The organism is Bradyrhizobium sp. Kon58, assembly GCF_055807455.1.
In genome coordinates, this window is the sequence record NZ_JBVVOT010000004.1 from 395,937 (window position 1) to 452,726 (window position 56,790).

Annotated in this window: 50 protein-coding genes (2 of these 50 running past the window's edge); 21 read left to right on the plus strand and 29 right to left on the minus strand. The window is 64.7% G+C overall.

The window, feature by feature from the left end; all coding sequences use genetic code 11:
- The 3 genes from AC0L20_RS10520 to AC0L20_RS10530 form a co-directional block, all read left to right on the plus strand.
- On the plus strand, positions 1-152 hold the 3' end of the coding sequence (locus AC0L20_RS10520) for an efflux RND transporter periplasmic adaptor subunit (RefSeq protein ID WP_473288457.1). 1,066 nt of this gene lie to the left of the window's left edge; only the last 152 of its 1,218 coding nucleotides appear in the window; its start codon lies off the left edge, out of view; its stop codon occupies positions 150-152.
- On the plus strand, positions 149-3,313 hold the full coding sequence (locus AC0L20_RS10525) for an efflux RND transporter permease subunit (RefSeq protein ID WP_473288458.1): 3,165 nt from the start codon (positions 149-151) through the stop codon (positions 3,311-3,313). The genes AC0L20_RS10520 and AC0L20_RS10525 overlap by 4 nt, the downstream gene beginning before the upstream one ends.
- 273 nt (positions 3,314-3,586) lie before the next feature.
- On the plus strand, positions 3,587-4,780 hold the full coding sequence (locus AC0L20_RS10530) for an ABC transporter substrate-binding protein (protein ID WP_473288459.1): 1,194 nt from the start codon (positions 3,587-3,589) through the stop codon (positions 4,778-4,780).
- Between the two features lie 63 nt (positions 4,781-4,843).
- Here AC0L20_RS10530 and AC0L20_RS10535 read toward each other — a convergent pair whose 3' ends face one another.
- The 4 genes from AC0L20_RS10535 to AC0L20_RS10550 are packed head-to-tail and all read right to left on the minus strand — an operon-like array spanning position 4,844 to position 9,442.
- A complete protein-coding gene (locus AC0L20_RS10535) occupies positions 4,844-5,230 on the minus strand; it encodes an MAPEG family protein (protein WP_473288460.1) in 387 nt (128 codons plus the stop codon).
- Between the two features lie 27 nt (positions 5,231-5,257).
- Positions 5,258-6,340: a lipocalin-like domain-containing protein gene (locus tag AC0L20_RS10540; RefSeq protein WP_473288461.1), complete on the minus strand. Its 1,083-nt coding sequence runs from the start codon at positions 6,338-6,340 to the stop codon at positions 5,258-5,260.
- Positions 6,330-8,792, minus strand: coding sequence for an ABC transporter permease (locus AC0L20_RS10545; RefSeq protein ID WP_473288462.1), 2,463 nt, complete (start codon positions 8,790-8,792; stop codon positions 6,330-6,332). The genes AC0L20_RS10540 and AC0L20_RS10545 overlap by 11 nt, the downstream gene beginning before the upstream one ends.
- The gene (locus AC0L20_RS10550) at positions 8,789-9,442 is read right to left on the minus strand and encodes an ABC transporter ATP-binding protein (protein WP_473288463.1); all 654 of its coding nucleotides are present in this window, start codon (positions 9,440-9,442) and stop codon (positions 8,789-8,791) included. The genes AC0L20_RS10545 and AC0L20_RS10550 overlap by 4 nt, the downstream gene beginning before the upstream one ends.
- A 145-nt stretch (positions 9,443-9,587) precedes the next feature.
- Here AC0L20_RS10550 and AC0L20_RS10555 point away from each other — a divergent pair, with 145 nt between their 5' ends.
- Complete coding sequence (locus AC0L20_RS10555; protein WP_473288464.1) at positions 9,588-10,922, plus strand: MFS transporter; 1,335 nt, start codon at positions 9,588-9,590, stop codon at positions 10,920-10,922.
- A gap of 182 nt (positions 10,923-11,104) precedes the next feature.
- On the opposite strand, the gene AC0L20_RS10560 is transcribed toward AC0L20_RS10555, so the two are convergent.
- The 10 genes from AC0L20_RS10560 to soxX form a co-directional block, all read right to left on the minus strand.
- Positions 11,105-12,313 (minus strand): MFS transporter, encoded by a 1,209-nt coding sequence (locus AC0L20_RS10560; RefSeq protein WP_473288465.1) that lies wholly within the window; start codon positions 12,311-12,313, stop codon positions 11,105-11,107.
- A gap of 317 nt (positions 12,314-12,630) precedes the next feature.
- Complete coding sequence (locus AC0L20_RS10565) at positions 12,631-12,804, minus strand: hypothetical protein (RefSeq protein WP_456767167.1); 174 nt, start codon at positions 12,802-12,804, stop codon at positions 12,631-12,633.
- A 75-nt stretch (positions 12,805-12,879) separates the two neighbouring features.
- Positions 12,880-13,917: an MBL fold metallo-hydrolase gene (locus AC0L20_RS10570; protein ID WP_063996426.1), complete on the minus strand. Its 1,038-nt coding sequence runs from the start codon at positions 13,915-13,917 to the stop codon at positions 12,880-12,882.
- A 315-nt stretch (positions 13,918-14,232) separates the two neighbouring features.
- Positions 14,233-14,691, minus strand: coding sequence for a DsrE family protein (locus AC0L20_RS10575; protein ID WP_473288466.1), 459 nt, complete (start codon positions 14,689-14,691; stop codon positions 14,233-14,235).
- On the minus strand, positions 14,688-16,439 hold the full coding sequence (soxB, locus tag AC0L20_RS10580; protein WP_473288467.1) for a thiosulfohydrolase SoxB: 1,752 nt from the start codon (positions 16,437-16,439) through the stop codon (positions 14,688-14,690). Before soxB ends, AC0L20_RS10575 begins: the two co-directional genes overlap by 4 nt.
- Positions 16,440-16,494: 55 nt before the next feature.
- Entirely contained in the window at positions 16,495-16,800 is a 306-nt protein-coding gene (locus tag AC0L20_RS10585) for a hypothetical protein (protein WP_473288468.1), read from the minus strand.
- A complete protein-coding gene (gene soxA, locus AC0L20_RS10590) occupies positions 16,797-17,660 on the minus strand; it encodes a sulfur oxidation c-type cytochrome SoxA (RefSeq protein ID WP_473288469.1) in 864 nt (287 codons plus the stop codon). The genes AC0L20_RS10585 and soxA overlap by 4 nt, the downstream gene beginning before the upstream one ends.
- Positions 17,660-17,971 carry a thiosulfate oxidation carrier complex protein SoxZ gene (soxZ, locus tag AC0L20_RS10595; RefSeq protein WP_473288470.1) on the minus strand — a complete coding sequence of 104 codons (312 nt, stop codon included), beginning with the start codon at positions 17,969-17,971 and terminating at the stop codon, positions 17,660-17,662. The genes soxA and soxZ overlap by 1 nt, the downstream gene beginning before the upstream one ends.
- Before the next feature lie 15 nt (positions 17,972-17,986).
- Entirely contained in the window at positions 17,987-18,478 is a 492-nt protein-coding gene (soxY, locus tag AC0L20_RS10600; RefSeq protein WP_473288472.1) for a thiosulfate oxidation carrier protein SoxY, read from the minus strand.
- A 38-nt stretch (positions 18,479-18,516) separates the two neighbouring features.
- A complete protein-coding gene (soxX, locus tag AC0L20_RS10605) occupies positions 18,517-18,870 on the minus strand; it encodes a sulfur oxidation c-type cytochrome SoxX (protein WP_473288473.1) in 354 nt (117 codons plus the stop codon).
- 246 nt (positions 18,871-19,116) lie between these two features.
- Between soxX and AC0L20_RS10610 the strand changes: the two genes are divergently transcribed.
- Complete coding sequence (locus AC0L20_RS10610) at positions 19,117-19,791, plus strand: DUF938 domain-containing protein (protein WP_473288474.1); 675 nt, start codon at positions 19,117-19,119, stop codon at positions 19,789-19,791.
- 171 nt (positions 19,792-19,962) lie between these two features.
- On the opposite strand, the gene AC0L20_RS10615 is transcribed toward AC0L20_RS10610, so the two are convergent.
- Positions 19,963-22,032 (minus strand): prolyl oligopeptidase family serine peptidase, encoded by a 2,070-nt coding sequence (locus AC0L20_RS10615; RefSeq protein ID WP_473288475.1) that lies wholly within the window; start codon positions 22,030-22,032, stop codon positions 19,963-19,965.
- A gap of 219 nt (positions 22,033-22,251) precedes the next feature.
- Between AC0L20_RS10615 and AC0L20_RS10620 the strand changes: the two genes are divergently transcribed.
- Both AC0L20_RS10620 and AC0L20_RS10625 read left to right on the plus strand, forming a co-directional pair.
- Entirely contained in the window at positions 22,252-23,499 is a 1,248-nt protein-coding gene (locus AC0L20_RS10620) for an MFS transporter (RefSeq protein WP_473288476.1), read from the plus strand.
- Positions 23,500-23,640: 141 nt separating this feature from the next.
- Positions 23,641-24,879: an MFS transporter gene (locus AC0L20_RS10625; RefSeq protein WP_473288477.1), complete on the plus strand. Its 1,239-nt coding sequence runs from the start codon at positions 23,641-23,643 to the stop codon at positions 24,877-24,879.
- Between the two features lie 127 nt (positions 24,880-25,006).
- On the opposite strand, the gene AC0L20_RS10630 is transcribed toward AC0L20_RS10625, so the two are convergent.
- Positions 25,007-25,501, minus strand: a complete 495-nt coding sequence (locus AC0L20_RS10630; RefSeq protein WP_473288478.1) for a VOC family protein — start codon at positions 25,499-25,501, stop codon at positions 25,007-25,009.
- Positions 25,502-25,592: 91 nt separating this feature from the next.
- On the minus strand, positions 25,593-26,138 hold the full coding sequence (locus tag AC0L20_RS10635) for a carboxymuconolactone decarboxylase family protein (RefSeq protein ID WP_377828516.1): 546 nt from the start codon (positions 26,136-26,138) through the stop codon (positions 25,593-25,595).
- A gap of 137 nt (positions 26,139-26,275) precedes the next feature.
- Between AC0L20_RS10635 and AC0L20_RS10640 the strand changes: the two genes are divergently transcribed.
- A complete protein-coding gene (locus tag AC0L20_RS10640) occupies positions 26,276-27,490 on the plus strand; it encodes an acyl-CoA dehydrogenase family protein (protein ID WP_473288479.1) in 1,215 nt (404 codons plus the stop codon).
- A gap of 182 nt (positions 27,491-27,672) precedes the next feature.
- Complete coding sequence (locus tag AC0L20_RS10645) at positions 27,673-28,812, plus strand: acyl-CoA dehydrogenase family protein (protein WP_473288480.1); 1,140 nt, start codon at positions 27,673-27,675, stop codon at positions 28,810-28,812.
- Between the two features lie 167 nt (positions 28,813-28,979).
- On the opposite strand, the gene AC0L20_RS10650 is transcribed toward AC0L20_RS10645, so the two are convergent.
- The 10 genes from AC0L20_RS10650 to AC0L20_RS10695 all read right to left on the minus strand — a co-directional run bounded on the left by AC0L20_RS10650 (position 28,980) and on the right by AC0L20_RS10695 (position 40,208).
- On the minus strand, positions 28,980-30,017 hold the full coding sequence (locus AC0L20_RS10650) for an amino acid ABC transporter substrate-binding protein (protein WP_027514482.1): 1,038 nt from the start codon (positions 30,015-30,017) through the stop codon (positions 28,980-28,982).
- Between the two features lie 54 nt (positions 30,018-30,071).
- Positions 30,072-30,665: a L,D-transpeptidase gene (locus AC0L20_RS10655; protein ID WP_354206045.1), complete on the minus strand. Its 594-nt coding sequence runs from the start codon at positions 30,663-30,665 to the stop codon at positions 30,072-30,074.
- A gap of 264 nt (positions 30,666-30,929) precedes the next feature.
- Positions 30,930-31,904 carry a hypothetical protein gene (locus AC0L20_RS10660; RefSeq protein WP_473288481.1) on the minus strand — a complete coding sequence of 325 codons (975 nt, stop codon included), beginning with the start codon at positions 31,902-31,904 and terminating at the stop codon, positions 30,930-30,932.
- A gap of 84 nt (positions 31,905-31,988) precedes the next feature.
- Positions 31,989-32,552, minus strand: a complete 564-nt coding sequence (locus AC0L20_RS10665) for a thioredoxin family protein (RefSeq protein WP_473288482.1) — start codon at positions 32,550-32,552, stop codon at positions 31,989-31,991.
- Between the two features lie 31 nt (positions 32,553-32,583).
- Positions 32,584-33,282 carry a cytochrome c biogenesis CcdA family protein gene (locus tag AC0L20_RS10670; protein WP_473288483.1) on the minus strand — a complete coding sequence of 233 codons (699 nt, stop codon included), beginning with the start codon at positions 33,280-33,282 and terminating at the stop codon, positions 32,584-32,586.
- A 364-nt stretch (positions 33,283-33,646) separates the two neighbouring features.
- Positions 33,647-34,258: a sigma-70 family RNA polymerase sigma factor gene (locus AC0L20_RS10675; RefSeq protein ID WP_018456005.1), complete on the minus strand. Its 612-nt coding sequence runs from the start codon at positions 34,256-34,258 to the stop codon at positions 33,647-33,649.
- A 409-nt stretch (positions 34,259-34,667) separates the two neighbouring features.
- A complete protein-coding gene (locus AC0L20_RS10680) occupies positions 34,668-35,402 on the minus strand; it encodes a response regulator (protein ID WP_007597984.1) in 735 nt (244 codons plus the stop codon).
- 10 nt (positions 35,403-35,412) lie between these two features.
- The gene (locus AC0L20_RS10685) at positions 35,413-37,158 is read right to left on the minus strand and encodes an ATP-binding response regulator (protein WP_473288484.1); all 1,746 of its coding nucleotides are present in this window, start codon (positions 37,156-37,158) and stop codon (positions 35,413-35,415) included.
- The gene (locus AC0L20_RS10690; protein WP_473288519.1) at positions 37,128-39,158 is read right to left on the minus strand and encodes a sensor histidine kinase; all 2,031 of its coding nucleotides are present in this window, start codon (positions 39,156-39,158) and stop codon (positions 37,128-37,130) included. The genes AC0L20_RS10685 and AC0L20_RS10690 overlap by 31 nt, the downstream gene beginning before the upstream one ends.
- A 54-nt stretch (positions 39,159-39,212) precedes the next feature.
- The gene (locus AC0L20_RS10695; protein ID WP_473288485.1) at positions 39,213-40,208 is read right to left on the minus strand and encodes a TRAP transporter substrate-binding protein; all 996 of its coding nucleotides are present in this window, start codon (positions 40,206-40,208) and stop codon (positions 39,213-39,215) included.
- A gap of 143 nt (positions 40,209-40,351) precedes the next feature.
- Here AC0L20_RS10695 and ugpB point away from each other — a divergent pair, with 143 nt between their 5' ends.
- From ugpB to AC0L20_RS10745, 10 genes are all read left to right on the plus strand, one after another.
- Complete coding sequence (gene ugpB, locus AC0L20_RS10700; RefSeq protein WP_473288486.1) at positions 40,352-41,734, plus strand: sn-glycerol-3-phosphate ABC transporter substrate-binding protein UgpB; 1,383 nt, start codon at positions 40,352-40,354, stop codon at positions 41,732-41,734.
- Positions 41,735-41,888: 154 nt separating this feature from the next.
- A complete protein-coding gene (locus tag AC0L20_RS10705) occupies positions 41,889-42,836 on the plus strand; it encodes an aminoglycoside phosphotransferase family protein (protein WP_473288487.1) in 948 nt (315 codons plus the stop codon).
- A 385-nt stretch (positions 42,837-43,221) separates the two neighbouring features.
- Positions 43,222-44,844, plus strand: coding sequence for an ABC transporter substrate-binding protein (locus AC0L20_RS10710; protein ID WP_473288488.1), 1,623 nt, complete (start codon positions 43,222-43,224; stop codon positions 44,842-44,844).
- A gap of 296 nt (positions 44,845-45,140) precedes the next feature.
- The gene (locus AC0L20_RS10715) at positions 45,141-46,154 is read left to right on the plus strand and encodes an ABC transporter permease (RefSeq protein WP_018456013.1); all 1,014 of its coding nucleotides are present in this window, start codon (positions 45,141-45,143) and stop codon (positions 46,152-46,154) included.
- A 9-nt stretch (positions 46,155-46,163) separates the two neighbouring features.
- Entirely contained in the window at positions 46,164-47,063 is a 900-nt protein-coding gene (locus tag AC0L20_RS10720) for an ABC transporter permease (protein WP_473288489.1), read from the plus strand.
- A 289-nt stretch (positions 47,064-47,352) separates the two neighbouring features.
- Positions 47,353-49,110 (plus strand): dipeptide ABC transporter ATP-binding protein, encoded by a 1,758-nt coding sequence (locus AC0L20_RS10725; RefSeq protein ID WP_473288490.1) that lies wholly within the window; start codon positions 47,353-47,355, stop codon positions 49,108-49,110.
- Between the two features lie 19 nt (positions 49,111-49,129).
- A complete protein-coding gene (locus tag AC0L20_RS10730; RefSeq protein ID WP_007615797.1) occupies positions 49,130-49,309 on the plus strand; it encodes a DUF4089 domain-containing protein in 180 nt (59 codons plus the stop codon).
- 7 nt (positions 49,310-49,316) lie between these two features.
- On the plus strand, positions 49,317-50,714 hold the full coding sequence (locus AC0L20_RS10735; RefSeq protein ID WP_473288491.1) for an AtzE family amidohydrolase: 1,398 nt from the start codon (positions 49,317-49,319) through the stop codon (positions 50,712-50,714).
- Position 50,715: 1 nt separating this feature from the next.
- Positions 50,716-51,108 (plus strand): oxalurate catabolism protein HpxZ, encoded by a 393-nt coding sequence (gene hpxZ, locus AC0L20_RS10740; protein ID WP_007597958.1) that lies wholly within the window; start codon positions 50,716-50,718, stop codon positions 51,106-51,108.
- 4 nt (positions 51,109-51,112) lie between these two features.
- A complete protein-coding gene (locus AC0L20_RS10745) occupies positions 51,113-51,835 on the plus strand; it encodes a GntR family transcriptional regulator (protein ID WP_456767193.1) in 723 nt (240 codons plus the stop codon).
- 122 nt (positions 51,836-51,957) lie between these two features.
- Here AC0L20_RS10745 and atzF read toward each other — a convergent pair whose 3' ends face one another.
- Positions 51,958-53,763, minus strand: a complete 1,806-nt coding sequence (gene atzF, locus AC0L20_RS10750; RefSeq protein WP_473288520.1) for an allophanate hydrolase — start codon at positions 53,761-53,763, stop codon at positions 51,958-51,960.
- A 309-nt stretch (positions 53,764-54,072) separates the two neighbouring features.
- Here atzF and AC0L20_RS10755 point away from each other — a divergent pair, with 309 nt between their 5' ends.
- A complete protein-coding gene (locus AC0L20_RS10755; RefSeq protein WP_473288492.1) occupies positions 54,073-55,923 on the plus strand; it encodes a feruloyl-CoA synthase in 1,851 nt (616 codons plus the stop codon).
- 224 nt (positions 55,924-56,147) lie between these two features.
- Here AC0L20_RS10755 and AC0L20_RS10760 read toward each other — a convergent pair whose 3' ends face one another.
- Entirely contained in the window at positions 56,148-56,654 is a 507-nt protein-coding gene (locus AC0L20_RS10760) for a MarR family winged helix-turn-helix transcriptional regulator (RefSeq protein ID WP_473288493.1), read from the minus strand.
- An 83-nt stretch (positions 56,655-56,737) separates the two neighbouring features.
- On the opposite strand from AC0L20_RS10760, the gene AC0L20_RS10765 reads away from it, so the two are divergent.
- Positions 56,738-56,790, plus strand: partial view of a cytochrome P450 gene (locus tag AC0L20_RS10765; protein WP_473288494.1) — the start only. Its footprint extends 1,168 nt past the window's final position; only the first 53 of its 1,221 coding nucleotides appear in the window; its start codon is at positions 56,738-56,740; its stop codon lies beyond the right edge, outside the window.

A 56,790-nucleotide genomic window follows, 5' to 3' on the forward strand; every position in this document is an offset into this window, starting at 1 on the left:
CGCTCGATGACGGCTTGCGCGTGATCCGCGAGGGATTGAAGGCTGAGGATCGCGTCATCGTCAACGGCATCCAGCGCGCCCGTGTCGGCGCCAAGGTCGCCCCGCAGACTGCGCCAGCGCCGGCCGGTGGCAAGCCCGGTGACAAGTCATGAACCTTGGCCGCCTCTCCATTAACCAGCCCATTCTCGCGATGGTGCTGTCGATCGTGCTGCTGATCGTCGGCGCGCTCGCGTACACCACGCTGCCGGTCTCCGAATATCCGCAAGTGGTGCCGCCGACCGTCGTCGTCACCACGCAATATCCCGGCGCCTCCGCGCAGACCGTGTCCGACACGGTTGCAGCTCCCATCGAGCAGGAGATCAACGGCGTCGAGGACATGCTGTATCTCTACAGCCAGGCGACCTCGAACGGCCAGCTCACCATCACCGTCACTTTCAAGCTCGGCACCGATCTCGACAAGGCCCAGGTGCTGGTGCAGAACCGCGTCGCGATCGCGCAGCCGCGTTTGCCTGAAGAGGTTCAGCGCAACGGCGTCACCACGCGCAAGAACTCGCCCGACATCCTGATGGTCGTGTTCATGCTGTCGCCGGACGACACGTTCGACCAGCTCTACATCTCCAACTACGCGCTGCTTCAGGTCCGCGACCAGCTGCTGCGCATCGACGGCGTCGGCGACATCCAGATCTTCGGCGCACGCGACTATTCGATGCGGCTATGGCTCGATCCTGACCGGATCGCCAATCTCGGCTTGACGTCGGCCGAAGTGCTCGCCGCGATCCGTGCGCAGAACGTGCAGATCGCGGGCGGCCAGATCGCCGAACCGCCGATCGCCGACCGCGCTTTCCAGCCGAACCTCACCTTTACCGGGCGATTGAAAGACCAGAAGCAGTTCGAGGATATCCTGATCAAGGCCGGCTCCGACGGCCGCACGGTGCGCCTGCGTGACGTCGCCCGTATCGAGCTCGGTGCTCTCGCGTACTCCACCAACAGCTTCCTGCTGCGCAAGTCGGCGGTCGCCATGCTGGTGACGCAACGGCCGGGATCGAACGCGCTCGCGACCGCGAAGAACATTTCGGACACGATGACGAAGCTGAAGGAGAGCTTTCCGAAAGGCCTCGACTTCAATATCGGCTACAACCCGACCGAGTTCATCGCGCAGTCCGTCCATGAGCTGATCAAGACCATCTACGAGGCCATGTTGCTCGTGGTCATCGTGGTTCTGGTGTTCCTGCAAGGGTGGCGGCCCGCGATCATTCCGATCATCGCGATCCCGGTGTCGCTGGTCGGCACTTTCGCGGTGATGGCGGCGCTCGGCTTCTCCATCAACAATCTCACGCTGTTCGGGCTCGTTCTCGCCGTCGGCATCGTGGTCGACGACGCCATCGTCGTGGTCGAGAATGTCGAGCGGCATCTCGAGCACGGCATGAGCCGGCGCGATGCCGCGCTGAAGACCATGGAGGAGGTGGGCGGAGCACTGGTGTCGATCGCGCTGGTGCTGTGCGCGGTGTTCGTCCCGACTGCGTTTCTGGGCGGCATATCCGGGCAATTCTTTCAGCAATTCGCCGTCACCATTGCGGTCGCGACGGCAATCTCCTGCTTCTGCTCATTGACGCTGTCGCCGGCGCTGGCCTCGCTTCTCCTCGTCCCGCACGAGGAGAAGCGGCCGCCGGCGCGCTGGAACCTTGTCGCACGCGGCTGGAATGCTTTCACAGGCGTCTTTAACCGCGTCTTCGACCGTCTCGCGCATGGCTACGCCGGCCTCGCCAATTTCGTGATCCGGCATTCGGTGGTGATGATCCTGATCTACGTCGTGCTGATCGGCAGCGCCGGCTGGCTGATCGCCACCACGTCGCAAGGCTTCATTCCGGCGCAGGACCGCGGCTATGTCATCATCTCCGTGCAATTGCCGGGTGCGGCCTCGCTGGCGCGTACCACCGAGGTCGTGCGCGAGATCGAACGGATCTCGCTGGATACGCCCGGTATCGTCCGCGTCGCCGCTTTCGCAGGCTTCTCCGGCGCGACGCGCACGCAAGCTGGCAATGCTGCGGCGCTGTTCCCTGTTTTCGACGAGCCCGAGGTGCGGATCAAGAAGGGGCTGACTGCGAACGCCATCACGGCCGAGCTGCGCAAACGCCTGGCCGCGATTCAGGGTGCCTTCATCATCGTGATTCCGCCGCCGGCCGTGCCCGGCATCGGCACCGGTGGCGGCTTCACCATCCGCATCCAGGACCGCCAGGGCCGCGGGCCTGAGCTACTCGCCTCGGCCACCGACGAGCTCGTCGCCGCGGCGCGCAAATCGCCCTCGCTGCTAGCTCCGACGGTGTTCTCGCCGTTCTCGGCAAATACGCCGCAGCTCTTCGTCGACATCGACCGCACCAAGGCGCAGAAGCTCGGCGTTCCCATCGCCGGCATCAACGACACGATCCAGACCTATTTCGGATCGACCTATGTCAACGACTTCAACCTGTTCGGCCGCACCTATCACGTCACCGCGCAGGCGGACTTTCCGTTCCGCAAAGAACCAAGCGACCTCTCGCGCCTGCGCACGCGAAACGCCTCCGGCGACATGGTGATGCTGGGCAGCGTGGTCGAGTTCAGGGACGTCTCGGGCCCCGACCGCGTCGCGCGCTACAATCTCTATGCGGCGTCCGAACTGCAGGGCGAGCCGGCGCCGGGCACCAGCTCGACCACCGCGCTCAACGCGATCAAGAAGCTCGCCGACGACACCCTGCCGAGCGGCTTCACTTTCGAATGGACCGATCTGTCCTACCAGCAGATCACGGGCGGCAATGCGGGTCTGTACGTGTTCCCGATCTGCGTGCTGTTCGTCTATCTCGTGCTCGCCGCGCAATATGGCAGCTGGACCTTGCCGTTCGCGGTGATCCTGATCGTGCCGATGTGCCTGCTGGCCGCCACCATCGGCGTGCGCATCATGGGGCAGGACGTCAACATCCTCACCCAGATCGGCTTTGTCGTGCTGGTGGGATTGGCGGCGAAGAACGCGATCCTGATCGTCGAGTTCGCCCGCGACATCGAGAAGGAAGGCAAGCCGCGGCTGGAGGCCGTGATCGACGCCTGCCGCCTGCGCCTGCGGCCGATCCTGATGACGTCCTTCGCCTTCATCCTCGGCGTGCTGCCGCTGGTGATCTCGTCCGGCTCCGGTTCGGAGATGCGGCAAGCCGTCGGCGTCGCCGTGTTCTTCGGCATGATCGGCGTCACCCTGTTCGGGCTGTTGTTCACGCCGATCTTCTACGTGGTGGTGAGGAATCTGGCCGAGGGCAAGAACGAGGGCAAGCCGAGGGCGGTGGCCTGATTCCTCTCCAATGTCGTCCTGGCGAAAGCCAGGACCCATTACTCCAGGGAGTGGTTGCTGTGCGAGCTGCTAACTCCGAGACTTCGCCAAACTGCTCCCTGGGGTAATGGGTCCTGGATCAGCGCTCGCTCCGCTCGCTTGTCCAGGACGACGGCAATTCATCAAAAATGGCCGCGCCCATACTAACGGCCTAGGCCGAAATGGATGGGCACCGCCGGGGTTCTTCACTAGTATCCGCGCGATTTCAAAACAGAAAACTGCTGGGAGCAACCTATGAAATCAACCCTTTTGGCCGCTGTCGCAACCTCCGCCCTGTTGCTGGCCGCGCCGGCCTCTGCGCAAGGCGTCAAGATCGGCATCCTCAACGACCAGTCCGGCGTCTACGCCGATTACGGCGGCAAATGGTCGGTCGAGGCCGCCAGGATGGCGATCGAGGATTTCGGCGGCGAGGTGCTGGGCCAGAAGGTGGAACTCGTCACCGCCGACCACCAGAACAAGCCGGATCTCGCGACTTCCATCGCGCGCCGCTGGTACGATGTCGAGAACGTCGACATGATCACGGAACTGACGACCTCCTCGGTCGCGCTCGCGATCCACGAGCTCTCCAAGGAAAAGAAGAAGATCGACATCGTCGTCGGCGCGGCGACCTCGCGCCTCACCGGCGATGCCTGCCAGCCCTATGGTTTCCACTGGGCCTATGACACCCGCGCGCTCGGTGTCGGCACCGGCGGCTCGCTGACGAAGGCCGGCGGCGACAGCTGGTTCTTCCTCACCGCGGACTACGCCTTTGGCTACGCGCTGGAAAAGGACACCAGCGAGATCGTCACGGCTAATGGCGGCAAGGTGCTCGGTTCGGTGCGCGTGCCGCTCAATTCCTCGGACTTCTCCTCCTTCCTGCTTCAGGCGCAGAGCTCGAAGGCGAAGATCGTCGGCCTTGCCAATGCCGGCCTCGACACCACCAATTCGATCAAGCAGGCGTCCGAGTTCGGCATCGTCTCCGGTGGCCAGAAGCTCGCGGGCCTCTTGATGACGCTCGCCGAAGTGAACGGCCTCGGCTTGCAGGCCGCGCAAGGCCTGGTGCTGACCGAGGGCTATTACTGGGATGTCAACGACCGCACCCGCAATCTCGGCGAACGCTTTCTCAAGCGCACCGGCCGGATGCCGAACATGATCCAGGCCGGCACCTATTCGGCGACGCTGAGCTATCTCAAGGCGGTCAAAGCCGCCGGCACCAAGGATCCGGATGCGGTCGCCAAGAAACTGAAGGAGCTGCCGGTCGACGACGACTTCGCGCAAGGCGGCAAGGTGCTCGAGAACGGCCGCATGGTCCACGACATGTATCTGTTCGAGGTCAAGAAGCCCTCGGAATCGAAGAAGCCTTGGGACTATTACAAGCAGCTCGCGGTCGTTCCCGGCGAGAAGGCGTTCTTCACGGCCAAGGAGAGCGGCTGTCCGCTGACGAAGTAGGGGTCTCCATGTCGTCCTGGCGAAAGCCAGGACGACGGCGGGGAAGTCTTCGCAACCCGCCCCTCACACCAGCCGCAGCACCAACGCTCCCAGCGCCCCCGCCCACAGCGCAATGGCCGCGATACCCTGAATAAAAAATCCCGGGCCGCGTTTTGCGGCGGCCTTCGAATAGCCGATGAAGTAGACGATGCGGCCGACGATCCAGACCGCGCCGATCGCCGCTGCACCGGCATCATTGATGTAAATCGCGAACAGCCAGAGCGACGGCAGGAAGATCGGCATCCATTCCAGCGTGTTCATCTGGATCCGGAACGCGCGCTCGAAATCCGGATGGCCCGACATTGCCGGCACCTTGACGCCGGTTTTGGTGCGCGCGCGCGACACGTTGATGGTGGTGAAGAAGTAGAACAGGATCGCCAGCAGTGTTACGAGCGCGGTGAGGTGATGCATCGCTAGTCCCTTCGAAGAGGTCCCGGTTCAATACCCGGTCAGCTCGAGATAGCCAACGCCGTCATGCGTGCCGGCAAAGCTGATCGGTCCTTCCCAATAGGAAAAACCGGTCCCCATCCACGCCTTTGGATTGAGCGGCTTGCACAGGATCGAGAACGACCGCGAGGGAATTGCGATCTGCCATTCCACCGGCAGCTTGTGTCCCGCGACCTCGGCGGTCGCTTTCGGCATCATCTGGATATCGGCACCCGCAATCATGTGCGTATCGCCTGTGGCGCTGATCCAGTTGCCGAACGGATGATTATGGCCGTCCTTCTGCCGCAACCGGTACAGCATCAGCTTGTCGCCGGATGAAAGATGCAGCGACAGCCAGTCCCAGCCGGTCTGGTCGGTGTCGAGCGGCTGGCTGCTCCATTCGCGGTCCATCCAGGCCTGGCCGGACACATCGACGGGCCTGTCGTCGATGGTGAGCGTGCCGCGGGCGCGGTAGAACGGCTGGCTGTAATAATAGGAGGCCTGACCGCGCTCCGACTTGCGGCTGTAGCCGCGATCGCCTTGCAGCACCACGGGACGATCGGCCTCCAACGTCAGCGCGTAACTGAAGTCGGTGCCAGCGGCCTTCAGCGTCAGCGGCGCCAAGGTGCGATCCTCGGTACGCTCGGATCCGTTCATCGCCCAATCGTCGATCCAGGCCGCAAACGGTTTCGCCGTGACGCCGGCCTGGCCCACACCACCGCGGGAAAACAGCTCGTTGAAGCGGTGGGTGTCGGCGCGCGTCACCGCGGCGTGGGCCATCCACACCTGTTGATTGGCCCAGCCCTCGCCCTGCGGCCCCGGCTGCGTCGCCTGACGGAACAGCGTCCATTGCAGGCCGCACGCCGCTCCGCTGGCATCAATGAGGTTCGCCGTGAGATACCACCACTCGATCCGAAACTCCGGATGCGGCCCGTGATCATCCGGAAAGGCGAACGTCTTCCCCGGTGTGACCTTCGCAAAGCCATCGGCGGTCTCGCCGAGCCCCGCGTAGCCTTGCGCGCCCGCACGGCGTGCAAGCGCGAGCGCAGCGACACCGCCAAACAGAGTGCGCCGCGATATCCTGTCAGCGCTCATTGGCAAACACCTTGACGAGGCTCGCCGGCTGCATCCGCGCCAATCGGATCATCGGCAGCAGCGCAGAAAGCAACGAGGCGAACAGCGCGACCGCGACCAGCTCGACCAGTTGCAGCGGAAACACGTGGAACGGCAGCCGCCAGCCGAACGCCTTCACGTTGACGATCGCGATCAGGCACCACGCCACCAGCAATCCGAGCGGCACGGCCATGAGTGACGTGAACAGCGCGACCGACAGCGTCTTGGTCAATTCGATCGCGGCAAGGCGCGGTCGCGTGATGCCGATCGCCCAGAGCGGCGCGAGCTGCGGCAGGCGCGAGTTAGCAAGCGTGAGAAGGCTGGTCAAGAGCGCGATCCCGGCGACGCCGAGCGTGAACGCGTTCAACGCCGACGTCACCGCAAAGGTGCGATTGAAGATCCGGATCGACTCCGCCTTCACCGTCGCCTGGTCGGCGACGCTGCGGTCGTCCAGCGAAAACTGCTTCTGCAGCGCCGCGATCAGGCCGGGGATATTCTCCTTCGCGACGATCAGGCCGATGCGGGTCTGCGGCGTCTGCGGAAATTGCCGGATCAGCGCCGCGACGTTCACGGCAAGCTGGCCCTTGGGGTTGCCGTAGTCGGCATAGATGCCGACGATGTCGAGCTCCCAGGTGCCGCCCGGCGCCGGGACGTCAACGACGTCACCGACTCGGACGTTGAGGCGGCGGCTCAGCTGCTCGCTGATGAAGGCGGCATTGCCGGGTATGAGTTGTGTCCAGGCACGGGGCGCGGCTTCCAGCAGCGGCCAGCGCTCGCGATAGAGCGCATGATCGGGCAGGCCGAGCAGCTCCACCGGCTGCCCCTGCACCTGCGTCTCGGCGCGTCCGCCCGACAGGATCGCCTCGACATCGCGGCGCTCCTTCAGCCAGTTGCGGATCGTGACGCCTATCGCATTGTCGGAGGCACTGATGTAGACGTCGGCGGCGAGCCGCCCGTTGAGCCAGCCGATGAAGGTGCGGCTGAACGTTTCCACCATGGTGGACACCCCGACATTGACGGCGAGCGCGAGCAGCAGCGCCATCAGCGCTAGCGACAATCCCGAGAGCTGCTGCCGGCTGTCCGCCCAGAACCACAGCGCAAGTGGCCTCCGCGCGAAACGCTGCCCGGTCCGCAGGATGATGTCGAGAAACGCGGGCAGGATCAACGCGGCGCCGAGCATCAGCGCTGCCAGCACGCCAAAGCCCGCGATCAGCGATTGCCCGTACTGGAGCAGCAACAGCGCGACCGCGAACACGGCGCAGGCAGCTCCGCTTTGCAGGACCAGCCAACGGCGCTGCCGCTGTTGCCAGGCGCGCGGCTGCGCGGTCGCCAGCACCGGCATCCTGACAGCCTTGATCAGGCTGGTCGCCGCGGCCACCAGCGCGCCCACAACGCTGATGCCGATCCCGGCGAGCCACCATTCGGGTCGCAGGCTGAGCTGTCCCGGAATCTGCGCGCCATAGAGTCCACGCAGGGATGCTGCGACGTCTGGCAAGAGCGCGGCCGCAATGAAATAGCCGCAGGCAAGCCCGATCAGGCCTGCGATCAGCGACAGCGCCACGAGCTCGACAACCAGCACGGTGTTGACCAGTCGCGCCGAGGCACCGCAGGCCCGCAGCGTGCGCAGCATCGGCAGCCGCTGCTCGAAGGCGAGGCCGACGGCTGAATTGACGATGAAAAGACCGACGAAGAACGACAGCAGGCCGAACGCGGTGAGGTTGAGATGAAAGCTGTCGGTGAGGCGCTCCAGCTCGGTCTCCGCATCCGGCTCGACCCGCTGCAAGCGGTCGCCGACGACGCTCGCCAATGGCGCAGGCTTGCCCTTCGGCTGGCCGATCAGAAGCCGCGAGATCTGGTCCGGCTTGTTCAGCAGCCGTTGCGCCACGCCGATATCGACCACGAGCACGTCGGGCACGAGCTGCGGCAGCACGCGCAGCGGCGGCAGTTTTGCGCCGTTGCTGATCGCTGGTGCCGCGCCCTCCTGCTCCTCCAAATCGGTCAGCGTTTCCCGTGCCACCAGCGTCTGGCCCGGCGGCGCCACGAAGCTGCTTAGATCGGCGGCGCCGAGCCGAGGTGCATTGCCGACATCGACCGGCAGCGTCACCGGCTCGATGCCGAGCAGCCGGACCGAACGCCCGTTGACCTGGACCCGTCCCTCCAGCATCGGCGAGACCGGCCAGCCCGCGCGACGGAGCTTGACGAACAATTCCTGCGGAAAGGTCGCGGCATCAGGCGCGACCAGCATCGGCGTGCGCGCGCCGCCGAAGGTTGCCGCGGCGCGATCATAGGCGCTGCGGGCCTGCTGGTTGATCGCCTGCACACCGCTCCACAGCGCCGTCGCCGCGATCAGCCCGATCAGGAGCGTCGCAAACTGCATCTTGTGGCGCCGCCAATGGCTGAGCAGCACGGCGAGGACCCAGAGCGCGCGCCTCATGCGATCCGTCCGGCATGCAGATTGACGTGGCGATCGAGTGTCGCGGCCAGATGCAGGCTGTGCGTCACCATCAGAAAGCCGCAGCCGGTGCGCGTGACGAGGTCGCGCGTCAGCGCCAGCACGTCCTCGGCGGTGGCCTCGTCGAGATTGCCGGTCGGCTCGTCCGCCAGCAGCAAGGACGGCTTTGTCGCCAGCGCCCGGCCGATCGCGACCCGTTGCTGCTGTCCGCCCGATAATTGTTCTGGATAACGCTGGAGCAGGCCGCCAAGCCCGAGGCGCTCGATCAGCTCTTTATACCAAGCTGCGTCGTACCGGCCGGCGATCCGCGCCTGAAACACCAGATTATCCCCGACCGACAGGCTCGGGATCAGATTGTACTGTTGAAACACCAGGCCGATCCGGTCGCGCCGCAGGCCGGCGCGTCCCGCATCGGACAATTTGGTGACCTCGGTGTCTTCCAGGCGGATCGTGCCGCCATCGGCGGCATCGAGCCCTGCGATCAGGTGCAACAGCGTGCTCTTGCCGCTGCCGGACTCGCCGGTCAGTGCGACGCGTTCGCCGGCCTTGAGGTCGAGATCGACGCCGCGCAGCACATGGACCGGCTCACCGGCCGAAGAGAACGTCTTGGAGAGGTTTCGGATGCTCAGCACGATGAATGGCGCCGGACGGAATTAGCGGAATTGCTGCGTAGCACACTTGCTGCGGAAATGCCGGGTTGCGTTGGTATGGAAGCCGTTGTTAGCTCCTAAGAGGACCACATCAAAAAAGTGCCAAAAAGGGACGACGGGGAGAATGATGAGCGCTCAGGGAACGCAGCCCGCGGCGGGCAAGATGACGGGGACGTCCAAGGAAACGCCTAAGGGGGCCTGGACCGTTACATTTCTCCTGTTTCTTTTCATGCTGGTGAACTTCGCCGACAAGATCGTCGTCGGTCTTGCGGGCGTTCCGATCATGACCGAGCTGAAGCTCGAGCCCGAGCAGTTCGGCCTGCTCGGCTCCTCGTTCTTCTTCCTGTTCTCGATCTCGGCGATCGTGGTCGGCTTCATCGTCAACAAGGTACCGACCCGCTGGGTGCTGTTGACGCTCGCGGTGATCTGGGCGCTGACGCAGTTTCCGATGGTCGGCACCGTGTCTTTCACCACACTCCTGATCTGCCGCATTGTGCTCGGCGCCGGCGAAGGCCCGGCGGCCTCGGTGGCGATGCACGCGGTCTACAAATGGTTCCCCGACGAGAAGCGCACGATGCCGACCGCAATCCTGTCGCAGGGTTCGGCCTTTGGCGTGATCCTGGCGGTCCCGGCGCTGAACTGGATCATCGTCAATCATTCCTGGCACTATGCGTTCGGTGCGCTTGGAATCGTCGGCCTGATCTGGGTCGCCGCCTGGCTCGCACTCGGCAAGGAAGGCCCGCTGGACACCCACGCATCGGCCGTGATCGAACCGAAAATACCCTATCTCCAGCTCCTGACATCGCGCACCTTCATCGGCTGTGTGACCGCGACCTTCGGCGCCTATTGGGCGCTGTCGCTCGGGCTCACCTGGTTCACGCCCTTCATCGTCAAAGGCCTCGGCTTCTCGCAGTCTCAGGCGGGCTTCGTCTCGATCCTGCCCTGGGTGTTCGGGGCGACCATCGTCATTCTCACGGGCTGGATCTCGCAGGTGATGCTGGCACGCGGCTACACCTCGCGGATCTCCCGCGGCGTGCTCGGCTCCGTGCCGCTGATCGTCGGCGGCCTGATCCTCGCGATGATGCCGCACGTCCAGGGTGCCGGCCTCCAGATCGCCCTGCTCGTGGTCGGCTCGGGCCTGTGCGGCGCGATCTACGTCGTCTGCCCGCCCATGCTCGGCGAGTTCACGCCGACCTCGCAGCGCGGCGCGGTTCTCGCGATCTACGGTGCGCTCTATACGCTTTCGGGCATCGTGGCGCCGCTGGTGATGGGCAGCGTGATCCAGCGCGCCGGCAGCATGCTCGACGGCTACATGACCGGCTTCACCATCAACGCCGCGATCATGGTCGGCTCCGGTGCGCTCGGGCTGCTCCTGCTCTGGCCGAACACGGAAAAGGCCAGGCTGACCGGTGGAGCTACGCCGCAGGCCGCGCCGCTGAAGAGCGCGGTGTCGCCGACGTAAGGGGCCACTTCAGTCAACCCAATCACAATTGTCATCCCGGCGAAGGCCGGGATCCATAACCACGATTTTTGGTTTGGCGAAGACTTGGAGTTGGAAGACTTGGAGTTGGCAGCTTTGCGCCACAACTCCGATTCGTGGTTATGGGCCCCGGCGTTCGCCGGGGCGACAATTGAGTTTGTTGCTCAAGCAGCGATTGGCCGCTTCCGCTCCGTGAACGGCGACAGCACCGCCGTCGCGACCATGAAGATCACGGACGCCCCGAACACCCAATGCGGCGCGCTCTGGTCCATGATCCAGCCGAACAGCAGCGGGCTGACGATGCCGCCGAGATTGAAGCCGGTGGAGACGATGCCGAAGGCGCGCCCCGCAGCGCCGGGAGGGGCTGCATTGCGCACCAGCATGTCGCGCGAGGGCGCGATCACGCCGGAGAGGAATCCTGCTGCCGCCATCGTTGCGGTCAGCGCCCAGACCGGCAGCGTGACCAGCGCGATCAGCAGCACGATCGCCGCGTTCGCGGCAAAGCAGGCGGCGGCGACATAGCCGTGGCGCTCGGTGTGGTCGGCAAGGAAGCCGCCCGCGAGCACGCCGGCGGCGCTTGCACCGAGGAAGGCGGTGAGCGCGACGTTGGCCGCGGAATAGGTGACGCCATAGCCACCTATCAGCGCCACCACGCCGAAATTGTTGATGCCGGCGACCGACAGACTGAGCAGCATGAAGAGCGCCGTCAGCGTGATGAGCGCCGGCGTGATCACGGCTTGTTTGGGTGCGTTCTCGGTGCCCGGCTTCGCCTTATGCGCGCCGGCATCGGGAATGTTCATCGTCACCAGCAACAGTGCGACCAGAACGCCGATCGCGCCCGATGCGATCAGCGCACCGGCGCCGCCGGACACGATGACCATCGCGGCGACGATCGCCGGCGCCACCGCGCCGCCGAAATAACCGGCAAAAGTATGGATCGAGAAGGCGCGGCCCATCCGCGCTTCGTCCATGTGCTCGGCCAGGATGGCGTAATCGGCGGGATGGTAGACGCTGTTGGCGAGCCCGAGCAGCACGGCGCAGGCGATCAGCGACGTGTAGCTGAGATGCAGGCCGAGCAGGATCAGCGCGAAGCCGCCGAGGGTGAGGCCACCCAGCAGGATCCGTCGCGCGCCGAAATGGTCGACGAGATAGCCGGTCGGCGCCTGCGTCAGCCCCGAGACCACGGCCGACACCGTCAGCGCAAAGCCGAGCTCGACATAGCCGACGCCGAGTTGATTCTTGAGGAACGGAAACAGCATCGGCAGGACCAGCAGATGGAAATGGCTGACCCAATGCGCGATCGAGATTCCCGTCAGCGTGCGTAGCGCGCTGTCCGCCTTGCCTTGTTGCGGTGCGGCGAGAACGTCGACCATTGCAGTTCCGTTTTATGTCCTTTGGAGACGCGCAAACTATCGGGCAGGGCGGTTATTTGTCCATGAACGCAGGCGCATGGCAGTAGCGCGGGGCGGGGCGAGGGGGGTAGGACGCTTCCGCATCGTCGTCCCGGCGAAGGCCGGGACCCATAACCCCAGAGAGGAGTTTGGCGGAGGATCGTCGTTCGGTACTGCCACCGATCTCGATCGAGAGATCACGCGGTATGGGTCCCGGCCCCCGTGCGCAATTGCGCACTAGGCCGGGACGACACTGATGATGTCGCCAGCGGCGACTAAGGCACTGCCTGCGCCACCGCTCAAAACGGCTCGTCATCCGGCCCGTAGCGGTCGCGCTTCGGTGTCGCGATGTCGCCGTCCTCGTAATCATCGTCGTCGGTGTCGGGCGGAGGCGGAGGCTTCTTCGCCTTGTCTTTTGCTGGCGTGTCGTCCGCAATTTTGGGCGGCGCGCTCGGCTTGCCGATCTTGGCCATGGCTGGTCCCGGATGGTGATGCTGCGCCCGATCCTATCCGGAAGATATGTGCGGTTCCTGACTTATCTCAAGTCGTCAGTGCACCACCGGCCCGCCGGCCTTCTTCCAGGCATCGATGCCGCCGGCGATGTGGGCGGTGTTGGTGAGCCCGGCCTCCTTGGCGGCGGCGACCGCCATCGCAGAGCGTTCGCCGAAGGCGCAGAAGAACACGACGCGCCGGCCGGTGGCGGCCGCGACCTCGCGCAGCATGCCGCCGGGCTTGAGGCTGTCCTCAACGGACGGATAGGGCGTATGCAGCGCGCCTTCGAGCATGCCGTGCTTCATCCGCTCATTGGTCTCGCGCAAATCGACCAGCAGGATATCGGGACGGCCGAGGCTGCGGATCGCCTCGACGGCGCGAAGCGCACGGCCCTCTTTCTCCAGCTCCTCCTGGTGCAGGCCGACATGCATGTTGGCGGGCACCGCGACATCCATCATCTTCGGATTGGGCAGCTTCAGATTGGCCATCAGCTCGACATAGTCGTCGACCGAGCGCACCTGGAGCCGCGGATTGTAGCGCTTCTCCTCGCCGATGGTGGAGACGGTGTCGCCCTTGTAGTCATGCGCCGGAAACACCATGGTCTCGTCCGGCAGCTTGAGCAGGCGGTTGAAGATCGAATCGTACTGCGCGCGCGACGAGCCGTTCTGGAAGTCGGTACGGCCTGTGCCGCGGATCAGCAGCGTGTCGCCGGTGAAGACGCGGTCGCCCATCAAATAGGAATAGGAATCGTCGGTGTGGCCGGGCGTGTACATCACGTCGAGCGCCAGGCCCTCGATCGTCACCTTGTCGCCGTCGGCCACCCGCATTGCCACCACGTCGGCCTTGGTCTGGTCGCCCATCACCGTCATGCAATGGGTGCGGTCGCGCAGCTCGCCGAGGCCGGTGACGTGGTCGGCGTGCAGATGCGTGTCCACGGCCTTGACCAGCTTGAGATCGAGCTCGCGCAGCAGCTGGCAGTAGCGGTCGACCTTCTCCAGCACGGGATCGAGGATCAGCGCCTCGCCGCCGGGGCGGCTCGCCAGCAGATAGCTGTACGTACCCGAAACACTGTCGAAGAGCTGACGGAAGATCATGGCAAGACCCGGCGTGGAACTGATTCCAAATCCTACTACGCCACGGCTCGAAAAGAGAAGTAATGTGCTGTTGAAATAAGAAAATTTAGAAGATTTTTATTGTAGAGCTCGGGCTATCCCAAAACTCGGTGTCGTCCCGGCCTAGTGCGCAATGCGCACGGGGGACCGGGACCCATAACCACAGGGAGAAATTTGGCGAAGATTCGTCGTTCAGGACTCCTACCGCCCGCACTCGATAGACCTCGCGGTATGGGTCCCAGCCCCCCGTGCGCATTGCGCACTAGGCCGGGACGACAGGGGAGGGTGGGCCCAAGACTACGGCCTCACCAATGTGTACCCGTTCTCGCTGAGAAACAGGATCTGCCCGACCCCGACCTGCACCGGCGTGGCGGCGGGGATGAACTCCGGCCGCTTGCCGGTCTCCCGCTCGATCGTGTCGACGGTGTTGAGGCAGATGTCGAAGCGTACGCCTTGCGCGATCAGGCTCTCGACCTGCTTGCGGCGCTCGCTGCCTGACAACAGGAGATCGATGCCGGGACCGAACGCCACCACCTCGATCGCGACCTTGTCGGGGTCGTAGGCCTTCAGCAAATTGTTGGCGACGCTGAGCACCAGAGCTTGCTTCCTGGCATCGCCATCGGAGAGTTGCAGCACGATCTTGTGCTCGGCGAACGGCTTGTCCTGGAGCGGCACCTGCTGCGCGAACGCCGGCGGCATCGCCGTCCAGGCGAGCAGCGCCAGCAGCATCGCGGATAGGGTTTGCGACCGCATCATCCCTGTCCTGCAATGCCTGGATTGCCCTCGACGCCCTTTAGCGTGACGCCGGAGCCGAGCCGCTCCTGAAACATCCGGCCCGAGCGCAGATATTTTGCCACCACATCCCACACCGGCGCGCCTTGCTGGCCGTTGACCGAGGCCCAGCCCGCGACCTTGTAGCGGTGGCTGGCACTGAGCGCCTTGCCACCATTGAGCTTCAGCTCCGAGATGCGGCTGCCGATCGCCGCCGTCGGCATGCAGGTGTAGCTGAGCCCGCCGGCGCGCACCATGTCGCCGCCCTGCTGGTAATAGGGATCGGTATTGAAGAGGTTGTCGCAGACGTCTTCCAGCACGTCCTTGATCTGGGCTCCCGTCATCTCCTGCACATAGGTCTCGGGATAGCTGATCGCAGTTTCCGCGAGCAAATCCTCCATCGTCAGCGCCTGGCCGGACAGCCCGGTGACGCCCCAGCGGAAGCCCGGCGACAGCGCGATCTCGGCGTTGAGCTCGGTGCGTAGCGCGCTGCAGATCAGCTCGTCGACTGGGCCGGCGAAATTGTCGCGGCGATACAGCAGGCGATCGGGCGTCGCGATCTTCTCCAACCAGTCGGTGACGAAGGGCGCCCGCAACCGGCCGATCAGTTCCGCCATTGCGGGATCGGGTTTCAACAGCTCGGAGTAGACCGGCAGCAGATGATATTTGACGTCGCCGACCTTGCCCTTGTCGAGCGCGAGATCGAGCACGGCAAGGAATTTTCCGTTGGAGCCGGCATTGGTGACCAGCGTCGTGCCGCTCGCATTCTTCACGGCGATGGGCTGAGGGATCGCATCATGGGTATGGCCGCCGAGGATGACGTCGATGCCGGTGACGCGGCTTGCGAGCTTGAGATCGACGTCCATGCCATTGTGCGACAGCAGGATCACCGCATCGACCTTGTCGGTGCCGCGCAAGCCGTCGACATGCTTCTGGAGTTCTTCCTCCCTGATGCCGAAGGTCCAGTCCGGTGTGAACCGTTTGGGATGCGCGATCGGCACGTAAGGGAAGGCCTGGCCGACGATCGCGACGCGATGGCCGCCGAGCTCCTTGATCACGGAGGGCTTGAACACGCGCCCCGTCGCCTTGTCGAAGGCGGGGGCGTCGTTGAAGGCGGCTTCCTCGGTGAGAAAGACATTCTGCGCCAGAAACTCGCCCTTGAAGCGCGCGAGATTGTCGCGCAGCGCCTGCTCGCCGTAGGTGAATTCCCAGTGCCCGGTCATCGCCTCGATACCGAGCAGGTTTGCGGCCTCGACCATGTCGCGGCCCTGCATGATGTTGGCCAGTCCCGTGCCTTGCCAGAGGTCGCCGCCATCAACGAGCACGGAGTGCTTTTCGCCGGCATCGCCGCGCAAGCGATCGATCAGCGTCTTCAGATGGGCGAAGCCGCCGAGCTTGCCGAAGCGGCCTGCGGACTTCTCGAACTCGAAGCAGCTGAAGGCATAGGCGTCCGCGCTGTCGGGCCTGATGCCGAAACGGTCGAGGAAGGCGCGGCCGACCAGGTGCGGCGGCCGTCCCGCCATCTCGCCGATCCCGATATTGACGCTGGGCTCGCGAAAATAAACCGGATTGAGTTGCGCGTGCGTGTCGGTGAGGTGAAGGATGCGCGCATTGCCGAACCGTTCGAGGTCGTAAATGCTCGCGGCCTCAGCACCGCGCGCAAGCCGTGGCAGGCTGAGCGATGCGGCAGCAAGGCCTGCATTTTTCAGGAAATCGCGGCGGCGGATCGCCATCCAGAAATTCTCCGCGCCCTCTCATGGTCGCAAGGCTGTTGCAGGAGCGAACAGTCTAGCGGATTTCCATCGCCTTCCAGGCTTCTTTTTCGGAAATCGCCTGGAAGATCGAAGCCTTCGCCAGCGCCTCGGCCTCCCTGGCTGCAGCCACGGCGCGGTCGAAATCGCCGCCATCGGCCGCCTTCTTCGCGGCGGCCAGCGTCGAGACGGTCACGGTCCACTGGTGGCGCAAGCCGGCAGCCTCCTTCGCGGCAGCTTCGGCTGCGGAATAGGCCGTCTTGTAGTCTGCCTCATTTGCCGCGTGCGCCGCCGGCGCGAGGCTCAGGGCAAGCAGCATGGCGAGAGGAAGGGACAGCTTCATGGCCGCGCTCCCGGTCCCGATATCGGCAGGCCGTTGGCGACGTAGGACAGGAAATATTCGACGTCGCGGTATTCATCCGCCTGCGGCTCCAGCGGAACCGCACGGGTCTGGCTGTTGCAGGTGACGAAGCGGCGGCTGGTCGTGCCCATGCCGCTCCATTCGGAGCGGTAAATCGGCATCGCGTTCAGAATGCCGAGCGCCGGCGCCAGGATCTCGGCGCGGATGCGCTCGCCCGGGCTCTGCACATGGCAGCTCGCGCAGGAGAAATTCAATTGGCCGCGGCGCGTGTAGAAATAGCGCTTGCCGTTCTCGAATGCCGCGAGCGCGCGAGGATCGTCGGGGATCTTGATGTCCATCGGCTTGCCGCGCGAGGTGAAGGCCATGTACGCCGTGAGCGAGGCCATCTCGTCCTTGACGTAGGAATAGGACGCCTCGCCATTGGCCTCGCGGCAGCGGTTGAGCGCCAGCTCCAGCGTGACGACCTTGCCTTCCTTCTCGTCGAAATAAGGATAGTTCTGGCGGATGCCGATGCCGCCGTTCGGGAAGCAGTCGGCATAGGTCTTGCCGTTCTTGAACGGGGTGGCGAACATTTCCTTGCCGGCGTCGAGGGCGAACTCGTAGGGCGGGAATTCCTCCTTCTCCTGCCACTGCCGCTTCATGTCCTCGTTCATGGAATAAGGACCGTTGACGAAGTCCTCGTGCTTCACGGTTGGGAATTTCTGGAAAAAGAAGTTCTGGAACGCTTTCGCATCAGCAACGGGATCGACCTTGTCGGCAGCCACCACGCGCGGAGAGGTGAGGGCGAACGCGACGAGCGCGGCGCTCAACGAACCAAGCAGGATGGAGGTGCGGGCCTTCATCACGAGATCTTCGCGGTGGTCGTGTCCGACGCACCCTTGTTATCGGTCCAGGAGACCTTGAGATCGTCGCCCTTCTTGGCGCCCTTGAAGCTGAACTTGACATAGGGGTCCTTCGAGACCGCGGTGCCCCAATCGGCAACGAAGACATCCTTGCCGTTACATTCGAATGTCAGCTGCTGGATGTAATGCGCCGGGATCAGCTCGCCTTTGGCGTCCTTGACGAAGCCGGTATCCATCGGGTGCTGGATCAGCGCCTGCACCTCGGTGATGTCGCCGTTGGCGGTGGCGCGGACGCGAATGCTGGATGCCATCTCGATCTTCCTCGCTTAGCCGCCGCAGCCGCCGACGGTGACCTTGACCTCTTTGGTCGCGCTGTAGAGCTTGCCGTCGGCCTCCACGATCGCAACGACGTTGGTGGTTTTGGCCATCTTCAGCCGGTTGGCGACAGCAGGGATCGTGCCTTCGGGAATCCTGTAGCTCGCGGCCAGCGCGCTGGGATTCTCGGCCACGAAGAACGAGATCGAGGTGACCTTGTCGAGCGTCGTCGTCACCGAGATCGGCACCACACCGCCGTTCTCGGCGATCTCGGGGGCGTCCAGCTTGACCTTGTCGGACGGCTCGGCGGTTTTGCCGTAGAGCGCCTTGATGGCGTCCGCCTCGCTCTTCAGCTTGAACGCCTCTTCCGGATATTTGTCGTTGGCCGCGGCGCGCGCGGGAGCGGCGCCGAACGGCAGATTGCCGAGGCCGAGCAGCGCGACCGAGGCTGCGCCCTGAAGGATCAGGCGCCGCGTCGCGCTTGGGCCGGTGAGTGTGGTCATCTCGGGTCTCCCAACCAAATCTCGTGGCGTGCCTGAAGTCACAGGGTCTGCAGGAAATCAACGATCGCGCTGATCTCCTGCTCGGTCAAAATCCGGTTCCGGCCGAACGGCGGCATCATGGTCTGCGGATTACGCTTGGTCTCGTCGAAGATGATTGCGGCCAGCTCGTTGCGATCGGGGTACTTGGCCTTGAGGTCCTTGAGTTCCGGCCCGATCGTTCCCGGCAGGTCGCCACCCCGGATGACATGGCAGGTCAGGCAATTGCCCTTGCCGCGGTCGAAAGCGAGTTTCTGGCCGTCGGCCACAGCGGACTGCGCCCGCGCCGGGCTGGCGAGGCCGGCGGCAATGGCCAGCAAGATGAACAGAACGGGCGTCCGGGAAAAGGCGGTCAAGGCGTCATTCCGAGGCGTTATATCGATGGTGTCGATCGCGAAATAGAAGCGTTCCAAAGCACAAAGGGCACCGCCTGACAATCAAGACTATGCACGCGACAAAATGAAGTTAATATCTTCCCCATTGCAACTAATGAGATTATTTGTTCGGCGATTTGGCCCGTGGGCGCGGGCCGGCTGTTTCCCTGAGCGTTTTGCCGCTCATGCTGTTTTCATCGCGTTCTCGTTTTTTCAAGGGGACCTCACTTGGCTGAATATGTCGTCGAATTCGGCAGGGATGGCGGTCGGGTCGAGTCCGATGGGCGGCTCGATGCACCGGCATTTCATCGTAATCACGAGCCGCTCTGGGCGGCACTGGAAAAGCATCTCGCCGGCTGCACCGGCAACGTGGTCGAGCTCGGCAGCGGAACCGGCCAGCACGTGGTCTACTTCGCCCGGCACACGCCCGGCCTGATCTGGTGGCCCAGCGATCTCAACCAGCGCCACCTCAAGAGCATCGAGGCCTGGCGCGTTCATTCAGGCCTGAAAAACATCCGCTCGCCGCTGCGGATCGATCTCACCGATCCCGATTGGTGTCCGGAGATGAAAAGCGGGCAGGCGCCGTCAAGTCTCGCCGCATTGTTCTGCGCCAATGTCATCCACATCGCGCCATGGAGCGTCGCCGAGGGCCTGTTCGCCGGCGCCGGCCGCTATTTGCGCGCCGACGGCAAGCTGTTCCTCTACGGCCCGTTCAAGCGCGGCGGCAAGCACATCGCACTCAGCAACGCCGTGTTCGACACCTCCTTGCGTGAAGGCAATCCCGACTGGGGCGTGCGTGATATCGCCGATGTCGAAGCGCTTGCGCGGGCGGTAGGCCTGAGCCTCGTCGACACGATCGAGATGCCGGCGAATAATCTCACGCTGGTGTTTGGGCGGGGTTGAGGCGCTGCTGCGAAGCCGCTCGGCCTCTATGGTTCGAGACGCGCCGTAAGGCGGCGCTCCTCACCATGAGGATCTAAGATTTGCCGCGAAACGCGTCCTCATCCTGAGGAGCCGCGCAGCGGCGTCTCGAAGGATGGCCGCGAAGCTCCTGCATCTCAGAACACCAGCCGGTCAACTCTCGCCGTCCTTCCACCCGATCTTGTCCTTCAAGAACCGAAAGCCAATCACCTCGAACCCGGCGCGCTCCTTGTTGTCCTTGCCGTAGCCGTGGCCGCCCGCTTCAGGCTCGTAGAACCAGGCCTCGTAGCCCATGGCCTGGAGCTTTGCGGCCATTTTGCGCGCATGCCCGGGATGGACACGGTCGTCCCGCCGCGTGGTGGCGATCAGAATCGGCGGATAGGGCTGGCCGGCTTTGACGTTGTGATAGGCGGAGTAGGTCTTCAGCCAGTCCCACTCCTCCGGCTTGTCGGGATCGCCATATTCCGCGATCCAGCTCGCGCCGGCGAGCAGCTTCGTGTAGCGGCGCATGTCGATCAGCGGGATGGTGCAGAACAGCGCGCCGAAACGTTCTGGGTATCGCACCAGCATATTGGTGATGAGGATGCCGCCGTTCGATCCACCCTGCGCGGCAATGCGCTTTGCTGTCGTCACGCCGCGACGGACGAGATCGGCGGCAACGGCTGCGAAATCGTCATGCGACAGTTTCTTGCCGGCGAGCCGGCCAGCATCGTGCCAGCGCGTGCCGAATTCGCCGCCGCCACGCAAATTCGCCTGCACCGTGGTGCCGCCGCGCTCCAGCCACAGCTTGCCGAGCGATGCGTTGTAATACGGCTTCACCGAATGGGCGAAGCCGCCATAAGCGCTCATATAGACCGGAGCATCGCCCGTCTCGCCGCTGGGGCCGGTCTGCACATAGGGAATGCGCTCGCCGTCGATCGAGATCGCCTCGTGCTGGGTCACCACGAGGCCGTCGGCGTTGAATGTTTTCGGCGCCTGTTTCAACACGATCGGGCTCGCGACGCCGCGCTCCATCAGCAGCAGCGACGGCGGCGTCAGCGGATCCTGCACATTGGCAAGCAGGTCGCCATTGCTCTCGGAAGGATGGCGATCCAGCGGCCAGATGTCGACGACGCCGATCTGCGGCAGACCGCCGAGTGATTCGCGGCTCCAGTTCGTGGCGGATGGCGTGCAGATCTCGAATTGCGGCTGGAGCTCGTCGAGGATCGACAGCACCAGTCTGTCTCCGGTCCAGAACAGACCTTGCAGGGCGCGGCGAGATTCCGGCTCGAACAGCACCGCGAAATCGCGGCTGCCGGCGAGGAAGGCCGAGAGCGACATGCCGAGCACCGTGTCGGCGGCATAGGTTTTGCCCTCGATCGACCAGGCTTCGCGCAGCTTCATCGCGAACCAGTCGCCATGCGCCTGCAACCAGATGCCGGTCGGCAGATCGAGCTTCGTCGTCGTGCCGTCTGCATCGCGCAGCCAGAGCGCATGATTGAAGAAGTCGATCTGGTCGACGATCCAGCTGCGTGGGGCCGCAGCGGTGTCGTCGACGATGCCGGAGATCGCCATATGATCGGCCGTGGTCTCGATGATTATTTGCGCCTGATCGACCGGCTGGCCGCGCCGCCACAGGCGAACCGTCCGCGAATATCCGGAAGCAGTCGCCATGCCTTCGCCATGGGCGCTCGACAGCAGCAGCGTGTCGGCATCGAGCCAATCGACGCCGCCCTTGGCTTCCGACAGCGCAAATCCGTCGGCAACGAAACTCTTGGTGTCGAGGTCGAATTCCCGCAAGGTGACGGCGTCGCTGCCACCGCGCGACAGGCCCAAAATGGCGCGCGCGCTTCCCTTCTGTGTGGTGATGCCGCTCAGCAGCCAGTCCTCGCCTTCGCGCGCGGCGAGCTGGTCGACATCCAGCATGATCTCCCACGTGGGATGCGGTTTGCGAAACTCGGCGAGCGAAGTCTTTCGCCACAGGCCGCGCGGGTTGGTGGCGTCCTTCCAGAGATTGTGCAGTTCGTCGCCGCGCCGGCTGACATAGGGAATGTTGTCGGGACGATCGTAGATCGCCGCGAGGATGTCGCGGTCGCGCGCGAAGGCCGCTCCGCCGAACGCGTCGAGCGTCAGGCTGTTCTGCCGCGTGACGAAATCGAGCGCCTGCTTGCCTTCGATCTCCTCCAGCCAGAGCCAGGGATCGTCGTCGGGAGCGCTAAGCGTGGGCCTGTCGTCGACGGACATGAACGAAACTCCGGAAGATTGCGGCGGATAGGATTTGATCGAGCGCAAGCCGTCAAGTGCGCGGCCCATTATCATCGGCCCGATTGCGTCAGAGACATGGCCTGCGCCCGTTTGCGCCGGTTGCCCGGCCTCCCGTGCCCCGCCATAGTGCCGGGAATCAAGCGAGCTCCTTGAAAGCCTTTGAAAGCCCCTCGAAAGCCCGTTGGGGCGGAAATGCCGATGCTGGATGTGACTGCAGCCAATGGGATCGCCGCCGACGCCCGCGTGCGCGCCAATGTGGTGCGCCTGGCCGCCGCGCAGGCGCTGACCGGCGCCAACTCGGCGGTGATCTTCGCCACCGGCGCGATCGTCGGCGCGACGCTCGCGCCCGACGTCTCGTTCGCGACCGTGCCGATCTCGATGTATGTGCTCGGCCTCGCCGCCGGCACGCTGCCGACCGGCGCGATCTCGCGCCGCTTCGGCCGCCGAATGGCTTTCATCGTCGGCACAGGTCTGGGCGCGCTGACCGGTCTGCTCGGCTGCTTCGCGATCCTGCACGCTTCGTTTCCGTTGTTCTGTCTGGCGACTTTTCTCGGCGGTCTCTACGGTGCGGTGGCGCAGTCCTATCGCTTCGCTGCCGCCGACGGCGCCAGTGCTGCCTATCGGCCCAAGGCGGTGTCCTGGGTGATGGCGGGCGGCGTGTTCGCCGGCGTGCTCGGTCCGCAGCTCGTGCAATGGACCATGGATGTCTGGCAGCCTTATCTGTTCGCTTTCAGCTTCCTGGTCCAGGCTGCCGTCGCGCTCATCGCGATGGGCATCGTCGCCGGGGTCGACATGCCGAAGCCGGCACCGGCCGATCTTCACGGCGGGCGGCCGCTGCTCGAGATCGTGACCCAGCCGCGCTTCATCGCGGCGGCGCTGTGCGGCGTCATCTCCTACCCCATGATGAATCTGGTGATGACCTCGGCGCCGCTTGCCATGAAGCTGTGCGGCTTGAGCGTTTCCGATTCCAATTTCGGCATTCAATGGCACATCGTCGCCATGTACGGGCCGAGCTTCTTCACGGGCGCGCTGATCGCCCGCTTCGGCGCGCGGAAGGTCGTTGCCGCCGGCCTGCTGCTGGAGGCCGGCGCGGCCGGCATCGGCCTGTCCGGCATCACGGCGATGCATTTCTGGGCCACGCTGATCGTGCTCGGTATCGGTTGGAATTTCTCCTTCATCGGCGCTTCCGCGCTGGTGCTGGAGACGCATCGGCCGCAGGAGCGCAACAAAGTGCAGGCCTTCAACGATTTCCTGGTGTTCGGCATGATGGCGATCGGTTCGTTCTCGTCCGGCCAATTGCTCGCCAGTTACGGCTGGTCCGCGGTGAACATGGTGGTGTTTCCGCCGGTGCTGCTCGGTCTCGCCGTGCTGTCGCTGGCGTCCTTTGCCCGCCGCCGCAAGGCGCGGCTGGACGCGGCCATGGGGGAGTTCCCGGATGCGATCTGAGATGGCGGGAGGCTGTCAGCAGCGTTGATAGTTCGATCCAGGTCGAAGTGATTTTCGGAGCCCGGGTTGTTACATGATGCTCGTCATGAACAGGCGAGCGTGAAGCACGGCGCTCGCGGGGGAAACGAAGGACAAGCGCAAATGCTCGACAATCCCCGGCACGATGCATCCATCGACGAATCCTCTCTCCGCTACGAAGGCTGGCGCATCGTTGCGGTCTGCTTCCTGCTCGCGACCTTCGGGTGGGGGCTCGGCTTCTACGGCCAGAGCGTCTATGTCGCCGAGCTCCAGCGCGCGCACGGCTGGTCGGCCTCGCTGATCTCGTCCGGCACGACGTTCTTCTATCTGTTCGGCGCGCTGCTCGTCGTCTTCGTCGGCGAGGCCGTCAACACATACGGCCCGCGCCTCGGGCTGATCGCGGGGACGCTCGCGATGTCGGCCGCGGCGGTCGCGATCGGCGCGGTGCGCGAGCCGTGGCAGCTGTATCTCGCGAACGCCGTGCTCGCCTTCGGCTGGGCCGGCACCAGCCTCGCCATGATCACCAACGCGATCAGCCTGTGGTTCGACCAGAAGCGCGGCATGGCGATCAGTCTGGCGCTGAACGGCGCAAGCTTCGGCGGCATCGTCGGCGTGCCGCTGCTGGTGACGTTGATCGGTCAGGTCGGCTTCGCCAGCGCGATGTTTATCGTTGCCGGCGCCATGCTCGTGCTGCTCGTGCCGGTGATCCTGATTGTCGTCGGCCGCCCGCCCGATCTCCATGGCCGGCGCGCCGCGACGAAAGCGAAGCCGCAATCGTCGGCGCAGATCCGCAGCCAGGCCTTGCGCGACGTCGGCTTCCTCACCGTGACCATTGCCTTTGCCTTGGTGTTGTTCGCGCAGGTCGGCTTCATCGTCCACCTGATCTCGTTCCTCGATCCCGTGATCGGGCGCGAGCGCGCGGCCGTCGCCGTTGCGGTGCTGACCGCGATGGCGGTGATCGGCCGGGTGCTGTTCTCGCTGGTGATCGACCGCCTCAACCAGCGGCTCGCCTCGGCGCTGTCGTTCCTGAGCCAGGCCGTGGCGCTTCTCGTGGTCATCAATTTGCACAATGACTACGTGCTGATCGCGGCCTGCGCATTGTTCGGCTTCTCGGTCGGCAATCTCATCACGCTGCCGTCGCTGATCGTGCAGCAGGAATTCGATTCCGCCTCGTTCGGCGTGCTGATCAGCCTCAACACCGCGATCAACCAGGTGACCTATGCGTTCGGCCCCGGCGTGGTCGGCTTTCTGCGTGATGTCTCCGGCGGCTACGAGCTGCCGTTCTATCTCTGCATTGCGCTGGAGCTGGCGGCGGCGGCGTTGATCATGGTGCGGGGCAAGCCGCATGTGAAGACTGCGTAGAGACGCGGCGTCGCTTCAACATCCTCCGTCATTGCGAGCGCAGCGAAGCAATCCAGACTGCCCCTGCGGAAAGATCCTGGATTGCTTCGTCGCTTCGCTCCTCGCAATGACGAGGAGGGAGTTGAGTTTAACCCTCGCGCTGCTTCAGCAGCTCCTCCACATCCAGCCGCTTCGTGAACATCGACAGCTTCCCGTCCGGCCCGAACGGCCATTGCTCCCGTGGCTTGTCCCAATACAGCTCCACGCCGTTCTGGTCCGGATCGCGCAAATAGAGCGCTTCGGACACGCCATGGTCGCTGGCCCCGTCGAGCGCAATGCCGGCCGAGAGCACGCGGTGCAGCGCATCCGCCAGTGCGGGCCGCGTCGGATAGAGGATCGCGGTGTGATAGAGGCCGGTCGTGCCGGGCGGCGGCGGCGAGCCGCCCTTGCTCTCCCAGGTGTTGAGCCCGATGTGGTGATGATAGCCGCCGGCCGAGATGAAGGCCGCGCCGGAGCCCATCCGCTGCATCAGCTCGAAACCGAGCACGCCGCAATAGAAGCCCATCGCGCGATCGAGATCGGCGACCTTGAGGTGAACGTGGCCGATCCTGGTGCCGGCGGCGACGGCTTGGTTCTGCGACATGCGGCTGCTCCGTTGATGAACTCCACATAAGCCCGGGCCCGGGACAGTGCTACCGGCCGATCCCGAAACCCAGCGTTTCCGGATAGGCAACTTACGACAACTCCCGCACCTCGCCCTCCGGCAGCTCGAACTCAAACGTGTTCAGCGTCATCGACACCAGCGTGTAATAGCCGCAGAGACCGATCACCTCGACCACGCCGCGCTCGCCGAGCAGCTTCACCGCCTCATCATAGAGGCCCTTCTCGACGCCGTGGCCCTCATGCAGCGACTTTGCGACGTCGTAGATCATCTTAGCCCTGGGATCGTCGAAGACGGGCGTGCGGCGGTCGCGGATGGCGTCGATGATGTCTGGGTCCATGCCGCCGGCAAGCGCCAGGCGCTTGTGCGCATACCATTCGTAATGCGCGGTCCAGTGCCGCGCCGTCACCAGGATCGCGATCTCCGAGAGCTTCGCAGGGAAGATCGTGTCGTAGCGCAGGACCTCGCCGAGCCGCGTGGCGTGACGGGCCATGTCGGGGCTGTTGAGCCAGGCCATCATCGGCGCCGGCGGCTTGCCGCGCTTGCCGGCAATCGACTCGTCATAGGTCTGCCGCTGGCTCTCGTTCATTTCGCCAGGCGAAAGAAGTTTCAGGCGCATTGTTGTTTCCTCTTTGTTTTCAAGCTTCGCGGTCGCGGCGACTATAGCGGATGCGTGACACGGAAGTGGTTGAATTCCGCGGGAGCTTGGCCCAGAGTCGCGGCCAACAAGCCGATTTAGATTGATGGAAACCACCAATGACTGACTCCAGAGCCAGCGAGACTGAGACCGCCGATCTCGAAACATTCCGCAGCGAAACGCGCGCCTGGTTGGAAGCCAACTGCCCGCCGGAGATGCGCAAGCCAGCGACGTCCGACGCCGACGTGTTCTGGGGCGGACGTAACGCAAAATTTTCGTCCGAGCCGCAGCGCATCTGGTTCGAGCGCATGCGCGACAAGGGCTGGACCGTACCCGATTGGCCGAAGGAGTACGGCGGCGGTGGCCTGAGCGCGGCCGAGCACAAGGTGCTGCGCGCGGAAATGGCAAGGATGGGCGCGCGTCCGCCGCTGTCGAGCTTCGGCATCTGGATGCTCGGGCCCGCGCTGCTGAAATACGGCAACGACGCCCAGAAGAAAGAGCATCTGCCGAAGATCGCGGCGGGCCTGATCCGCTGGTGCCAAGGCTATTCCGAGCCGAACGCCGGCTCCGATCTCGCCTCGCTGCAGACCCGCGCCGAGAGCGACGGCGACGATTTCGTCATCACGGGGTCGAAGATCTGGACGTCCTATGCCAACTACGCCGACTGGATCTTCTGCCTCGTCCGCACCGATCCCACCGCGAAGAAGCATGACGGCATCAGCTTCATCCTGTTCGACATGGCCTCTAAGGGCGTGACGACCAAGCCGATCCTGCTGATCTCCGGCTACTCGCCGTTCTGCGAGACCTTCTTCGACAATGTCCGCGTGCCGAAATCGCACGTGGTCGGCACCGTCAATCGCGGCTGGGACGTCGCAAAATATCTGCTCCAGCACGAGCGCGCGATGATATCAGGCATGGGCGAGCGCGGCGTCGGCCGTCCGCTGGGCCAGATCGCGGCCGATTCCGTCGGTACCGATGCGCTGGGACGGCTCGACGATGCGATGCTGCGCGGCCGGATCGCCAGCTTCGACGTCGACGAAGCTGCCCTTGCAGCCTGCGCCGAGCGCGCGGTCGATCTCGCCAAGGCGGGTCAGGCGCATCCGGCGTTCTCGTCGGCGATGAAATATTACGGCACCGAGCTCAACAAGCGCCGTTACGAGATCCTGATGTCGGCCGGCGGCCTCGATGCACTGGAATGGGAGAGTGAACGTTCGAAGCAAGGAGCGCGTCCGCGCGCCTGGCTGCGTACCAAGGCCAACTCGATCGAGGGCGGCACGACCGAGGTCATGCTCGGCATTGTCGCCAAGCGCATCCTCGATCTGCCGGGGGCTTAGCAAAAGTCCTCATCCTGAGGAGCGGCCGTCAGGCCGCGTCTCGAAGGATGAGTCGGGCCTACATGGTTCGAGACGGCGCGGAGTTTATCATCGGGCCGCGCATACGCGGACCCGGTGGCGCCTCCTCACCATGAGGTTCAACCACCGAATTCAGTCGAACCGCACTTTGTTGGAACACGCACATGGCCCTCGTCCTCACCGAAGAACAATCGATGCTCCGCGACAGCGCGCGCGGGTTGATCAGCGACAAGGCGCCGGTGTCGCATTTGCGGCATCTGCGCGACAGCAAAGACCCCACCGGCTTTTCCAAGGAGTTTTGGCATTCCTTCGCCGAGATGGGCTTTGCCGGCTTGCTGGTGCCGGAAGAGTTCGGCGGCAGCGGCCTCGGCTATGTCGAGGCCGGCGTGGTGATGGAGGAGATCGGCCGCACGCTGATGCCGTCGCCCTTCCTCGCCACCAGCGTGGTCGCGGCCTCGGCGCTGAACCGTGGCGGCAATGCCGCGCAGAAGTCGGAGTATCTGCCGAAGATTTCCAACGGCTCCCTGCTGGCGACGCTCGCGATCGACGAGGGCGCAAAACATCGCCCGCTTCAGACCAACCTCCGGGCCGTACGCGCCGGCAACGGCTTCAGGCTCTCCGGCGCCAAGGCGCTGGTGGTCGACGGTCACGTCGCCGATCTTCTCATTGTCGCGGCACGCACCGCCGGCTCGGCCGGTGAGCGCGAGGGGCTGACGCTGTTCCTGGTCAACCCGAAGGCCAAGGGCGTTGCGATCGAGCGCACCATCATGGTCGACGCGCACAATGCGGCGCGGATCGAGCTTGCCAATGTCGAAGTCGATGCCGACAGCGTGCTCGGCGAAGTCGACCAGGGCGCCGGCTTGCTCGACGGCGTGCTCGATATCGGGCGCGGCGCGGTGGCCTCCGAAATGGTCGGCCTGAGCGAAGAAGTGTTCAACCGCACCGTCGAGTACCTGAAGAGCCGCAAGCAGTTCGGCAAGCTGATCGGCGAATTCCAGGCGCTGCAGCACCGCGCCGCCGAGCTCTATGTCGACATCGAGATCACCCGCGCCGCCGTGATGAAGGCGCTGCAAGCGCTGGATACGGATGTCGCCAAGGCCGCATCAAGCGTCGCAGTGGCAAAAGCCCGCGCCGGCACCACCGCCATCCGCGCGGTGCAGGAAGGCGTGCAGATGCATGGCGGCATGGGCATGACCGACCAGTTCGACATCGGCTTCTTCATGAAGCGCGCGCGCGTGTGCGAGGAATTGTTCGGCGACGCCAATTACCACACCGAGCAGCTGGCCAGGGCGCGGGGGTATTGAGGCTCGTAGCCCGGATGGAGCGCAGCGAAATCCGGGTTCTGTCCACGCGGCGAGATCGCCCCGGATTGCGCTGCGCTCCATCCGGGCTACGGTCCTCGCGAGGACCGTCACCGCGGAGGGATTCTGGATTGCTTCGCTACGCTCGCAATGACGGTGGTTAGACCGTCTTATCGCACCGGCGGTGCGTACTGCACGCCGCCCGCATTCCACAGCTGGTTCATGCCGCGCGGGATCTTCAGCTTCGACTTCTCGCCGATGTTGCGCTCGTACATCTCGCCGTAATTGCCGACGTGGCGGATGATGCGGACCACCCAATCCTTGGTCAGGCCGAGCTGCTCGCCGTAATTGCCCTCGGTGCCGACCAGCCGCATCACTTCCGGCTTCTTCGATTTCAGGGCTTCGTCGATGTTCTCCGAGGAGACGCCGAGCTCCTCGGCGTTGATCATCGCGTACAGCGTCCACTTCACGATCATCATCCAGTCGTCGTCGCGCTGGCGCACGACGGGGGCGAGCGGCTCCTTGGAGATCATGTCCGGCAGGATCATGTGGTCGCCGGGCTTCGACAGGTTGATCCGCAGCGCGTAGAGCTGGGAGACGTCGGCGGAGAGCGTGTCGCATTTGCCGGTGTCGTAGGCTTTCACGACGTCGTCCAGCTTGTCGAACTTCACCTCTTCATACTTCATGTTGTTGGCACGGAAGTAATCCGCGACGTTGAGCGCCGTGGTGGTCCCGGTCTGGACGCAGACCTTGCTGCCGGTCAGGTCCAGCGCGGTTTCCTTGTTGCGCGCGCGCGGCAGCATGAAGCCCGCGCCGTCGTAATAGGCGACCGCGGGAAAATAGAGATCGTAGTCGAGCTCGCGCGCCATGCTCCAGGTCGAGTTGCGCGAGAGGATGTCCACCTTTCGGCTCTGCAATTCCTTGAAGCGCTCGCTGGCATCGAGCGCGACGAACTTCGCCTTGCTCGGGTCGTTGAAGATCGCGGAGGCCACCGCGCGGCAGAAATCGACGTCGAAGCCGGTCCAGTTGCCCTTGTCGTCGGGGATCGAGAAGCCCGGCAGGCCCTTGTTGACGCCGCACAGCACTTCGCCGCGGCGCACGGTGCGCTTCAGGGTCCGGGTGTCGTAGAATTCATAGATGATGGCCAGGACGGCGACCAGCACGGCGACTGCGAGCCCGATCAGCAGGCCGCCACGAAAAGTGCGCATCATGTTGCTCTCTCGAAATAATCGGGAAAAGGAATATTCGCCAGGGCGAGGAGATCAGAGCTCGGGCTTCTGCCGGATGACAACCTTGGTGCCGACAGGGACGCGATCGTAGAGATCGGCGACGTCGCGGTTGACGAGCCGGAAGCAGCCGGAGGAGACCTTGGTGCCGATCGTGTCGGGCCGGTTGGTGCCGTGGATGCGGTAGACCGTGGTGCCGAGATACATCGCGCGGGCGCCGAGCGGATTACCGGGGCCGCCGGCCATGAAGCGCGGCAGATAGGGCTGGCGCTGGATCATCTCCGGCGGCGGCGTCCAGTCCGGCCATTCCTTCTTGTTGGTGATGTTCACCAGCCCCTGCCACTGAAAACCATCGCGGCCGACGCCGATGCCGTAGCGGATCGCACGACCGCCGGGCTGCACCAGATAGAGGTGCCGTTCGGCCGTCGAGATGATGAGCGTGCCGGGCGCTTCGGTGGTGCGGAAGTAGACGACCTGCTTCTGCCATTCCGGATCGAGCTCGAAAGCATCGTCGGCGACCAGGCCCGGCTCGTCGCCGCGGTCGGGCTGCTGGGCGTAGGCATGGGGCGCGGACAGGATCAGGCCGATTGCAGCCACAAATATCCCGGTCAGGCGACGAAAATCCGTCATTTCAAGCTCTCCCCCACTGCCACAGCGAATATCGTTCGGAACCATCTGAACCCAGCGGCAGCTTCATGGCAAGTTGATGGCGCGCTCGGCTGGTATGTCACGAGAATGCTTTGGTTTTTTGACGGACCGCGCGCAATGCCACAAACAGGGGATGGCGCGAAAAGCAGTGAGCCGGGCACGATCTGCTCCCTCTTCCGCAAGCGGGAGAGGCTCAGACCGAGCGAGCCGCGAGATCAAACTTCGCCAACTCGCACGAGATGCCAGCTAGATCTGGTTGTTCTCCGGCTTAATCCCGAGCCGCCGGACGATCTCCGTCCCCACGGCCCGGGCCTCAGGCCGAGAGCCGATGCGAGGGCTGCGAAACCGTTGCCCGGACTGCAATCGGATCACGACGATGCAGTGCTCGTCCTCGGACCGGCCGCGGCGCTCGACCGTGATCGTCTTCACGTCGCGCCCTTCGATGTGGTCGGCGCGCAACGTGCCGTCGCCCCACAGGCGTTCGACGCGGATGTCGCCTTGGCGGATGATCCAGAAAGCGCCGGTCACAAGGTTGGCATAACGGGAAACGCCGAAAGCGGCGATCGCGCCGACCGGCAGCAGCATGATGTCGATCGGCCCGGGCGACAGGCCACGCCACAGCCTGTAGGCGTAGGGAACGGCGCACAATGCGACGACGATCAGTGCGACGATCCTGATGTCCCTCGTGGAAAACGGCTCGAGGGGGTCGCCGAGACGCATCTCGGGATTGCTGGCATCGAGCGGATTGACCGGAGACTCGACGTCGGGAACGTCGAATTGCGCGGCGATCCGCGCCACCGTGTCGTGCACGTGGGTGACATCGGCGATCGGCGGCGATGTCAGGCGCTCACCGGAGGCCAACGTGAAGGCCAGCTGGAAGCGCGCTTTCGCCCTCTTGCTGCCGGGAACCTGCAATCCCCTGATGTCGTCTTTGCCGACGATCCGCGTCCGAAGTTTTCCGAACGGACGCTGCTCCCCGATTAGGATCTCGTCCGGCGTGATGATCCACACCACCGCCGGCGCCAGCATGATGATAGCGACGAACGCCGCTCCCACCAGCAGCGCGACCACGGAGATGATCACCTCCAGGGAATCGTGTGTGAACAGGCCCGGCGTGAAGCACAGCGCGACGGCGGCCGCAAAGCCGGACATGACCAGCCGCTGCGCGATCGAGGCGCCTTCACGAAGGCGAATGTCAGTGCTGCTGGTGGCGTCGTCCATCGCGGGCGGCTGATTACGTGGCCCGCGAAACTCCACGGACGGGTCCGTGGAGTCAAGCAACAACGGCGAGACCCGCGCCGGGTGTCAGCTATTGGCGTTCAGCAGCTTTGCCACGGTGCGGTCGATCTCGTCATAGCGGCCTTCGCCCGCGTGCTGGAACACGATCTTGCCGTTCTGGTCGATGATGTACTGCGCCGGCCAATACTGGTTGCTGTAGGCGTTCCAGGTCCTGGAATAATTGTCCTGCGCCACCGGATAGGTGATGCCGTGCCGCTTCAGCGCCGCCTGCACATTGGAGGCCGAGCGCTCGAACGGGAATTCCGGCGTGTGCACGCCGACCACGACGAGACCCCGGTCCTTGTACTTGGCGTAGAGCTCGGTGACGTGCGGCAGCGTGTTGACGCAGTTGACGCAGCCATAGGTCCAGAAGTCCACCAGCACGACCTTGCCGCGGAGGTCGGCGAGGCTGAGCGGCTTCGAGTTGAACCAGTTGTTGATGCCGGCGAAGTCGGGCGCGGTCTGTTGGCTGGCGGCAGCGGTGACGACAGGGACGGCGCGCGCGGCCTCGTCGCAGATGCCGGGGATGACGGCGCCTGTTACGGCGATGCCGATCAGTGCGGCGGAGACGGCGAGCAGTTTGAAAGTCATGGACGAGTCCTCCGGTTGAGATGCGCGATGATCACAGGCCGATCTGGCCGGTGGGATAGAAGCCGGTGAGCCACGCCACGATCAGCGTGTCGTATTGGAAATAGGCGGCGACGGCGAAGCCGATCACGACGACGCCAAAACCCTGCTGCAGCCGCGGCGAGATGCGCGCGAGACTGCGCACCCGGGTGGTGGCGGCCTGCCCGCCATAGGCGATCGCCAGCATCGGGATCGCCGCGCCGATGGCGTAGGCGATCAGCAGCGTGCCGGCCCAGCCAAAATTCTTCGTGGTCGCGACCAGCGTCAGGATCGAGCCGAGCACGGGACCGGCGCAGGGCGTCCAGACCAGGCCAAGCGTGGTGCCGAGCACGAGCCCGCCGAGCGCGCCCTCGCGCTGGGTGGCGCCGGAGTTGCCGAGATCGAGCCAGCCATTGAGCCGGATCGACAGCCATTCGAACGGCGCCGGCCACAGCATCAACAGGCCGAAGCCGAGCAGCAGGATCGAGGCCGCCTCGCGCAGCACGTTCGGATCGAAATCGAACAGCCGCGTGATCGCACCGAGCAGCAGCGCGGTCGCGGAGAACGAGATGACGAAGCCGAGCGCGATCATCGCAGGGCGCAGATGCGAGCTGCGGCCGATCGAGGCGCCGAGCAGGATCGGCAGCATCGGCAGCGTGCACGGCGCGGCGATCGTGAGGATGCCGGCGAGGATGGCAAAGAGAAGTTCGAGCATCGGGGCACTCGTGATGGGGTCACGAGGATGGTTCGTGGGTGATGGGCGCATTGTTACGAGTGTCACGTGCTCGTGACGGCGGGAGTACCGGCCAAGGGGGGAGGAATGAGAGAGACGTGCCCGCCTCACTCAAGCGCACAGCCGCAGCCGTCCACCCCCAAACACAAAACGACCCGGAGGGGGGGCATCCCGTCCGGGTCGTTGGAGGTCTTGGGAGGTTTAACGAAACCGTATGTGAGCTTTATAGGAGGGAAGTTTTTCCGCCTGATGTTGTGCTTTGTTTCAATTGTTTCGTCGGCGGTAACACTTCCGTGTCCGGGACAGGACCAAAACAAATGTCCTATCCCATTGAAATATTTGAGCTTCAGGCGGCGAATCGCTCGACGCCGCAGCCCTTAAGCAATTCGGCGAGTTGCTTGCGGGCGTAGAACATCCGGGTCTTCACCGTGCTCTGCGGGATGCCGATGATCTGTCCGACCTCCTCCACCGACTTCTCATGGTAGTAGACGAGGGTGATGATTTCCCGATGCGCGGGCGACAGCTTCTGAACGCAGGCGCGCAGGATGGCGCTGGTGTCGCTGCGGTCGAGCGAGGTCTCCGGCGTGTCGCAACCGTCGGCGATCTGACGCACGTCCTCCTGGTCGATGTCCTCGAAGCGGCGCTGACGCATCGCGGTCAGCGCCTTGAAGCGGGCGATCGAGAGCAGCCAGGTCGAAACCTGCGAGCGGCCCTGGAATTGGCCGGCGGTCCGCCACACGTCCAGAAACACCTGGCTGACGAGGTCTTCCGCCGTGGTGGCGTCGCGCACGATCCGCAGGATGAAGCGGTAGACGCGCACATTGTGCCGGCAATAAAGGATGTGCATGGACGTCCGGTTGCCGTCGGCAATGCTTTCGAGAAGCATGTCGTCCGAGGTCGCCTGAGCGGCAATGATGCTCTGGCTGGCTTGGGCGTTGATGGCGATGACGTTCGGCATTGACTTGGCTCCCCGTAGCGCCGCAACCGAGCGGCGTTTCCTTCGACCAAAGTGTTAATGAGCCAACGTTTCGGGACGTCTGCACGAAAAGGGGAAAATGGTTTCGTGCGCCATCAAATTGTTTCGTCGAATTAGCCGCGACGAAACATTCGGGGCAAAAAAGCGTGGAATTTCAATGTACGGAAAATACGGGGGTGGGGATTAGGCGACGAGCGGAGGCGCCGGGAACGTATTTCGGGCTTTTGCGTTCGCACTCCCCGTGTCGTCCTGGACAAGCGAGCAAAGCGAGCGCCGATCCAGGACCCATTACCCCAGGGAGAAGTTTGACGACAACTGGCGATCACCAGCCGTCTCCCAAATGACCCGTCGGGGTAATGGGTCCTGGCTTTCGCCAGGACGACAATGGCCCCTACGCCTTCTCGCCCGCCGGCGAGAACAGATAGCCGCCGCCGCGGATGGTGCGGATCACGGCGGGTTTTGCCGGATCGGGCTCGATCTTGCGGCGGATGCGCATGATGCGCAGATCGACGGCGCGGTCGAAGGCTTCGGCGTCGCGCGCATTGGCCAATTCCAGCAGGCGCTCGCGCGACAGCACGCGCTTCGGATTAGCCGCGAACACCTTCAAGAGCCCGAACTCGGATGCGGTCAGCGGGTGCTCGTTGCCCTCGTCGTCGCGCAAGGCCTGCGCTTCGAGATCGAGCCACTTCGTCCCGAACCGTACCAATTGCTCCTTGTCCGATTTCGCAGCCGCCGTTTCGGCCACGGCTTTCGCCGGCGCGCTCCGGCGCAGCACCGAGCGGATGCGCGCCATCAGCTCACGCAGCTCGCACGGCTTGGCCACGTAATCGTCGGCGCCGAGCTCGAGGCCGACGACGCGGTCGATCGGGCTCGCCGTCGCCGTCAGCATGATCACCGGCACGTTGATGCGGCTCTTGAGGTCGCGGATGATCGAGAGCCCGTCTTCCTCAGGCATGTTGAGGTCGAGCACGACGAGGTCGGGCATGCTGCCGTCGATCGCCGTGCGCAACGACTTGCCGCCGTCGCACAGCGTCACGGTGAAGCCGTGCATCTTGAGGTAATCGCCGACCATCTCCCGGGCCGGGGCCTCGTCGTCGACGATCATGATGTGCTGGCTTTGGGTCATGGTCCTGAGATCACGGAATTTCGGTCGCGGGGAGGGTGATGGTGAAGGTCGAGCCCTTGCCGGGGCCCTCGCTCTCGGCGGTCACCTCGCCGCCATGCATGTCGATAATACGCTTGACGATGGACAACCCAAGCCCGGTCGAGCTCTCGCCGGCGGTCGGTTTTGCCGACAGCCGCTGGAACCGGCCGAACAGGCGGCCGAGGTCCTCCGGCGACAGGCCGGCGCCCTCGTCGCTGACGCGGACGATGGTGTCGCCGCCTTCATGGCTGACGATGACGCCGATCTTGCCGCCGATCGGCGAGTATTTGATGGCGTTGCTGATGAGGTTGTCGATCGCCTCGCGGATGCGGTCGGTGTCGCACATGGTGACGATGTTGACGGGCGCGGTGACGCTGATCGCCTGCTGCTTGTTGACGGCGAGCGGCTGGTTGGCCTCGGCGACTTCCTTGACCAGGGCCGCGACGTCGACCGGCTCGCGGCGGATGGTGATGTCGAAGGCGTCGGCCATGGCGTCCGAGATCAGATGATCGACCATCGTGGTCAGGCGCTTGGTCGCATCGCGGATGTGATCGACCTGGGCGACCACGCCGCCTGACGACGCGCCGGTCGAGATCAGCTCCTTCAGCATCTCGGTGCGGCCGAGGATGACGCCGAGCGGGTTCTTCAGATCGTGGGCGACGGTGCCGAGAATTTCGTTCTTGAAGCCGTTGGCGCGCTGCAGCCGCAGCCATTGCGCCGAGAGCCGGCGGTTGGCCTGCATCAGCGCGCGGGTGCGCTGGGCGACGCGGTCTTCCAGCTGGGTGTTGGCGGCCTGGAGCTGCTGGTAGAGGATGACGTTGTCGAAGGCGATCGAGAGCCGGCTGGAGAAGATCTCGACCAGCGAGCGGTCGGTCTCGGACAGCTCGCGCTCGGCCTGCAGCAGCACCACGACCTCGCGGCCGCTTCCGGTGCGCAAATAGATCACGCTGCGGTGGTCGGCGAATTCGTTCTTGCGGCCCTGGAAAGCGGCTTCCACCATCGCGCGCAGATCGGGGTCGAGCGCCTTCGACGAGGTCGTGCCGATGAAGCGGCTGTAGCAGCCGCTGCCGGCGAGCACCGAGAGCTCGGGGTCGAGGCCGCCATTGTCGCGCAGGACCAGGATGCCGGCGCAATCGACGTTGAGCAGCGAGGCAAGCTGGGTCAGCACGCCCTCGGCGAGCCGCTGCATCGACTTGAAATCGTACAGCGTGGAAGCCGCGTCGATGATGATCTCGAGCCCGCGCCTTGTCTGCAGCATGCGCTCGAGCTGCTGGTAGGAGCGCAGCGCCGCGGTCAGCGAGGTGAACAGCTTGTCGGCGGTGAGCTCGGTCTTGGCCTTGTAGTCGTTGATGTCGTACTGCACGATCACGCGCCGCTCGGGCGCCTGGCCGGGCTGTCCGGTGCGCAGGATGATGCGCACGGTCTCGTTCTTGAGCTCGTTGCGGATGTACTCGACCAGCTCGAGGCCGGCGACATCAGTCTCCATGATGACGTCGAGCAGCACGGCGGCGATGTCGTTATGCGCGGCCATCAGCTTGCGACCTTCGGCCGCGGAATGGGCGGAGAGGATCTCCAGGCCCTGGCCGTTGAGGTTGTAGTCGGACAGCGCAAAACGCGTGCCGTCATGCACGGCCGGATCGTCGTCGATGACGGCGATCTTCCATTTCCGGGCGTCAACATCCTCCGATGCGGTACCGGTGTCGTCGATCAGGTGGAGGACATCGTCCTGTTCGGCCATTGAGAAGTCCCGTCAGTCTCTGTGCTTTGCCCGCCGCCTTTGGCGACCCGGGGCATGATAATGCGAAAAGTGGTGCCTTGTCCCAGCTTGGATTCCAGCATCATGCGACCGCCGAGCTGCTGGGTGACGAGGTTATAGACGATATGGAGGCCGAGTCCCGTGCCACCTTCATTGCGCCTGGTGGTAAAGAATGGGTCAAAGGCCTGGCGCTGCACGTCGGAGGTCATGCCGGCCCCGTCATCGGTGAAGATGATCTCGACGTCGTCGGCCCCGCGGGGCCGCGCCGAGATCGTGATCGTGCCGGCGCGGCCGTCGGCAAAGGCGTGGTTGGCGGCATTGAGGAACAAATTGGTCAGGATCTGGCCGTATGAGCCGGGATAGCCGTCGAGCAGCAGCCCCTCGGGCATGTCGACATGGAGCGTGATCGGCGACCGCTTCAGCACCGGGCGCAGACTCGCGATGATCTGGTCGGTGGCTTCGCTCAGTGAGAATGGCCGCCGCTCGGCATGGGAGCGGTCGACCGCGACCTGCTTGAACGACTGGATCAGTTCGCCGGCGCGCTGGAGATTGGCGACGAGTTGCTGCGAGGCGTCGCGCGAGGACTGCACGAATTCTTCCAGCTGCGAGCGGCGCAGGCCGCCGTCGCCCTTGAGCTGGGCCTCGAAGATCTCGGTGCGCCGGGCAAAGCTCGACGCAACGGTGAGGCTGATGCCGATCGGATTGTTGACCTCGTGCGCGACGCCGGCGACGAGGCCGCCGAGGGCTGCAAGCCTCTCGGCATCGATCAGATTCTGCTGCGCGGCATTGAGCTCGAGCAGCGCGCTCTCGGCCTTTTCCTTGGACGCACGCAGCTCGTCCTCGGTCTCGCGCTTCGCGATCGCGTTTTCGCGGAATACTTCCACTGCGCGCGCCATGGCCCCGACTTCGTCGCGCGCGCGCGTGCCCTGCACCTCGCGGCCGAGGTCGCCGAGCGTGATCGCGCGCATCGCCGCCATGATCTGCTGCAGCGGCAGCCGGATCGACAGCGCGATCAGCACGCCGGCGGTGAGGATGATGCCGAGGAAGATCACGGCGATGGAAAGAACACGGCGGGAAATGTCCGCCAGCGTGCGGTCGAACGTCTCCTGTGCCTTCTGCTCGCGCTGGCGCATCTTGGTGGAGAGATCGTCGATGGCGCCGATCGCCTCGGCCTGGTTGGCGTCGATGGTGTTGCGCAGCAGCTCGGTACGGTTCGTGAGCTGCTCGGAGAGCTTTGCGAAGCCCTCGCGTAGCGCGGCGGTCCGGGCCGCCAGCCGTCGCAGCGCCATGCGCTGGAGGTCGTTGTCGGCGAGATCGATCATCACGGGGATGGTCTTCTCGATGGTCTCGGTGTTGCGGCGGGCGTCGTCGGCCGCACCCGATGATAGCGACAGATAGTAGGAATTGGCCGCGACCAGCATCGCGGTGAAGGCCTCGCGCGACTTGCCCAGCGAGGGCCAGATCAGCGCGTCGCGGTGGCCGGTGGCGCCTTCGATGATGGAGTAAAGCCCGGCCATGTCCCTGGCCGGTCCCTGCACCTGATCTTCATAGGTCTTCGCGATGGTGGCCTGCACGCCGCGCAGCTCGCCGAAGCCGTTGAGGAAGCGGTCGGTGGTGCGCTCCAGCTCCTCGACCGAACCCGACAGCATCGGGTCCTTGGCGGCACGGTTGGCCAGCGTCCCCAGCACCGCCTCGCGCAGCAGCAGGATCTCGGCGAACAGATCGGGGCTCGGCTGGTTGATGTAGCGGTGGATCAGATTGTGCAGCCGCCCGGTCTCGCTTTCGAGCAGAGCCAGGATGCGGTCGGATTCGCGCACCTGGCGCACGTCGTCCCAGGCCGAGCCGAGCACCTGCGAGCCGTTCCAGATCAGCCCGACCAGCACGATGACCACGGCGGAGTTCAGCGCCGCGATCGACAGGATGCGCCAGCGGATCGGCACCGCCCGGAGCACGCCGACCAGCCGCGCGCGCAGCCGCCCCATCGGGCCGGGCGACCTGTCTGCATGCTCGCTGTGTCCAAGCCCGGGCAAGAGGCTTCACTCCACCTTGCGAATGCGTTCGATCAGCGCGGCCGCGACCGGATCTTGCCCGGCCTTGGCGTAGATCGCGACCATCGCGTCCTCGAACGGCTTGCGGTCGATATCCCTGACGATGGTGACGCCCGCTGCTTCCGCCTTGCGCTGCGACTGCTCCTCGAGGTCGCGCCATTTCTCGCGCATGAACCGGCTGGAGCGCTGCGCGGCTTCCCGGAAGATGGTCTGGTCGTCGACCGAGAGGCTTTTCCAGGCCTTTAGCGAGATCACCAGCACTTCGGGGCTCATCGTGTGCTCGGTGAGGGCGAGATAGCCGGCATGCTTGTAATGGTCCGTCGTCACGTAGGAGGGCCAGTTGTTCTCGGCGCCGTCGATCAGATGGTTGGCAAGCCCGGCAAGCACCTGCCCATAGGGCATCTCGACCGGCTCCGCGCCGAGCGCGCGGATCATCTGGCTCATCAACTCCGACTGCTGCACCCGGATCCGCAATCCCTTGAGGTCGGCGACGTTCCTGACCGGGCGGGCGCCGTTGTAGATCGACCGCGCGCCGGAATCGTAGAAGGCGAGGCCAACGAAGCCGTAGGGCTCGAAGCTGCCGAGGATCTCGCTGCCGACCGGCCCGTCCAGCACCTTCTGCATGTGCTCGATGGACCGGAACAGGAACGGCATCGCCAGCACGTTCATCGCCGGGACGAAGTTGCCGATCAGCGCCACATTGGTCCGGTTGAGATCGATCGCGCCGACCCGGGTCTGCTCGATGGTCTCCTTCTCCTCGCCGAGCTGGCGGGAGTGGAACACCTTGACCTCGTGCCGGCCGCCGCTGCGCTCGGCGATCAGGGCGCCCATGTAGCGCAGCGCCTGCACGGTCGGATAATCCTCGGTCTGGGTGTCGGCGGCGCGGAATTCCCGCGCAGCGGCTCCCGTCGCCCAGATGGCGATCAGAAGCGCGACGAAAACCACCCCGGTCCGCGAGCGTTCGGCACGGTTCAACACTGGCACACTCAACCCCTCAGTGGTGGAGTCTATGGCGGGAGCAAAAGGTTCAATGCAATCTAGCAGATGGACGGGGGAAGGCCATCCCGCCCGGGGCTTCGGCGTGATTGTGCGTCGCGGCCGGGGCTCATTCCCGGTTGAAACCGCAAATGCCGCGCCTTAAGCAGGGACGGTCGCCGTCGTCGCGCGATACGGAAAGAGCCATCGTGATTTCAGCATTGCGCTTCTTGCAGCTCGTTGCCGCCCTTGCGGCCCTCTCCTTGGCCGCGCCGGTGCAGGCCGCGACCGACATCGCGTGGTGGCACGCCATGTCCGGCGAGCTCGGCCGCCAGCTCGAGAAGCTCGCCTCCGACTTCAACGCCTCGCAGCCGGATTATCGCGTCGTGCCGACTTACAAGGGCAGTTACACCGAGACGGTGACGGCCGCGATCTTCGCCTTCCGCTCGCGCAGCCAGCCCGCGATCGTCCAGGTCAACGAGGTCGCCACCGCCACCATGACCGCGGCCAAGGGCGCGATCTATCCCGTGTTCAGCCTGATGCGGGACATGAACGAGCCGTTCTCGCTCAATGACTACCTTCCCGCGGTCTCCGGCTACTACACCGATGCGGCCGGCAATCTCTTATCGTTCCCGTTCAATTCGTCGACGCCGATTCTCTATTACAACAAGACCATGTTCCGCGACGCAGGGCTCGATCCGGAGGCGCCGCCGAAGACCTGGCCGGAGCTCGGTGCTGCTGCAAAACGCCTGCGCGATCGCGGCGCTGCGTGCGGCTTCACCACGTCCTGGCCGTCCTGGATCCATGTCGAGAATTTCTCAGCCTTCCATAATCTGCCGCTGGCGACGCGGACCAACGGCTTCGCCGCGCTCGATGCGGAGTTGACCATCAACAATCCGTCTCTCGTGCGTCATGTCGCCGAGCTCAGCGAGTGGCAGAAGACCAAAGTGTTCGACTATAGCGGCCGCGGCCAGTCGGCGGAGCCGCGCTTCCAGAACGGCGAATGCGGCATCTTCATCGGCTCCTCGGCGACGCGCGCCGACATCAAGGCCAATTCGAAGTTCGAGATCGGTTACGGCATGATGCCGTATTGGCCCGACGTGAAGGGCGCGCCGCAGAATTCGATCATCGGCGGCGCCACGCTGTGGGTGCTGCGCGACCGGCCCCGCGAGGAATACAAGGGCGTGGCGCGGTTCTTCGCCTATCTGTCGCAGCCCGGCGTGCAGGCCGCCTGGCACCAGAACACCGGCTATCTGCCTGTCACCCGCGCCGCCTTCGAGCTGACGCGCGCGCAAGGTTTTTACGAGCGCAATCCGGGCTCGGCGATGTCGTTCGAAGAGATCACGCTGCATCCGCCGACGGAGAATTCCAAGGGCATCCGGCTCGGCTCCTTCGTGCTGATCCGCGGCGCAATCGAGGACGAGCTGGAGCAGGCCTTTGCCGGCCGCAAGAGCGCGCAAGCCGCGCTCGATGCCGCGGTCGAACGCGGCAACAAGATCCTGCGCCAGTTCGAGCGCGCTAGCCCGGACAGGTAGGGGGCGGGATGGTCGCTCGGCGGTAGGGCGCAAGACCGTTCCACAGCGTCATGGCCGGGCTTGTCCCGGCCATCCACGCCTAAGCCGCAGCACGAAGAACGTGGATGCCCGGGACAAGCCCGGGCATGACGAGCTCAACTACAGTTAGGTTACGATGTCGATGCCACTCCCCCACTTCACCGAGTCAACAAGCTTTCGCGCCTTTCGCGCCGACCCATCGCGATGGCTGCCGATCGCCATCGACATCGTCCGCAGCCACGGTCTCGATGCCAGCGCGCCGCACGTGTTTGCCACCGGCACCAATCTCGTGGTCGGGCTCGGCGATCGCCTGATCCTGAAAATCTTCCCGCCGCTGCTCCGTGCGCAATTCATCTCCGAGCGCGGCTCGCTGGCCCAGCTTGCCGGCCGCCTCAATCTGCCGATCCCCGAGATCGTCGCGGAAGGCGAGCGCGACGGCTGGCCTTATCTAATCATCACACGCCTTGCCGGCACGCTCGGCTCGGAGGTCTGGCCGCAACTGGCGGAAGCGCAGAAGGAGCGCGTGCTGCGCCAGATCGGCGAGACCATCGCGGCCGTGCAGCGCGCCCCACTCGGCCCGCTCGCGCAGATCGAGCCGCGCTGGGGAGACTTCATGCGCGCCCAGATGCAAGCGTGCCGCGCGCGGCACACGCGTCTCGGCCTTGCGCCGAAATTCCTCGCCGGCCTTGACGATCTCCTGCGTGATGCGGCCGCGCTCATTCCGATGGATGCGCCGCCGGTGATCCTGATCGGCGAATATATTCCGGAGAACTTCCTGCTCACCTGCAACGACGATCAATGGTCGCTCGCCGGCCTGTTCGACTTCGGCGACGTGCTGGCGGGCTGGCGCGACTACGATCTGCTCGGCCCCAGCGCCTTCATGGCAGCGGGCCGGCCGGGTCGCGTGCGCAACCTGCTCGAAGGTTTTGGCTATGCGAAGCCGGACTACGCGCTCAAGCGCCGCCTGATGGCACTGATGCTGCTGCATCGCGCCAGCGACCTCAACAGCCACATCTGCATCGAGGGCTGGCAGGACAAGGCCGGCGATCTGGTCGAACTTCAGGACCTGATCTGGCCGGGGTGATCGCCGGCGATCCCCCGCCGTCGTCCTGGACAAGCGCAGCGCGATTCAGGACCCATTACCCGAGGGAGGTGTTTTGCGAAGACTCGTGGTTGCCAGCTTCGCGCCGCAACTTTTCCCTGGGGTAATGGGTCCTGGCTTTCGCCAGGACGACGGCGGTTCAATAAGCCGCCTGCCAAACAAGCGAGACTTCATTCAGCTCATTTTATGAGCAAATGCGCATCTTTGTATGCAATGCCCCAAGACTTGGCGTTTGATCGACGGCCCGACCGATGGCTGTTTCCCTTAAGCATTTCAGAGGCTTATTCCGGTTTAAACTCTCATTAAGCCTTGGCACGAACCTTGCGAATCCAGTTCCAACCAGAAAACTTTGTGTTGGAGCCATTTCATGAAGCGCCGCGATTTCCTCAAGTCCGTTTCCGGATTGGCCGCAGGCGCGGCGCTTCCGGCCATGCCGTCCGTGGTCTCGTCCGCCTATGCTGATGCGCGCTCGGAGACGCTGCTGATCGTCTCGGAAGGTGGCCCCAATAATCTCGATATCCACGGCGTCGGCACCAACGTGCCCGGCTATGAGGTGTCCTGGAATTGCTACGACCGCCTGCTCAGCCACGAGATGAAGACCGGCCCCGGCGGCGTGCCCTATTACGACCGCGACAAGTTCAAGGGCGAGCTCGCCGAGAGCTTCAAGATCGACGACATGTCGGTCACCTTCAAGCTGAAGAAGAACGCCAAATTCCACGACGGCGCGCCTGTCACCGCCAAGGACGTGAAGTGGTCGCTCGACCGCGCCGTCAGCGTCGGCGGCTTCCCCACCTTCCAGATGAGCGCGGGCTCGCTGACCAAGCCTGAGCAGTTCGTCGTGATCGACGACTACACGGTGCGTGTCGACTTCCTGAAGAAGGACAAGCTGACGATCCCCGATCTCGCGGTGATCGTGCCCTGCATCATCAATTCCGAACTGGTGAAGAAGAACGCCAGCGAGAAGGATCCGTGGGGTCTTGAGTACACCAAGCAGCAGACCGCCGGCTCCGGCGCCTACAAGGTGACGAAGTGGACCGCCGGCACCGAAGTCGTGATGGAGCGCAACGACGACTGGGTCGGTGGCCCCTTGCCGAAGATCAAGCGCGTGATCTGGCGCATGGTGCCGCAGGCCGGCAATCGCCGCGCGCTGCTGGAGCGCGGCGACGCCGACATCTCCTACGAGCTGCCGTTCAAGGATTTCCAGGAGATGAAGGCGAGCGGCAAGCTCAACGTGGTGTCGCTGCCGTTCTCCAACGGCATCCAGTATATCGGGATGAACGTGACCAAGCCGCCGTTCGACAATCCCAAAGTGCGTCAGGCGGTCGCCTACGCGATTCCCTATCAGAAGATCATGGACGCCGTGATGTTCGGGCTGGCCAATCCCATGTTCGGGGCTGCCAAGGACAAGCCGACCGAAGTCGCCTGGCCGCAGCCGCATAAATACAACACCGACATGGACAAGGCGAAAGCGCTGCTGGCCGAGGCCGGATACGCCAACGGCTTCGAGACCACGATCTCGTTCGACCTCAACTTCGCCGGCGTCAACGAGCCGCTCTGCGTGCTGGTGCAGGAGAGCCTGGCCCAGATCGGCATCAAGACCACCATCAACAAGGTGCCCGGCGCCAACTGGCGCACCGAGTTGAACAAGAAGGAGATGCCGCTCTTCACCAACGTGTTCTCGGGTTGGCTCGATTACCCCGAATACTTCTTCTACTGGTGCTATCACGGCAATAATTCCGTCTTCAACACCATGAGCTACAAGTCGGCGGCGATGGACAAGCTGATCGACGGCGCACGCGCAGCCGCCGCGACCGGCGACACCGCGACCTACGACACCGACGTGAAGGGCTTCGTCGACCTCGCCTACAGCGACATCCCGCGCATCCCGCTGTACCAGCCCTTCGTCAACGTCGCGATGCAGAAGAACATCAGCGGCTACCAATACTGGTTCCACCGGCGACTGGATTATCGCGCGATGGCGAAGGGGTGAGGGGGGATGGCGGGCGAGATGGTCGCGTCGTCGACTCTCTTTCTGAGTGAGGCGGCCACCGCTCTCTCATTCCCTCTCCCCTTGTGGGAGAGGGGCAGGGTGAGGGGTAGCCACGAACTCCAACCTCGCTTGGGGCTACCCCTCACCCCAACCCTCCCCCGTCGCAAGTCGCGCCTGCCCGACTTGCGCCAATCACCAATGCGCAACCGGGGTAGACCCCGGTTGCGTGGGAGAGGGGGCGCGGCGACGCTCTCGCGGATCAGCGAGAGCGTTTCATCCTCCTGGAGTGCCCCATCATGCTGACCATGATCGGCAAGCGCCTGATGTTCGCGATTCCCTCGCTGATCGGGGTCGTCATCGTCACCTTCCTGCTGACCCGCGCACTGCCGGGCGATCCCGCCGCGTATTTCGCAGGGCCCGCCGCAACGAAAGAAGCCGTCGAGCAGATCCGGAAAAAACTCGGCCTCGACAAGCCGCTGATCGAACAGTTCTTCCGCTACACCAACGATCTCGCCCATGGCGATTTCGGCAATTCGCTCACCACGGGCCAGCCGGTCGCAGCCGAGATCCGCAACCGCCTGCCGGCCTCCGCCGAGTTGACGCTGCTCGGCCTCATCGTCTCGGTCGTCATCGCCATTCCCCTCGGCGTGCTGGCGGCAACGCGGCCGGGCTCATGGGTCGATCATCTCTGTCGTGTCACGACGACGGCCGGCGTCTCGCTGCCGGTGTTCTTCACAGGTCTCGTGCTGGTCTATGTCTTCTATTTCCGGCTCGGTTGGTCGCCCGCGCCGCTCGGCCGGCTCGATGTGTTCTACAGCGCGCCGCCGACGGTGACGGGCTTCTATCTGATCGACACCCTGATCGCGCGCGACTTCGAGGCGTTCCGTTCGGCATGCAGCCAGCTCATCCTGCCGGCGACGACGCTTGCGATCTTCTCGCTGGCGCCGATCGCGCGCATGACGCGCGCCTCGATGCTGGCGGTGCTGTCGTCGGAATTCGTTCGCACCGCGCGCGCCAGCGGCCTGTCGCCGGCGACCGTCATCGTCACCTACGCCTTCCGCAACGCGATGCTCCCCGTCATCACCACGTTGAGCATGGTGTTCTCCTTCCTGCTCGGCGCCAACGTGCTGGTGGAAAAAGTGTTCGCCTGGCCCGGCATCGGCTCTTACGCCGTGGAAGCGCTGATCTCGTCGGACTTCGCGCCGGTGCAGGGTTTCGTGCTGACCATGGCGGTGATGTACGTGCTGCTCAATCTCGTGATCGACATTTTGTACGGCGTGATCGATCCGCGCGTGCGGCTGGAAGGGTAGGGGGACACAATGAGCTCCGTTGCGCCTGCTGTTGAACCTGTCGGTCCCGCACGGACGTCAGGGTTCGTCGCGCTCCTCGAACAGACCCGTTACGTGCTCGGCGAGAATAAGGTCACGGGTTTTGCCTTCGGGCTGCTGATCGTGATCCTCCTTGCCGCGATCTTCGGCCCCTATGTGGTGCCGTATGACCCGCTGGCCTCCGACACTGCGGCGTCGCTCAAGCCGCCCTCGGCCGCACACTGGTTCGGAACCGACCAATTGGGCCGCGACATCTTCAGCCGGGTCGTGGTGGCGACGCGGCTCGATACGTTCATTGCGGTCGCCTCCGTCGTGCTGGTGTTTCTGATGGGCGGGCTCGCCGGCATCGCGGCCGGCTATTTCGGCGGCTGGACCGATCGCATCGTCGGCCGCATCGCCGACACCATCATGGCGTTCCCGCTGTTCGTGCTCGCCATGGGCATCGTCGCCGCGCTCGGCAATACCGTGCAGAACATCATCCTGGCCACAGCCATCGTGAACTTCCCGCTCTATGCCCGCGTCGCGCGCGCCGAAGCGAATGTCCGCCGCAACGCCGGCTTCGTGCAGGCGGCGCGGCTGTCCGGCAACGGCGAATTCCGCATTCTTCTGGTGCATATCCTGCCGAACATCATGCCGATCATGATCGTGCAGATGTCGCTGACGATGGGCTACGCCATCCTCAATGCCGCCGGTCTCTCGTTCATCGGCCTCGGCGTCCGTCCGCCGACGGCGGAATGGGGCATCATGGTCGCCGAAGGCGCCGGCTTCATGGTGTCAGGCGAATGGTGGATCGCGCTATTCCCGGGCCTCGCTTTGATGATCGCCGTGTTCTGCTTCAACCTCCTCGGCGATGGCCTGCGCGACATCGTCGACCCCCAGCGGAGGACGTGATGGCGGGATTGTTCGAAGCTGGTGCCGTCCTTCGCCTCTCCCCGCGTGCGGGGAGAGGCCGGGCCGCGCTAGCGGACCGGGTGAGGGGGGCTCTCCGCGAACTCCTCTCGCAATCGTTTGCGCGGATAGAGGCCCCTCACCCCAACCCTCTCCCCGTAAGCACGGGGCGAGGGAGCGATAGGCTTGTGCCCGCCTCACACGCGAATTTTCGCTCGAAATTCTCTAATGAAATCAACGCCATTCTACTGTGCATGGGGTTGTTTTCGATGTTTTTGTTTGGGAGGCATCCATGACCGCCCAGCCCCTGCTCGACGTCCAGGACCTCACCGTCGAATTCACCACCCGCCGCGGCATCGTCAAAGCGGTGCAGCACGTCAACATCTCCGTCGCCAAGGGCGAGACGCTGGCCATCGTCGGCGAGTCCGGCTCCGGTAAATCGGTGACGTCGTATGCGGTGATGCGCATCCTCGACCGTGCAGGCAGGATCGCCGAAGGCTCGGTGATGTTCTCGGGCATCGACGTCAAGGCCGCGACCGAAGACCAGATGCGCGATTTGCGCGGCCGCGAAGTCTCGATGATCTTCCAGAACCCGCGCGCCGCGCTCAACCCGATCCGGAAAGTTGGCGACCAGATCGAGGACGTGCTGCGCACCCACGTGCAGCAGGCCATGGTTTCGGACCGTGGCGAGAAGGCGATCGAGGCGCTGGAGCAGGTCAAGATCGCCCGCCCGCGCGAGCGCTATCACGCCTATCCGTTCGAACTGTCCGGCGGCATGTGCCAGCGCGTCGTCATCGCGCTCGCGCTCGCCTGCAATCCGCAGCTTTTGATCGCGGACGAGCCTACGACAGGATTGGACGTCACCACGCAGAAGGCGGTGATGGACCTCATCGTCGAGCTGACCAAGCGCAAGGCGATGTCCACCATCCTGATCACGCATGACCTCGGCCTCGCCGCCGCCTATTGCGACCGCGTCGTGGTGATGGAAAAGGGCCGGGTCGTCGAAACTGCGAAAGCCGCCGACATCTTCGCCAACCCGCAGCACCCCTACACGAAGAAGCTGATGCGCGCGACGCCGCGGCTCGGCGTGAGCCTGCGAGATCTGTTGCCGGAGGAAGAGACTCTTGCCTCTCCCAGCACCGTGTCTGCGGAAGCAGCCCCTCACCCCAACCCTCTCCCCGTGAAGGACGGGGAGAGGGAGAAGACGCCCCTTCTCCTCATCGACAAGCTGGTCAAGGAATATCCCCGTCAGGGCGCGACCGCGACGCTCGGGAAATTGTTCGGCCGCAAGCCGCCGGTCGAGCCCGATGTGTTCCGCGCGGTCGACGGCATCAGCTTCTCGGTCGGTCACGGCGAGAGCGTCGGCCTGGTCGGCGAGTCCGGCTGCGGCAAATCGACCACGTCGATGATGGTGATGCGGCTGCTCGACCAGACCTCCGGCCTGATTCAGTTCGACGGCGAGGACATCGGCGCCATCCCGCCCTCCGGCTTTGCCCGCCTGCCGCAGCGCAGCCGCATCCAGATGGTGTTCCAGGACCCGACCGACAGCCTCAACCCGCGCTTCACCGCCGTGCGCGCCATTGCCGATCCCATCATGCAGCTCGGTGACATCAGAGGGCGCGACGCGCTCCGCACCCGCTGCGAGGAGCTCGCCACCATGGTGGGCCTGCCACTCAACCTGCTGGATCGCTTCCCGCACCAATTGTCGGGCGGCCAGAAGGCCCGCGTCGGCATTGCCCGCGCCATCGCCCTGCACCCGAAACTCGTCATCCTGGACGAGCCGACCGCCGCGCTCGACGTTTCGGTCCAGGCCGTGGTCCTCAATCTGCTCCAGGACCTCAAGGCGCGGCTAGGTATGAGTTATCTGTTCGTCTCGCATGATTTGAACGTAGTGCGCTTGCTGTGCGATCGTGTCATTGTCATGCGGTCGGGTCGAATCGTCGAGGAAGGGTCTTCCGAGCGGGTCTTGAGCGATCCGCAGGACGACTACACCAAGGAGCTGCTGACGGCGATCCCGCACCCGCCGCTGCAGACACTGGGCGCACACTGAGAGCTTGTTTGGGAGCGTGATGGCCGAACCGCTGGACGATTATATCGACGCTGTCACCAAAGCGTTGGCGTTGCCCGTCGAGGAGGCCTGGAGGTCGTCCATTCGCGCCAATCTCGAGGTCTCGCTGCGGCTCGGCCGCCTCGTCGACGAATTCGCGCTGCCGGACGAGACCGAGCCGGCGCCCGTGTTCACGGTCTGATGCCGCCATGACGACCAAGCCAGAGATGACGGCCTCCGAGATCGCGAGCGCGGTTGCGGGCCGCAAGATGTCCGCGCTCGATGCGACCGAAGCAGCGCTTGCGCGCATCAACCAGCACGACACCATCCTCAATGCGTTCACTGACGTCACCGCCGATCGCGCCCGTGCCAAAGCGCGCGCGATCGATGCCGATATCGCCGCCGGCAAGACCGTCGGTCCGCTCGCCGGCGTGCCCTTCGCGGTGAAGAATTTGTTCGACGTCGCGGGCCTCGCCACGCGGGCAGGCTCGAAGATCAACCGCGATCGCGCACTCGCCACGCGCGATGCCACGCTGATCGAGCGCATGGAAGCGGCCGGCGCCGTGCTGGTCGGTGCGCTCAACATGGGCGAATACGCCTACGACTTCACCGGGGAGAACGTCCATGACGGTCCCTCGCGCAATCCGCATGACATCACGCGGATGAGCGGCGGCTCCTCGGGCGGTTCGGGCAGTGCCGTCGGCGGCGCGCTGGTGCCGATCGCGCTCGGCTCCGACACCAATGGTTCGATCCGCGTGCCGTCCTCGTTCTGCGGCATCTTCGGCCTGAAGCCGACCTATGGCCGGCTCTCGCGGGCGCGCTCCTTCCCGTTCGTCGCGAGCCTCGATCATCTCGGACCGTTCGCGCGCTCCGTCACCGATCTCGCGCTGGCCTACGACGCGATGCAGGGGCCGGATGCCGACGATGCCGCATGCACCACCACACGTGGTCTGGAGCCGACGACACCGCTGCTTGCCAATCCGGTTTCGGACTTGCGCATCGCGATCGCCGGCGGCTACTTCCAGCAGAACCTGTTTCCGGAAGCTATCGAAGCAGTCAGTCGCGTCGCCAAGGCGCTGGGCGCAACGCGCGTGGTAGAGGTGCCCGAAGCCGCGCGTGCCCGCGCGGCGGCCTACGTCATCACCACCACCGAGGGCGCCTCGCTGCATCTCGATCGGCTGCGCAAGCGGCCGAACGATTTCGATCCCGCCGTGCGCGACCGGCTGATCGCGGGCGCCATGGTGCCGGCCCCGCTGGTCGACCGCGCGCAAAAATTCCGCCGCTGGTATCGCGCGCAGCTCGCGGAGATTTTCAAATCCGTCGACGTGCTGATTGCACCGGCGACGCCATGCACCGCGCCAAAACTCGGCCAGGTCAATTTCAATCTTGGTGGCCTCGAGCTGCCGGTGCGCGCCAATATCGGCATCCACACCCAGCCGATTTCCTTCATCGGCCTGCCCGTGGTCGCCGTGCCGGTGCCGCTCGAGCCGCTGCCGATCGGCGTGCAGATCATCGCCGCGCCATGGCGCGAGGACATCGCGCTACGCGTCGCTTACGCCTTGGAGAAGATGGGCGTCGCCGCCGCGCCCGGCCCAAAAGGATTTTGAGATGGAGATCGATCTCCCCGACGTGATCGCGGACGTCAAAGCCGCGTTCGACCGCTACGAGCAGGCCCTGATCACCAACGACGTCGCAGTGCTCGGCGAGCTCTTCCGCAACGATCCCCGCACGCTGCGCTATGGCATCGGCGAGAACCTCTACGGCTATGAAGCGATCTCTGGCTTTCGCGCCGGGCGCTCGCCGGTCGGCCTCAATCGCCGTACCGCGAAAACCGTGATCACGAGCTATGGCCGCGACACCGCCGTCGCCTCCACCCTGTTCTATCGCGACACGATGCCGGGCAAGGTCGGCCGGCAGATGCAGACCTGGGTAAAATTCCCGGAGGGCTGGCGCGTCGTCGCCGCCCATGTCAGCATCATCGACGAGTCGAAAGAGACCTGACCGTATGACGCTTGACGATCTTCCGCCCGGAACGCTGCCGGCCGAACCGGCGGTGCCGCGTGTCGACCGGGCGTCGCCATCAGCGCACAAGGTCACGCGCGCCGAGGAGCTGCGCCTGCAGCTCGCCGACGAGATCGTGCGCGGAGCTCTGCCGCCCGGTGCGCCGCTCGACGAGACCGACATCGCGCGCCGCTTCAGCGTTTCGCGCACGCCGGTGCGGGAAGCACTGCGCCAGCTCGTGGCAAGCGGCCTGGTCGAAGCGCGCGCCCATCGCGGCGCGGTGGTGGCGCAGCCTTCGTTCGAACGGCTGACGGGCATGTTCGAGGCCATGGCGGAGCTTGAGGCGCTCTGTGCGGGTCTTGCCGCCGAGCGCATGTCCGCCACTGAGCGCCACGGCCTGGAAGCCATCCACGAAGAGCTGCGGGTGTTGAGCTACGCCGGCAATCCTGATCGCTTCCATGAGGTCAACGAGCGTTTCCACAATGCGATCTATGCGGGATCGCAGAACGGCTACATCGCCGAGATCACGCTGGCGACGCGCGTGCGCGTGCAGCCGTTCCGCCGCGCCCAGTTCCGCAACCTTGGCCGATTGGCAAAATCGCAGGCCGAGCACGACCGCGTCGTCGTCGCCATCATGCGCGGCGACAAGCAGGGCGCCGCCGCCGCGATGCGTGCGCATATCGAGCTGGTGCGCGGGGAGTACGAGATCTACGCGGTGTCGGTGTGAGTCCCTCATCCTGAGGAGCGGCCGAAGGCCGCGTCTCGAAGGATGGAAGGCCGAGATGAAGCCGCGGGGCCTTCATGGTTCGAGACGGCGCTTGCGCGCCTCCTCACCATGAGGAGATGGAGCTACGCCGTCGCCTTCTCCGCCATATACTTCCGCCAGCCACCATACGCCGTGATATCTCGCGCCTCGCCCAGCACCTCCGGCTCGACGAGAAATCCCTTCACGCTGCGGCCATCCGCCAGCCGCACGGTGCCGATCGCCATCGGCGCAGGAATCGCGTTGACGAACTTGCCGAAGGCGGACGACGACAGCGACCAGATCTCCAGCTCGATCGACGCGCCCTTGCCGGCTTCGACGCGCAGCATGCCCGGCTTCGGCGGCGTGGTCTTCAATGCGTAGAGCTTGTAGTCCGCCGCGGTCCTGGTTGCCTCGATCAGCTGACCGTTCAGCGCTTTCAGTTCGCCGTTCAGCGCCATGCCGGAGAGGTGCGCACCGACCACCGCGATCGGAATCTCATCGCTGCTATCGACGGCAAGCGGCGCCAGCGCAGCTTGCGCCACGCCCTTTGCGCCAAGCGTCAATTTGGTATCCGCGTGAAACACGCGCCCGATGCTCGCGAGCAGCGCGTCGTGGCCGGTGGGTGCGAGGAGCGTAATGCCGAACGGGATGCCGTCGGCACGCATCGCCGCCGGCAGCGCGAGACCGCAGAGGTCGAGCAGATTGACAAAATTGGTATAGGTGCCGAGCCGGCTGTTGAGTTCGATCGGATTGGCCAGCACCTGCGCGGTCGTATAGGCCGTCGGCGCCGTCGGCAGCACCAGCGCGTCGATATTGGTGAAGGTGCGTTCGGCGATCTTGCGCAGGCCCTGCAGGCGATAGAGCGCGGAGAAGGTGTCCGCCGCCGTCAACCGCGCACCGGCCGCGGTGATCTCGCGCGTCACCGGATGGATGGCATCCGGCGCGGACGCGAGCAGGTCGCGGATCACGAGATAGCGCTCCGTGACCCACGGTCCCTCGTAGAGCAGTCGGGCTGTCTCATAGAACGGCTCGAGGTCGAACTCGACGAGCGTTGCGCCAAGCGCGGTCCAGCGCTTCAACGCCTCGGCGTAAGCCGCTTCCGCCTTCTTGTCGCCGAAGAAGATCAGCTGTCCGGTGCGCGGCACGCCCAGGCGCAGGTTTGCCGGGAGCGGGGTGATCGCGCCAAGCGGCCGGTCGCGCGAGAACGGATCGGCCTGATCGGGACCTGCCATCACCGACAGTGCGAGCGCGGCGTCGTCGACCGTCAAAGCGAATACCGAGATGCAGTCGAGCGTCCGGCAGGCCGGCACCAGGCCGGCAGTCGAGATCATGCCGAGGCTCGGCTTGAGCCCGACGATGTTGTTGAGCATCGCCGGCACGCGGCCTGAGCCGGCGGTGTCGGTGCCGAGCGACAGTGGCACCAGCCCGGCGCCGACGGCGGTGGCCGATCCCGAGCTTGATCCGCCGGGAATGAGGTCCTCGCGGATCGCGTTTCTGGGGATGCCGTAGGGCGAGCGCACACCGACAAGGCCGGTCGCGAACTGGTCGAGATTGGTCTTGCCGATGATGATGGCGCCGGCGGCGCGCAGCCGCGCAACCGCGGTCGAGTCATGTGTCGGGGTGTACGAGAAAGCCGGGCACGCAGCGGTGGTCGGAAATCCCAGCGCGTCGATATTGTCCTTTACCACGACCGGCACGCCATAGAGCGGCAGGGTGGCGGCTTCCTTGGTGGCGAGCTTCTCGGCCTCGGCGATCGCGTCCTTTTCGTCGCGCAGGCTGATGAAGACGGCGGGATCATTGTGGTCGCGGATGCGCTGATAGGTGCGCGCGACCGTCTGCGCCGGCGTGAGCGTGCCCGCGCGATGCGCGGCCACGATCGCGGCGATCGTTTCAGGCTGCTCAGCCCCCATTTCAGCCTTCATGGCGACAAATCTCCGGCTACGTCTCTTCACCCCGATCGAAGCAAGCGATGTGCCATTGTGTACAGAATCCGGGCAGGACAAGTGTTCCGGATATTACCGAGAGATCAGTGCCTTGTGGGATATTTCGAGCGCCGGCGGGCCTGCGTGTCAGCGCCCCGTTACGAGCATTTGCGCAAATAATAGGCAGATCACCGGGCCCCGAACTTGCGCCCCAACAATTGTCGTGGCCAACATGCCGGCCAACGCGGTCCGTGACGAGGCTGCGGCCGATCCCGGCTTCCGGGCGAGGAGGAAACCATGACAGCCGCCCCACGCGGTGATGCTTCAATCTTGTTTGCAACACCCCAAACCGTTGCCGAGCATCGCGCCGACGGCAGCATCGTGCTGCGCTCGCCCGACCCCTTGCGCGATGGCGCGCGCTGTGTCGGCGACTGGCTGGAGCAATGGGCCCGGCAAAAGCCCGACACGGTCTTCCTCGCTGAGCGTGACAGCGCCGATACGCCCTGGGCTACCATGACCTACGCGGGGGCCTTGCGGAGAGTCCGCGCGGCGGCGTCGTGGATTGTGGCGCAAGGACTCGGCGCCGAACGCCCGCTCGTGATCCTATCCGATAACAGTATCGACCATGCGCTGCTTGCGCTCGCGGCCCAGCATGTCGGCGTGCCCTCGGCCGCGATCTCGCCAGCCTATTCGCTGATTTCGAAGGATTTTGACAAGCTCAGGAGCATGATCTCGTTGCTGGAGCCCGGCGCGATCTATGTCTCCGCGACCAAGCCGTTTGCGGCGGCGCTGGCCGCGATCAAGCCGCTGCATCGTGCGCAGGTCATCAGCGGCAACGCGAGCGACGCCGATGCGCTCGCCTTTCGCACCGTTGCGGCGACGCCTGAGACGGCGGACGTCGCAAGAGCCTTCGCCGCTGTCACACCGGACACCATCGCAAAATTCCTGTTCACCTCGGGCTCGACCGGCACGCCGAAAGCCGTGATCAACACCCAGCGCATGTTGACCTCCAGCCAGCAAGCGAAGGCGCAGACCTGGACCTTTCTCGAACAGGGGCGCGACGATCTCGTCATTCTCGACTGGCTGCCCTGGAGCCACACGTTCGGCGCCAACCACAATTTCAATCTCGTGCTGCGCAATGGCGGCTCGCTCTATATCGACGGCGGGAAGCCGGCGCCCGGCCTGTTTGCGACGTCGCTCGCCAATCTCAGAAGCGTGATGCCGACGGTCTATTTCAACGTGCCGCGCGGCTTCGACATGTTGATCACGGCGCTGCGCGCAGACGAGGAGCTGTGTCGCCGCTTCTTCAGCGAGGTGAAATTCGCGTTCTACGCAGGGGCTGCGCTGCCGCAGAATCTCTGGGACGCGCTGGAAGAACTCTCCGTCAAGACCGTTGGCCGCGCGATGCCGATGGTCTCGGCGTGGGGCTCGACCGAGACGTCGCCGCTGGCCACCGACTGCCATTTCCTCGCGGAGCGCTCGGGCAATATCGGCGTGCCCATACCCGGCACCGAATTGAAGCTCGTCACCTCCGGCGACAAGCTGGAGGTGCGCGTGCGCGGCCCCAACGTCACGCCGGGTTACCTGAACGCGCCGGAGCTGACCAGGCAGGCTTTTGACCACGAGGGATTTTATCTCATTGGTGACGCCGTGAAGTTCGCCGATGCGAACCGGCCTGAGCGCGGCCTGTTCTTCGACGGCCGCGTTGCGGAGGACTTCAAGCTCAATTCCGGCACCTGGGTCAATGTCGGCACGCTGCGCGTCGCCGGCATCGCCGCGCTGACGCCGCTCGCGCAGGACATCGTCGTCACCGGCCATGGCGGCGACGAGGTGCGCTTCCTGGTATTTCCGAACATCGCTGCGTGCCGCGCGCATGCCGGCTTGCCCGAGACCGCGGACGTGAACGAAATGCTCGCGCATGACAAGGTCAGAGCCGCGATCGCGCAGGGTCTGGCGAAGCTCAAGCAACACGGCGCCAACTCCTCCGGCCACGCCACGCGTGCGCTGCTGCTCGCCGAGCCGCCGTCGGTGGACGGCGGCGAGATCACCGACAAGGGCTACATCAACCAGCGTGCCGTGCTGACGCGGCGGGCGGATGCGCTGGCGCGGTTGGATGACAATGTCTCGGGTGAGTGGATCGGTCTGTAGCAGTTGAACAGCTCGCCGTTAGGCCAGCAAACCTGCCGCACTATCCTGCATGATTCTTTTGTTGCCTAAGCAACTAATTTGTGCGAACCGTTCCAGACTAGGATGACGGCGGAAGGAACCGCCGCGTCGGATCGGAGGGAGCAATGCTCGGCAGAGAGGGTGCCGCGGGCGAATGCCGGCGCATGCCTGGAGATGACAGAGGTCCGCGTACCGCGCGTGCCCCGTCAGGTCTCGGTGCCGCCGGTCACCGCGCCGAGATTTTCGTGCAGGCGGCGCAACAGGTCGATCAGCACCTCGCGCTCGTCCTTGTCCAGGCACGACAACAGGCGCCGTTCGCGCTCGAATGCGGCGACGATCACCTTGTCATGGATGGCGCGGCCCTTGGCGGTCAGCGAGATCGAATGGGTGCGCCCGTCGTTGGGATCGGTGCGGATCGAGATCAGCCCTCGCTTTTCCAAGCCGGCCAGTGTCCGGCTCACCGGGCCCTTGTCGAAACCGATGACGTGGCAGATGCGCGAGGCGGGAATGCCGGGCTCGATCGCCAGCAGCGACATGATCCGCCATTCGGTGACGTTGACGCCGAACTGCCGCTGATAGAACGCAGTGGCGCTGTTCGAGAGCTTGTTGGCGATGAAGGTGATGAACGCGGGGACGTAGCGGTCGAGATCGAGCGTCGGTCCCGTCTCGGCGGGCGCAGGTTTTTGGCGGGCTCTGGTCGAAGACGGCGGCATATCGGGATTCTGTCTCGCGGCGTGTCCGAAGACCTAAGGGTAAGCGCCGCCCTTTCACAAGATCAAAATGAGGGAGGACATCCATGAGCGCTTCCAGCTCCCCGGAAATTAGCGGTTCGTCGGCCGTCCCGCATCT

Excerpts from the sequence above, each read along its gene's own strand:
- AC0L20_RS10525 (WP_473288458.1), top strand. The coding sequence starts at position 149 with ATGAACCTTGGCCGCCTCTCCATTAACCAGCCCATTCTCGCGATGGTG.
- AC0L20_RS10530 (WP_473288459.1), top strand. The coding sequence starts at position 3,587 with ATGAAATCAACCCTTTTGGCCGCTGTCGCAACCTCCGCCCTGTTGCTG.
- AC0L20_RS10535 (WP_473288460.1), bottom strand. The coding sequence starts at position 5,230 with ATGCATCACCTCACCGCGCTCGTAACACTGCTGGCGATCCTGTTCTAC.
- AC0L20_RS10540 (WP_473288461.1), bottom strand. The coding sequence starts at position 6,340 with ATGAGCGCTGACAGGATATCGCGGCGCACTCTGTTTGGCGGTGTCGCT.
- AC0L20_RS10545 (WP_473288462.1), bottom strand. The coding sequence starts at position 8,792 with ATGAGGCGCGCGCTCTGGGTCCTCGCCGTGCTGCTCAGCCATTGGCGG.
- AC0L20_RS10555 (WP_473288464.1), top strand. The coding sequence starts at position 9,588 with ATGAGCGCTCAGGGAACGCAGCCCGCGGCGGGCAAGATGACGGGGACG.
- AC0L20_RS10560 (WP_473288465.1), bottom strand. The coding sequence starts at position 12,313 with ATGGTCGACGTTCTCGCCGCACCGCAACAAGGCAAGGCGGACAGCGCG.
- AC0L20_RS10565 (WP_456767167.1), bottom strand. The coding sequence starts at position 12,804 with ATGGCCAAGATCGGCAAGCCGAGCGCGCCGCCCAAAATTGCGGACGAC.
- AC0L20_RS10570 (WP_063996426.1), bottom strand. The coding sequence starts at position 13,917 with ATGATCTTCCGTCAGCTCTTCGACAGTGTTTCGGGTACGTACAGCTAT.
- AC0L20_RS10575 (WP_473288466.1), bottom strand. The coding sequence starts at position 14,691 with ATGATGCGGTCGCAAACCCTATCCGCGATGCTGCTGGCGCTGCTCGCC.
- soxB (WP_473288467.1), bottom strand. The coding sequence starts at position 16,439 with ATGGCGATCCGCCGCCGCGATTTCCTGAAAAATGCAGGCCTTGCTGCC.
- AC0L20_RS10585 (WP_473288468.1), bottom strand. The coding sequence starts at position 16,800 with ATGAAGCTGTCCCTTCCTCTCGCCATGCTGCTTGCCCTGAGCCTCGCG.
- soxA (WP_473288469.1), bottom strand. The coding sequence starts at position 17,660 with ATGAAGGCCCGCACCTCCATCCTGCTTGGTTCGTTGAGCGCCGCGCTC.
- soxZ (WP_473288470.1), bottom strand. The coding sequence starts at position 17,971 with ATGGCATCCAGCATTCGCGTCCGCGCCACCGCCAACGGCGACATCACC.
- soxY (WP_473288472.1), bottom strand. The coding sequence starts at position 18,478 with ATGACCACACTCACCGGCCCAAGCGCGACGCGGCGCCTGATCCTTCAG.
- AC0L20_RS10615 (WP_473288475.1), bottom strand. The coding sequence starts at position 22,032 with ATGTCCGTCGACGACAGGCCCACGCTTAGCGCTCCCGACGACGATCCC.
- AC0L20_RS10620 (WP_473288476.1), top strand. The coding sequence starts at position 22,252 with ATGCTGGATGTGACTGCAGCCAATGGGATCGCCGCCGACGCCCGCGTG.
- AC0L20_RS10625 (WP_473288477.1), top strand. The coding sequence starts at position 23,641 with ATGCTCGACAATCCCCGGCACGATGCATCCATCGACGAATCCTCTCTC.
- AC0L20_RS10630 (WP_473288478.1), bottom strand. The coding sequence starts at position 25,501 with ATGTCGCAGAACCAAGCCGTCGCCGCCGGCACCAGGATCGGCCACGTT.
- AC0L20_RS10635 (WP_377828516.1), bottom strand. The coding sequence starts at position 26,138 with ATGCGCCTGAAACTTCTTTCGCCTGGCGAAATGAACGAGAGCCAGCGG.
- AC0L20_RS10640 (WP_473288479.1), top strand. The coding sequence starts at position 26,276 with ATGACTGACTCCAGAGCCAGCGAGACTGAGACCGCCGATCTCGAAACA.
- AC0L20_RS10645 (WP_473288480.1), top strand. The coding sequence starts at position 27,673 with ATGGCCCTCGTCCTCACCGAAGAACAATCGATGCTCCGCGACAGCGCG.
- AC0L20_RS10650 (WP_027514482.1), bottom strand. The coding sequence starts at position 30,017 with ATGCGCACTTTTCGTGGCGGCCTGCTGATCGGGCTCGCAGTCGCCGTG.
- AC0L20_RS10655 (WP_354206045.1), bottom strand. The coding sequence starts at position 30,665 with ATGACGGATTTTCGTCGCCTGACCGGGATATTTGTGGCTGCAATCGGC.
- AC0L20_RS10660 (WP_473288481.1), bottom strand. The coding sequence starts at position 31,904 with ATGGACGACGCCACCAGCAGCACTGACATTCGCCTTCGTGAAGGCGCC.
- AC0L20_RS10665 (WP_473288482.1), bottom strand. The coding sequence starts at position 32,552 with ATGACTTTCAAACTGCTCGCCGTCTCCGCCGCACTGATCGGCATCGCC.
- AC0L20_RS10670 (WP_473288483.1), bottom strand. The coding sequence starts at position 33,282 with ATGCTCGAACTTCTCTTTGCCATCCTCGCCGGCATCCTCACGATCGCC.
- AC0L20_RS10675 (WP_018456005.1), bottom strand. The coding sequence starts at position 34,258 with ATGCCGAACGTCATCGCCATCAACGCCCAAGCCAGCCAGAGCATCATT.
- AC0L20_RS10680 (WP_007597984.1), bottom strand. The coding sequence starts at position 35,402 with ATGACCCAAAGCCAGCACATCATGATCGTCGACGACGAGGCCCCGGCC.
- AC0L20_RS10685 (WP_473288484.1), bottom strand. The coding sequence starts at position 37,158 with ATGGCCGAACAGGACGATGTCCTCCACCTGATCGACGACACCGGTACC.
- AC0L20_RS10690 (WP_473288519.1), bottom strand. The coding sequence starts at position 39,158 with ATGGGGCGGCTGCGCGCGCGGCTGGTCGGCGTGCTCCGGGCGGTGCCG.
- ugpB (WP_473288486.1), top strand. The coding sequence starts at position 40,352 with ATGCCGCGCCTTAAGCAGGGACGGTCGCCGTCGTCGCGCGATACGGAA.
- AC0L20_RS10705 (WP_473288487.1), top strand. The coding sequence starts at position 41,889 with ATGTCGATGCCACTCCCCCACTTCACCGAGTCAACAAGCTTTCGCGCC.
- AC0L20_RS10710 (WP_473288488.1), top strand. The coding sequence starts at position 43,222 with ATGAAGCGCCGCGATTTCCTCAAGTCCGTTTCCGGATTGGCCGCAGGC.
- AC0L20_RS10715 (WP_018456013.1), top strand. The coding sequence starts at position 45,141 with ATGCTGACCATGATCGGCAAGCGCCTGATGTTCGCGATTCCCTCGCTG.
- AC0L20_RS10720 (WP_473288489.1), top strand. The coding sequence starts at position 46,164 with ATGAGCTCCGTTGCGCCTGCTGTTGAACCTGTCGGTCCCGCACGGACG.
- AC0L20_RS10725 (WP_473288490.1), top strand. The coding sequence starts at position 47,353 with ATGACCGCCCAGCCCCTGCTCGACGTCCAGGACCTCACCGTCGAATTC.
- AC0L20_RS10730 (WP_007615797.1), top strand. The coding sequence starts at position 49,130 with ATGGCCGAACCGCTGGACGATTATATCGACGCTGTCACCAAAGCGTTG.
- AC0L20_RS10735 (WP_473288491.1), top strand. The coding sequence starts at position 49,317 with ATGACGACCAAGCCAGAGATGACGGCCTCCGAGATCGCGAGCGCGGTT.
- hpxZ (WP_007597958.1), top strand. The coding sequence starts at position 50,716 with ATGGAGATCGATCTCCCCGACGTGATCGCGGACGTCAAAGCCGCGTTC.
- AC0L20_RS10745 (WP_456767193.1), top strand. The coding sequence starts at position 51,113 with ATGACGCTTGACGATCTTCCGCCCGGAACGCTGCCGGCCGAACCGGCG.
- atzF (WP_473288520.1), bottom strand. The coding sequence starts at position 53,763 with ATGGGGGCTGAGCAGCCTGAAACGATCGCCGCGATCGTGGCCGCGCAT.
- AC0L20_RS10755 (WP_473288492.1), top strand. The coding sequence starts at position 54,073 with ATGACAGCCGCCCCACGCGGTGATGCTTCAATCTTGTTTGCAACACCC.
- AC0L20_RS10760 (WP_473288493.1), bottom strand. The coding sequence starts at position 56,654 with ATGCCGCCGTCTTCGACCAGAGCCCGCCAAAAACCTGCGCCCGCCGAG.